This is a genomic window from Salsipaludibacter albus, assembly GCF_019798055.1.
Classification (GTDB): Bacteria; Actinomycetota; Nitriliruptoria; order Nitriliruptorales; family Nitriliruptoraceae; genus Salsipaludibacter; species Salsipaludibacter albus.
Map to the genome: position 1 here is coordinate 1 of NZ_JAHOPH010000034.1, position 41220 is coordinate 41220.

The 41220-nt window shown below is 72.5% G+C and carries 37 protein-coding genes and 1 tRNA gene; 7 read left to right on the forward strand and 31 right to left on the reverse strand.

The window, feature by feature from the left end; genetic code table 11:
- From KR546_RS15885 to KR546_RS15980, 20 genes are all read right to left on the reverse strand, one after another.
- Positions 1–1393 (reverse strand): replication-associated recombination protein A (locus KR546_RS15885; RefSeq protein WP_238445703.1); only part of this gene is annotated, 1393 nt, incomplete at its 3' end.
- Positions 1394–1448: 55 nt separating this feature from the next.
- Complete coding sequence (aspS, locus tag KR546_RS15890) at positions 1449–3239, reverse strand: aspartate--tRNA ligase (RefSeq protein WP_420804260.1); 1791 nt, start codon at positions 3237–3239, stop codon at positions 1449–1451.
- Between the two features lie 173 nt (positions 3240–3412).
- Positions 3413–4729, reverse strand: coding sequence for a histidine--tRNA ligase (gene hisS / locus KR546_RS15895; RefSeq protein WP_238445705.1), 1317 nt, complete (start codon positions 4727–4729; stop codon positions 3413–3415).
- Positions 4726–5475, reverse strand: a complete 750-nt coding sequence (locus KR546_RS15900; protein ID WP_238445706.1) for an MBL fold metallo-hydrolase — start codon at positions 5473–5475, stop codon at positions 4726–4728. The genes hisS and KR546_RS15900 overlap by 4 nt, the downstream gene beginning before the upstream one ends.
- Positions 5476–5524: 49 nt before the next feature.
- Complete coding sequence (locus KR546_RS15905) at positions 5525–6700, reverse strand: universal stress protein (RefSeq protein WP_238445707.1); 1176 nt, start codon at positions 6698–6700, stop codon at positions 5525–5527.
- A 20-nt stretch (positions 6701–6720) separates the two neighbouring features.
- Complete coding sequence (locus tag KR546_RS15910; RefSeq protein ID WP_238445708.1) at positions 6721–8937, reverse strand: RelA/SpoT family protein; 2217 nt, start codon at positions 8935–8937, stop codon at positions 6721–6723.
- Positions 8938–9082: 145 nt separating this feature from the next.
- Positions 9083–10120, reverse strand: a complete 1038-nt coding sequence (gene secF / locus KR546_RS15915) for a protein translocase subunit SecF (RefSeq protein ID WP_238445709.1) — start codon at positions 10118–10120, stop codon at positions 9083–9085.
- A complete protein-coding gene (gene secD, locus KR546_RS15920) occupies positions 10117–12000 on the reverse strand; it encodes a protein translocase subunit SecD (RefSeq protein WP_238445710.1) in 1884 nt (627 codons plus the stop codon). The genes secF and secD overlap by 4 nt, the downstream gene beginning before the upstream one ends.
- A 75-nt stretch (positions 12001–12075) precedes the next feature.
- Entirely contained in the window at positions 12076–12510 is a 435-nt protein-coding gene (yajC, locus tag KR546_RS15925; protein ID WP_238445711.1) for a preprotein translocase subunit YajC, read from the reverse strand.
- 217 nt (positions 12511–12727) lie between these two features.
- Positions 12728–13798 carry a Holliday junction branch migration DNA helicase RuvB gene (gene ruvB, locus KR546_RS15930; RefSeq protein ID WP_338019173.1) on the reverse strand — a complete coding sequence of 357 codons (1071 nt, stop codon included), beginning with the start codon at positions 13796–13798 and terminating at the stop codon, positions 12728–12730.
- Positions 13795–14388 carry a Holliday junction branch migration protein RuvA gene (gene ruvA, locus KR546_RS15935; RefSeq protein ID WP_238445712.1) on the reverse strand — a complete coding sequence of 198 codons (594 nt, stop codon included), beginning with the start codon at positions 14386–14388 and terminating at the stop codon, positions 13795–13797. Before ruvA ends, ruvB begins: the two co-directional genes overlap by 4 nt.
- Complete coding sequence (gene ruvC, locus KR546_RS15940) at positions 14385–15029, reverse strand: crossover junction endodeoxyribonuclease RuvC (RefSeq protein ID WP_238445713.1); 645 nt, start codon at positions 15027–15029, stop codon at positions 14385–14387. The genes ruvA and ruvC overlap by 4 nt, the downstream gene beginning before the upstream one ends.
- A 148-nt stretch (positions 15030–15177) precedes the next feature.
- The gene (locus tag KR546_RS15945; RefSeq protein ID WP_238445714.1) at positions 15178–15939 is read right to left on the reverse strand and encodes a YebC/PmpR family DNA-binding transcriptional regulator; all 762 of its coding nucleotides are present in this window, start codon (positions 15937–15939) and stop codon (positions 15178–15180) included.
- A 146-nt stretch (positions 15940–16085) separates the two neighbouring features.
- Positions 16086–16682: a pyridoxal 5'-phosphate synthase glutaminase subunit PdxT gene (pdxT, locus tag KR546_RS15950; protein WP_238445738.1), complete on the reverse strand. Its 597-nt coding sequence runs from the start codon at positions 16680–16682 to the stop codon at positions 16086–16088.
- A gap of 86 nt (positions 16683–16768) precedes the next feature.
- A complete protein-coding gene (gene pdxS, locus KR546_RS15955; RefSeq protein WP_238445715.1) occupies positions 16769–17686 on the reverse strand; it encodes a pyridoxal 5'-phosphate synthase lyase subunit PdxS in 918 nt (305 codons plus the stop codon).
- A gap of 64 nt (positions 17687–17750) precedes the next feature.
- Positions 17751–18815, reverse strand: coding sequence for a DUF3048 domain-containing protein (locus tag KR546_RS15960; protein WP_238445716.1), 1065 nt, complete (start codon positions 18813–18815; stop codon positions 17751–17753).
- Entirely contained in the window at positions 18815–19369 is a 555-nt protein-coding gene (locus KR546_RS15965; protein ID WP_238445717.1) for a LemA family protein, read from the reverse strand. The genes KR546_RS15960 and KR546_RS15965 overlap by 1 nt, the downstream gene beginning before the upstream one ends.
- A gap of 138 nt (positions 19370–19507) precedes the next feature.
- The gene (locus KR546_RS15970) at positions 19508–20620 is read right to left on the reverse strand and encodes a glycosyltransferase family 4 protein (protein ID WP_238445718.1); all 1113 of its coding nucleotides are present in this window, start codon (positions 20618–20620) and stop codon (positions 19508–19510) included.
- Positions 20617–21645 (reverse strand): phosphatidylinositol mannoside acyltransferase, encoded by a 1029-nt coding sequence (locus tag KR546_RS15975; RefSeq protein WP_238445719.1) that lies wholly within the window; start codon positions 21643–21645, stop codon positions 20617–20619. The genes KR546_RS15970 and KR546_RS15975 overlap by 4 nt, the downstream gene beginning before the upstream one ends.
- Before the next feature lie 17 nt (positions 21646–21662).
- Positions 21663–22400 carry a CDP-alcohol phosphatidyltransferase family protein gene (locus tag KR546_RS15980; protein WP_238445720.1) on the reverse strand — a complete coding sequence of 246 codons (738 nt, stop codon included), beginning with the start codon at positions 22398–22400 and terminating at the stop codon, positions 21663–21665.
- A gap of 197 nt (positions 22401–22597) precedes the next feature.
- Between KR546_RS15980 and KR546_RS15985 the strand changes: the two genes are divergently transcribed.
- Positions 22598–23932 carry a hypothetical protein gene (locus KR546_RS15985; RefSeq protein WP_238445721.1) on the forward strand — a complete coding sequence of 445 codons (1335 nt, stop codon included), beginning with the start codon at positions 22598–22600 and terminating at the stop codon, positions 23930–23932.
- Between the two features lie 7 nt (positions 23933–23939).
- On the opposite strand, the gene KR546_RS15990 is transcribed toward KR546_RS15985, so the two are convergent.
- Together KR546_RS15990 and thrS are read right to left on the reverse strand one after the other, a co-directional pair.
- Positions 23940–24506 carry an HIT family protein gene (locus tag KR546_RS15990; protein ID WP_238445722.1) on the reverse strand — a complete coding sequence of 189 codons (567 nt, stop codon included), beginning with the start codon at positions 24504–24506 and terminating at the stop codon, positions 23940–23942.
- Positions 24507–24516: 10 nt separating this feature from the next.
- Positions 24517–26568, reverse strand: coding sequence for a threonine--tRNA ligase (gene thrS / locus KR546_RS15995; RefSeq protein WP_238445723.1), 2052 nt, complete (start codon positions 26566–26568; stop codon positions 24517–24519).
- A gap of 377 nt (positions 26569–26945) precedes the next feature.
- Here thrS and KR546_RS16000 point away from each other — a divergent pair, with 377 nt between their 5' ends.
- Positions 26946–27410 (forward strand): hypothetical protein, encoded by a 465-nt coding sequence (locus KR546_RS16000; protein ID WP_238445724.1) that lies wholly within the window; start codon positions 26946–26948, stop codon positions 27408–27410.
- Positions 27411–27422: 12 nt separating this feature from the next.
- On the opposite strand, the gene KR546_RS16005 is transcribed toward KR546_RS16000, so the two are convergent.
- The 7 genes from KR546_RS16005 to moeB all read right to left on the reverse strand — a co-directional run bounded on the left by KR546_RS16005 (position 27423) and on the right by moeB (position 33711).
- Positions 27423–27494 (reverse strand) — tRNA-Val (locus KR546_RS16005).
- Positions 27495–27585: 91 nt separating this feature from the next.
- Positions 27586–28368: an anti-sigma factor gene (locus tag KR546_RS16010; protein WP_238445725.1), complete on the reverse strand. Its 783-nt coding sequence runs from the start codon at positions 28366–28368 to the stop codon at positions 27586–27588.
- A 135-nt stretch (positions 28369–28503) separates the two neighbouring features.
- A complete protein-coding gene (locus tag KR546_RS19805) occupies positions 28504–29808 on the reverse strand; it encodes a murein hydrolase activator EnvC family protein (protein WP_338019175.1) in 1305 nt (434 codons plus the stop codon).
- Between the two features lie 156 nt (positions 29809–29964).
- Complete coding sequence (locus KR546_RS16020; protein WP_238445726.1) at positions 29965–30936, reverse strand: PD-(D/E)XK nuclease family protein; 972 nt, start codon at positions 30934–30936, stop codon at positions 29965–29967.
- A complete protein-coding gene (locus tag KR546_RS16025; protein WP_238445727.1) occupies positions 30933–31487 on the reverse strand; it encodes a DsbA family oxidoreductase in 555 nt (184 codons plus the stop codon). The genes KR546_RS16020 and KR546_RS16025 overlap by 4 nt, the downstream gene beginning before the upstream one ends.
- Before the next feature lie 63 nt (positions 31488–31550).
- The gene (locus tag KR546_RS16030; protein WP_238445728.1) at positions 31551–32408 is read right to left on the reverse strand and encodes a sulfurtransferase; all 858 of its coding nucleotides are present in this window, start codon (positions 32406–32408) and stop codon (positions 31551–31553) included.
- A 130-nt stretch (positions 32409–32538) separates the two neighbouring features.
- Positions 32539–33711 carry a molybdopterin-synthase adenylyltransferase MoeB gene (moeB, locus tag KR546_RS16035; protein ID WP_238445729.1) on the reverse strand — a complete coding sequence of 391 codons (1173 nt, stop codon included), beginning with the start codon at positions 33709–33711 and terminating at the stop codon, positions 32539–32541.
- A 197-nt stretch (positions 33712–33908) separates the two neighbouring features.
- Here moeB and KR546_RS16040 point away from each other — a divergent pair, with 197 nt between their 5' ends.
- The 4 genes from KR546_RS16040 (at position 33909) to KR546_RS16055 (ending at position 38229) form a co-directional block, all read left to right on the forward strand.
- A complete protein-coding gene (locus KR546_RS16040; RefSeq protein ID WP_238445730.1) occupies positions 33909–34670 on the forward strand; it encodes an enoyl-CoA hydratase/isomerase family protein in 762 nt (253 codons plus the stop codon).
- Positions 34667–36247: an AMP-binding protein gene (locus tag KR546_RS16045; protein ID WP_238445731.1), complete on the forward strand. Its 1581-nt coding sequence runs from the start codon at positions 34667–34669 to the stop codon at positions 36245–36247. Before KR546_RS16040 ends, KR546_RS16045 begins: the two co-directional genes overlap by 4 nt.
- Before the next feature lie 63 nt (positions 36248–36310).
- Positions 36311–37003 (forward strand): response regulator transcription factor, encoded by a 693-nt coding sequence (locus tag KR546_RS16050; RefSeq protein WP_238445732.1) that lies wholly within the window; start codon positions 36311–36313, stop codon positions 37001–37003.
- Positions 37000–38229: a sensor histidine kinase gene (locus tag KR546_RS16055; protein WP_238445733.1), complete on the forward strand. Its 1230-nt coding sequence runs from the start codon at positions 37000–37002 to the stop codon at positions 38227–38229. Before KR546_RS16050 ends, KR546_RS16055 begins: the two co-directional genes overlap by 4 nt.
- A gap of 33 nt (positions 38230–38262) precedes the next feature.
- Here KR546_RS16055 and KR546_RS19810 read toward each other — a convergent pair whose 3' ends face one another.
- Positions 38263–39186 carry a 2OG-Fe(II) oxygenase gene (locus tag KR546_RS19810; protein WP_238445734.1) on the reverse strand — a complete coding sequence of 308 codons (924 nt, stop codon included), beginning with the start codon at positions 39184–39186 and terminating at the stop codon, positions 38263–38265.
- A 207-nt stretch (positions 39187–39393) separates the two neighbouring features.
- Between KR546_RS19810 and KR546_RS16065 the strand changes: the two genes are divergently transcribed.
- Positions 39394–40536 carry a M14 family zinc carboxypeptidase gene (locus KR546_RS16065; RefSeq protein ID WP_238445735.1) on the forward strand — a complete coding sequence of 381 codons (1143 nt, stop codon included), beginning with the start codon at positions 39394–39396 and terminating at the stop codon, positions 40534–40536.
- A gap of 69 nt (positions 40537–40605) precedes the next feature.
- Here KR546_RS16065 and KR546_RS16070 read toward each other — a convergent pair.
- The coding region (locus KR546_RS16070) for an SDR family oxidoreductase (RefSeq protein ID WP_238445736.1) at positions 40606–41220 on the reverse strand (615 nt) is incomplete at its 5' end.

Below are 41220 nucleotides of genomic sequence, written 5' to 3' on the forward strand. Positions count from 1 at the left end.
CGTCGGGGACCACACCGACTACAACGACGGCCTGGCGCTGCCCATGGCGATCGGGGGTCTGGCGGTCGGGGGGCATGCGGACGTTGACGTGCGACTCCGGCTCGTACAGCCGGGCCTGGACGCCGTCGGGCAGGTACTGCTGCTCCACGAAGTTGCCCGGTCGGTCGTGGGGATAGACGTACGGCTCCGCGCCGCCGTCCATCAGTTCGACCAGGGCGCGCCCGGCCGCCGAGTGGCTGTCGCGCAGCGGGGGCGGCACCGGCGCGTTGGGGTGGTCCCGCACCAGCGCCCGGGCGGCGCCCATGGCACGGGTGACGGCGTTGGACTTCGGCGCCGTGGCCAGGGCGATCGTGGCATGGCTGAGCGCGAACTCGCCCTCGGGCAGGCCGACCCGCTCGACGGCCTGGTAGGCGGCCACGGCGACGGGCAGCAGCCGGGAGTCCGCCACGCCCACGTCCTCGGAGGCCAGGATCACCAGGCGGCGGGCCAGGAACAACGGGTCCTCGCCCGCCACCAGCATCCGCATCAGCCAGTACATCGCCGCGTCGGGGTCCGAGCCACGGACCGACTTGATGAAGGCCGAGATCTGGTCGTAGTGGTCGTCACCCCGCGAGTACCGCAGGTGCGCGGCCGCGTCGAGCACCCGGTCGGCGTCGAGCACGTCGCCGTCGAGCGCCCCGATCGCGAGCTCGAGGAGGTTGAGGGCCGAGCGGGCATCGCCACTGCCACCACGCACCAGCAGTTCGCGGGCGTCCTCGGTCACCTCGACCCGTCCCCCGAGGCCGTGCGGGTCGGCGATCGCGCGGTCGAGGATCGCCCGGATCGCCTGGTCGTCGACCGCCGACAGGTGGACCAGGCGACAGCGGGACAGCAGCGGCGCGTTCAGCTCGAAGTAGGGGTTCTCGGTGGTCGCGCCGATCAGCGTGACCCAGCCGGCCTCGACACCGGGGAGCAGTGCGTCCTGCTGGGCCTTGTTGAAGCGGTGGATCTCGTCGACGAACAGGATCGTGCGTCGCCCCACGGCGGACTGGCGGGCACGACCCTCCTCGATCACGCCCCGGACGTCCTTGACGCCCGAGCTGACCGCGGACAGCTCGCTCCAGGCAGCATCGACGTGCGATGCGATCACCCGGGCCAGCGAGGTCTTGCCCACGCCGGGAGGACCGTGCAGCACGAGCGACGTCAGGTGACCGGAGTCGATCATGCGCCGCAGCGGCGCCCCCTCCCCCACGACCGCCTCGTGACCGTGGAAGTCGGCGAAGTCGCGTGGCCGCAACCGGTCGGCCAGCGGCCGCCCGCGCAGCGTGGTCGTCCGTTCCTCCGTGCCCGTCGGGTCGGTGCCTCCGGTGGCGGCCTCGCCACCCCGGTCGGCCGGGTCGAACAGCTGCGACACGATCGCCTCCTCACCTCACCGACACGCCGTCCCACCCCCCGAGTGTCCCTCGGGGTCAGTCCTTGGCGGGCTTGGGCAGGGACTTCAGTCGCAGCTCGGCGAGCGTGGCGTCGTCGAAGGGCGCCGGGGCGTCGGTCAGCAGGCACGCGCCCGACTGGGTCTTGGGGAACGGGATGACCTCGCGGATGTTGGGCTCGCCGGTCATCAGCATGACGATCCGGTCCAGCCCCGGGGCGATGCCACAGTGGGGCGGCACCCCGTACTGGAACCCCCGCAGGAGGAAGCCGAACTTGTCCTCGGCCTCCTCGTCGGAGATGCCCAGGAAGCGGAACACCCGGCGCTGCAGCTCCGCGTCGTGGATACGCACCGACCCCGAGGCCAGCTCGACGCCGTTGAGCACGATGTCGTAGGCACGGGTCATGGCCTCGCCGGGCCGGTCCTCGAAGTCGTCGAGGAACTCGGGGGCGGGCGACGTGAACGGATGGTGGTTGGGGACCCAGCCGTCCGCGACGGCGGCCATGGGGTCGTCGGAGTCCTCCGCCGCGTCGAACATCGGCATGTCGGTGACCCAGAGGAACTCCCAGCGCCCGTCCGGCACGAGCCCGCGGTCCTTCGCCACGGCCACGCGCAGGGCGCCCATCAGCTCGCGGGTGAAGCGCTCGCGGCCGGCGCCGAAGAAGATGCAGTCCCCCGGGCCGGCTCCGGTCGTGGCCAGGATCCCGGCGATCTCCTCGTCGGACATGAACTTGGCCAGTGGCGACCGCAGCGACGAGTCCTCCTCCACGACCGCCCACGCCAGGCCCTTGGCACCCCGGGCGCGGGCCCAGTCGGTCCAGGCGTCGAACTCGCGACGGGTCAGCTCGCCGCCGTCGGGCACGGCCAGGGCGACGACCACGCCGTCGTCGGCGAGCACGCCCTTGAAGACCCCAACCTCGGTCGTGGCGAAGACCTCGTCGAGGTCGGCCAGCTCCATCGCGAAGCGCAGGTCGGGCTTGTCGGTCCCGAACCGGCGCATGGCCTCGTGGAAGGTCATCCGCGGGAAGGGCGTCACCAGCTCCTCGCCGAGCACCTCCTGCCACAGCTCGGCGAACATCTCCTCCATCAGGGCGAAGACGTCTTCTTCGTCCCCGAAGGACAGCTCGAGGTCCAGCTGGGTGAACTGGGGCTGGCGGTCGGCCCGCAGGTCCTCGTCGCGCCAGCACTGGGCGATCTGGTAGTAGCGCTCCACGCCCGCGACCATCAGCAGCTGCTTGAACAGCTGGGGTGACTGCGGCAACGCATAGGTGTGGCCGGGCATGAGCCGTGAGGGCACGAGGAAGTCCCGCGCGCCCTCGGGCGTCGGGCGGGTCAGCGTCGGGGTCTCGACGTCCAGGAACCCGTGCCGGTGCATGACGTCGCGGATCACCCGGATCACCTGGGAGCGCACCGCCAGGTTGCGGGCCATGCGGGGACGTCGCAGGTCGACGTAGCGATGGCGCAGGCGCAGGTCCTCGGACACCTCGACGTCGTCGGCGATCGGGAAGGGCAGCGTGTCGGCGGCCGACAGGACCTCGATCCCGGTGGCCTTCACCTCGACCGTCCCCGTGTCGAGGTCGTCGTTGACCATTCCCTCCGGACGCTCGACCACGGTCCCGGTGATGCGCACCACCCACTCGGGACGCAGCCGGTGGGCCTCGGCGGTGGCCTCGACCGACGGGTCGGCCACGACCTGGACGATGCCGGAGCGGTCCCGCAGGTCCAGGAACACCACGCCGCCGTGGTCCCGTCGCGTGTCGATCCAACCGGCCAGCGACACCTCGTCGCCGGCGTGTGCGGAGCGCAGGGTGCCGGCGCCGTGGCTGCGCATGGCACCGAAGGGGGTGATCGTCGTGGTCATGGTGGCGGTCCGTGGTGGTGTGGAGGTGGGGTGCAGGCTCGCCGGTCGAGGCCGCACGGCCGGGCACGCGGCGGTCCCGACGGGACCGGGGGCGTGGGAGGGCGACGACGTCGAGCCCGGGATCCGGGCGACGGGGTGCCCCGTCAGGCCAGGGTCGACCGGACGTGGTCGACCAGGGCCGAACGCTCGATCGTGACCTGGTCGCCCGAGGCGAGCTGCTTGACCGCGACGGTACCGGCTTCACGCTCGCGGGCCCCGGCGATGACGGCCAGCCGGGCGTCGCGTCGGTCGGCGTACTTCAACTGCTTGCCGAACTTGCCGGTGCCGACCCAGAGGTCGGCGCTGAACCCCGCGGCGCGCAGCTCGGCGGCGGTGGCCATCGCATCGGCGGCGCCGTCGTCGTCCATGACGGTCACGACCACGTCGGGGCCGACCGGGGCCTGCTCCTGCTCGGCCAGCAGCAGCAGGATCCGCTCGATGCCGAGCGACGACCCGGTGGCCGGCAGGTCGTTGCCACTGAACATGCCGACCAGGCCGTCGTAACGTCCGCCGGACGCGATCGTGGTGTCCAGGCCGTCGTGCACGAACTCCCACACCGGGCCGGTGTAGTAGGACAGCCCACGGGCCAGCACCGGGGACCAGCCGATCGTGCCACCGGGGACCAGGTCGTCCAGCAGGGACGCGACCGTGTCGACCTCGGCCAGTCCGGCGCGACCGTCCGCCGACGACTCCAGCCGTTCCCGCACGGCCTCGGCCGGGTCGCTGGCGGCCAAGTTGGACCCCAGGGTGTCGATGGCAGCCCCGGGGATGCCACGCTGGTCCAGCTCGGCCAGGACCCCGTCCAGCCCGATCTTGTCGAGCTTGTCCAGGGCGACCAGCGTGTCGGTCTCGAGCGCCGGGTCGATGCCGTGGGCGGCGACCAGCCCACGCAGGGCCTTGCGGGAGTTGAGCTGGACGTGGAAGCCCTCGAGGCCGAGCGCGGCCAGGGCGTCCGAGGCGGCGGCGATCGTGGAGGCGTCCGCCACCAACGAGTCCGACCCGACCACGTCCACGTCGCACTGGAAGAACTCGCGGTAGCGACCGTGGCCGGGCCGGTCGGCGCGCCACACGGGCGCGACGTGGTAGCGCTTGAAGGGCGTGACCAGCTGGGAGCCGTAGCGGGCGACGACCCGGGCCAGCGGCACGGTCAGGTCGTAGCGCAGGGCCAGGTCGGCCTCACCGGTGTCCTCGTGCTCACCGCGACGCAGGATCTTGAACATCAGCTGGTCGCCCTCCTCGCCGTACTTGCCGGTGAGGACGTCGAGCCGTTCGAACGACGGGGTGTCCAGCGGAGCGAAGCCGTGCGCGTCGAACACGGCGCGGATGGTGTCGAACGCACGGTGGCGCACGGCCATGGCGGCAGGCAGGAAGTCCCGGGTCCCGGAGGCGGGATCGGTGGACAAGTCGGCGGGGGAACTCATGGGTGGTCCTTGGCGAGGGCACGGCGGACGAACGGATTGGTGGACCGCTCGTGGCCGATCGTGGTGTCGGGCCCGTGACCGGACACCACCAGGGTGTCGTCGGCCAGGGCCGGCAGATGTCGCCGCAGCGAGTCGGTCATCTGGTCCATGTCGCCGCCGGGCAGGTCGACCCGCCCGATCGAGCCGGCGAAGAGCAGGTCACCGGACAGGAGCACCTCCGCCGGCGCGGACTGGTCCCGGCCCACGGCCAGGGCGACGTCGGCGCCGGCGACGTCGTGGAGGAGGAAGGTCACCGAGCCCGGCGTGTGGCCGGGGGTGTGCGCGACGCTGATGCCGACACCGGCCAGGTCGAGGCGCTGGCCCTCGGCCAGGTCGCGCAGGCGTTCGTCGGCCGGGTCCCAGCGCAGCCCGAGCTGGTCCGCCAGCACGCGAGGTGACGGGCCACCGGGCAGCCCCAGGCCCGCGCCCGGGTCGTCCCACAGCCAGCGGTCGGCCGGGTGCAGGTGGACGGGCACGTCGAGGTGCTCGGCCAGGGCCGGCGCCGACCAGAGGTGGTCCAGGTGCCCGTGGGTCAGCAGGATCGCCTCGGCCTCGACGTCGAGACGTGCCAGGACCGGCGGGAGCTGCTCGGCGCCACCCTCCCCGGGGTCCACCACCACCGCGCGCCGCGTCGCGTGGTCACTGATGACGACGCAGTTGGTCTGCCAGCGCCCCAGCACCACGGCAGTGACGGAGTGGTCGGACACGACGGATCCACGACTCGACGGCAAGGACAGGGCCGAGGCTATCCGCGTGCTATTCCCAGTCGAGCTCGCCCAGTGGGCCCATCGGGCGGAGCTCGCGCACGCGCAGGGGTGAGGGTGCGTCGACCAGGTCGTAGCGGACCCGGGCCCCCACCAGCTCCGGCAGGCTGTCGGTGACGGCCATCACCGAGGCGACCGCGTCGGACTCGGTGCAGTCGGTGACCGTCACCATGACCGACAGGTGCGGTCGGTCGTCACGCCCCGACCACCAGGTCCGGACCGAGCCGACCTCGCCCGCCACGGCCAGCGCGTCGACCACCCGTCGCCGTGGCAGTGGCTCGTCGCTGACGATGGTCAGCCCCACGCCGTGGCGCCCGGGGGGCTCGGTGGTCGGGACGGGTGCCGGCAGGTCGAGGGTCAGGCGCGACAGGGGCTCGCGGGGGCCGATCGGTCCGACGTCGATGGCGACCAGCAGCGACGCATCGCCGGTGGCCCAGTTCAGCCGGGTCGTGGCGGCACGCAGCCCCGCCACGGTGGGTGCGACGGGCGCGACCACCATCGTGGACGGGTCCACGACCGCCTCGACGGCGTCGTGGCGCCGGCGCGGGTCGTGGTGGATCCGGTCGGTGAGGGTGGCGATCTCGACGGGGAGGTCGGGCAGGTCGTCGGCGCCGGTCTGCAGCAGGGTCACCGGCCACCCGTTGGCCTCGCGCAGGGCCGCCGCGGCACCCCCGGCCAGCACGAGCCCACGCCTGCCCGCCGGATGGAGCTGGTCGGTGTCGAAGGCCACGACCAGCGACGTCGGAGGTCGGGTGCCGGCGCGCAGCATCAGGAGCGGCACCCGCGAGCGCCCGACCACCTCGTCGATGATCGCGCCGAACGAGCTGGTCGCCGAGCCACTGCCGCGCCAACCCATGACCACGACGTCGACGTCGTGGCGCGAGGTCGCGTCGTGGATGGCCAGGGCCGGGTGGTCGGCCTCGAGCACCTCGGTGTCGAGCTCGATCCCGGACCGGTCCCCGACACGTTCCGCCACGGCCTGCTCGACCCGACGCAGGGTGGCCCGCGCCTCGCGACGACGGTCACGACCGGCCTGCTCCGGCACGGCCGTCAGCGCCCGCACGGTGCCGTCGGGTCCGGCGACGTCCAGGGCCAGCGCGACCAGGCCGTCGACCGATCCGGGCGCCACGATCGGGAGCAGGACGCAGGTCCGGGCCCCAACCACCATCGATGCCTCCGGGTCGTGGGTCAGCCCCGGCTGGGGACGACCCGGTGCGCATCGTAGACCCCGTCGACGTCCCGAACGGAGTCGATGGCATAGCCCAGATGGGCCGGATCCGCGAGCTCGAAGGTGAACCGGAGCACGGCGACGTGGTCGGTGCGGGTCGTGACCTGGGCTCCCGTGATGCTGATGTGGAGGTCGCCGAGGGTGGCCGTGATGTCACGCAGGAGGTGCTTGCGGTCGAAGGCCTCGATCTCGATGACGGCGGTGAAGACGGAGGTCGCACGGTCCGTCGCCGTCCAGTCGACGTCCAGGAGCTTCTCGGGATCCCGCTGGAGTTCGGCGGCGTTGGTGCAGTCCACGCGGTGGACCGACACGCCGCGGTTCTTGGTGATGTAGCCCAGGATGGCGTCACCCGGGGCCGGGTTGCAGCAGTTGGCCAGGTGGACCAGCATGCCGCGGTCACCGTCGACGACCACGTCGTCGGTGGTCGTCGAGCGCAGTCGCAGGGGCGGCGGCTGGGGCGGAGGCGCGGGGGCCTCGTCGGGCTCGGGGTCGTAGACCCGCTGGACCTGCGTGGCGACCGCGCCGGGGGGGACGTGGCGTTCGCCCACCGCCCGCATGAGGGCGTCGAGGTCCTTGTAGGACAGGGCCTCCGCGGCCTCGGCCAGGGTGCCGTCGCCCAGCGCCCGTGCCCAGCCGATCCCCTTGCGTCTCAGGGCACGCGTGACCTGGTCGCGGCCCCGCTCCTCGGCGTCCTCGCGACGCTCGCGATTGAAGAAGTTGCGGATCTTGGACTCGGCCCGGGGCGAGGCCACCATCTCCAGCCAGTCACGCGACGGTCCGGCGTCCTCGGCCTTGGAGGTCAGGATCTCGACCACGTCGCCGTTGTTGAGCACGTGGTCCAGCGCCACCAGCCGGTCGTTGACCCGGGCGCCCACGCACCGGTGGCCGACCTCGGTGTGGATGGCGTAGGCGAAGTCGATGGGCGTGGCCCGCGCCGGGAGCTGCTTGACGTCGCCGGCCGGGGTGAAGACGAACACCTCGTCGTCGTAGAGGTCGTGCTTGAGCGAGGCCACGAAGTCGCCGGGGTCGTCGACGTCCTCCTGCCAGTCCAGCAACGCGTCGAGCCAGGGGAACTCAGCCTCGCCCTCGCCGCGTGCGGACTCCTTGTACTGCCAGTGCGCCGCGACGCCGTACTCGGCGGTCTCGTGCATGGCCCGGGTCCGGATCTGGATCTCGAGCTGGCGTCCCTGGGGCCCCAGCACCGAGGTGTGCAGCGACTGGTACAGGTTGAGCTTCGGGCTGGCGATGTAGTCCTTGAACCGTCCCTCGAGCGGACGCCAGGCAGCGTGGATCTGGCCGAGCAGGGCGTAGCACTCCCCCACCGAGTCGACGATCACCCGCATGCCCACCAGGTCGTGGATCTCGTCGAACTCGCGACCACGGACAGTCATCTTCTCGTAGATCGAGTAGTAGTGCTTGGGTCGACCGGTGATCTCGCCCCGGATCCGCAGCGATCTCAGCATGTCCTCGAGGCGCCGCGTGACCTCCTCGATGTAGGCCTCGCGCTCGGGGTTGCGCTCGCCGACCATCGCCACGATCTCGTCGTAGCGCTTGGGGTGCAGCGTGCGGAACCCGAGGTCCTCGAGCTCCAGCTTGAAGGCCTGCATGCCCAGGCGGTGCGCCAGCGGCGCGTAGATGTCCAACGTCTCCTGGGCGATCCGCTTCTGCTTGTCGCGTGGCATGTGCTCCAGCGTGGACATGTTGTGCAGGCGGTCGGCCAGCTTGATGACCAGCACGCGGATGTCCTTGGACATCGCCAGGATCATCTTGCGGTAGGTGCCGGCCTGCTGGTGCTGCTTGGAGTCGACGTGGACCCGGTCGAGCTTGGTCACGCCGTCCACGAGCAGGGCGACGTCGCTGCCGAAGTGACGCTCGATCTCGTCCCGGGTCGCCGGCGTGTCCTCCACGACGTCGTGCAGGATCGCCGCGACGAGCGTGTCGGTGTCGAAGCCCAACGTGGCCAGCTCGGTCGCGACCGACACCGGGTGGGTGATGTAGGGCTCGCCGGACTTGCGCAGCTGGCCCTCGTGCGCGTCACGGGCGTAGTGGTAGGCCCGCACGACCTCGCGCAGGTCGACCCGTGGTGCGTGTTCGCGCACGGCCTTGGCCAGCGCGGTCAGCTCGGGGGGGATGTCGGGTCGCTGGACCAGCGGCAGGCGCGCGAACGCCGCCCGCACTCCCGACAACCGCGGCGGCGGGCTCAGCGCCCCCGGTTGCGACGCCTCGGAGGCCGATTCCGATGCTGCGCTCGTGACTCACACCTTTCGGACCCATTGGTCCGAAGGAGCGTAACGACTGTCACGCCGGTGGTCGTCGCAGGTCCTACTTGCGGCGACGGCGGTCACCACGCACGTACTTGCTGGTGACCGGACGTCGGGAGGCCTCGACAGCCGCCACGTCGGGGGCCACGAGCTCGTCCTCGTCGACGTCGTCGTACTGGGCCGCCTGGCGCACCATGTCCGGGTCGCGACCGCGCCACCAGGCCAGCAACGGCCCGGCGACGAACAGCGACGAGTAGACCCCCAGCCCCATGCCGATGAACAGCGCCAGCGCGAGGTCGCGCAGGGTGGTCGCACCCAGCAGCTGCGAGCCGAACACCAGCAGGGAGAACACCGGGAGCAGGGACGTGATCGAGGTGTTGAGCGAGCGCCACAGCACCTCGTTGAGCGAGGTGTTGACCAGCTGGTGGTAGGTCCGTCGACCCGGTGATCCCAGGTGCGGCTCGTTCTCCTGGATCCGGTCGAACACCACCACCGTGTCGTACAGCGAGTACCCGAGGATCGTCAGCAGGGCGATGACGGTGTTGGGGCTGACCGGGAACCCGAACAGGGCATAGATCCCCACGGTCACGATCAGGTCGTGGGCCAGCGTCACGACGGCCACCACGGCCATCTTGAACTGCAGGCGGATCGAGATGTAGATCAGGATCGCGATCAGGAAGACGACCAGGGCCTGCAGGGCCTTGACGGAGATCCGCCGACCCCAGGACGGTCCGACGAAGGACTCGTCCACGGTGGTCGGGTTGGCGACCTCGCGCAGGGCCGCCTCGACGTTGGTGTCGACGTCGGAGCCCGGGGGCAGCTGTTCGGTGCGCACGAGCGCACCCGCGGAGCCGTCCTCGCCCGTGACCAGCTGCACCTGGACGTCGGTGGCACCGGCACCGGTGGCGGCGTTCTCGAGCTCGTCGGCGGTGACGTCGGAGTCGATCTCCTCGAGGACGAACGACGAGCCACCGGTGAAGTCGATCGACAGGTCGAGACCGAAGATCCCGACGGCCAGGACGGACACGACGACCAGGGTCGTGGACACGATCGCCCACCGCCGCATGTTGCCGATGATGTTGATGCTCAAGCGCCTCATGCCGCACCTCCGGCGTCCGTGCTCGGTCGGGCGGACGGCTGGGGAGCCCCCGCGGCCTGCCGTTGTCGGATCGACTTCCCGAGCTTGCCGCGGAAGGCGGACAGCCCCACGACGGAGCGGGTGAACGCCCACATGATGACCAGGTCCAGGAGGGTCGCCAGGCCGAGCGTGAACGCGAAGCCACGCACCGGTCCGACCGCGAGGAAGTACAGGATCACGGCAGCGACCATGGTCACGGTGTTGCCCGCGAGGTTGGTGCTGAAGGCCGCCGTGAACCCGCGGCTGACGGCCAGCCGGATGGTCTTGCCGACCGCGACTTCGTCACGGATGCGTTCGAAGTAGATGATCGACGAGTCGGCCGTGATGCCCACGGACACGATGATGCCGGCCACCCCGGCGAGCGTCAGCGCGAAGCCGAACCTGCCCATCAGGGTGATCGTGCCCATCACCAGGAGGCCGAACACGACCAGGGCGCCGATCGCGATGGCCCCCAGGGCACGGTAGAAGTACAGCAGGTACAGGCCGACCAGCAGCAGGCCCACGAGTCCCGCGATCAACCCGTTGCGCAGCGAGGACGCACCCAGGGTCGGCGAGACGGTCTCGAAGGTGGCCGGCTCGAGCGTGACCGGCAGGGCGCCGGCACGCAGGACCAGCGCGAGGTCCTCGGCACCCTCCTGGTCCCCGGTGGTGATCGAGGCATTGTCGGCGATGCCCTGGCCGCACAGCACGCCGGTCTGCATGGTGGGGGCAGACTCCACGACGTCGTCGAGCACGATCGCGAGCTGGCCCGGGCCGCCCTGGTCACGGTCACAGGCCGCGTCGGAGGTCGCCGCCTGGAACGCCTCGGAGCCGTCGTCGTCGAACGACAGGCTGACCCCGAACTCCTGGCCGAGCAGCGCCGCCGTGGCGTCCTCGATGTCGTCGCCGGTCAGCGGGTCGCCGTCGGCGTCGTCGGGCGGGCTGGTGGGCGCGGGTCCGACCCGGTACTTGACGGGTCGGGGCGCGTCGATCGGGAGGCCGTCGTCGATGTCCTCCGGGTCGATGGTCTGGACCTCGGTGGGCAGTTCGGACGGCTGCGCGGAGGCGCCGTCGGTCGCCTCGCCGGAGGGCGCCGGGGTCGGCGTGGCGGCCGGTGCCGGAGCCTCCGACACGGTCTCCTGCGCCGCGCTCACCGCCACCGGGCTCCCGGTCGCGCCTGCGGAAGCGGACTCGGTGGTCGTCTCGGTCGCGGCGGGTGTGGCGGTCTCGCCGGGAGTCGCGCTCTCGGCCGGCGTGGCGGGGTCGGCGGGGCCGATCGACTCGCTGGGCGCAGGCGTCGCGCCGTCCTCGGTCGGCTGCTCCGAGGCGTCACCGGCGGTGTCGGCGACCTGCAGGGGACCGCACACCACGCCGCCCTCACGGAGGTCGGGCTGGGGGCGGTCGGGGTTGAGGACCCAGCGGGTGGTCCCGTCGCCCGCGGTCTCCTCGGTGATGCACGGCTCGGTCTCGGTGTAGCCGGGCAGACCCGGCACCAGCAGTTCCTCGACCGGGTAGAACGCCAGCTGCGCAGTACGACCGATGATCTCGTTCGCGCGGTCGGCGTCAGCCACGCCGGGGAGCTGGACGTTGATGTCGGTGCCCAGCCGGGAGATCTCGGGCTCGGCGACGCCCAGCGAGTCGATCCGGGTGCGGATCACCTCGATCGTCTGGTCGAGCGTCTCCTCCACCTCGACGTCGTCGAGATCTGCGTCGGTGTCGAAGACAGGCGTGTAGACGGCCGAGATGCCGCCCTGCAGGTCGAGACCGAGGCGCGGCCGCGCCCCCAGCGCCAGGGCGGCACCGGAGATGGCGGTGACGACCAGGATGGCGACCAGGGAGGTCCACATGGAGTTGCGTGTCACGTTCGGGTCCTTGTCAGCACCCGGGCATGCCCGCGACGGTCGTGCCGCGCGCGCCCGCTCGGGCCGGGGGGTCGGTCAGCGCTCGGAGGTCTCGTCTGCCTCGAGGTCGCCGGCGGGCTGGTCGTCGGTGGGCCAGGCGTCCTCGACGTCGTCGTCCCGGTCGTCGGGAGCGTCGAGTTCGTCGGGGTCCTCGCCCGTCGCGAAGGTCTCCAGCGTCCGCTCGTCCTCCGGCGTGACGATCCGACCGATGGCCTGGCGGGTGAAGCGCAGGACCACGTCCTCGCTGACGAGCAGGTCGACCCAGTTGTCGTCGAGTGCCTCGACCTCGCCGAACAGCCCCCCGATGGTGACGACCTCGCTGCCGACCGCGAGGTCCGACAGCATGTCGGTGCGCTCCTTCTGGCGCTTCCGCTGTGGCCGGATGACCAGGAAGTAGAAGACGGCGCCGATCAGCAGGATCGGCAGGAATCCGGTCAGCGACGAACCGGCGTCCTGGGCGAGGACGAACATGGCGGACTCGTGGATCGGGAGTGGATGTCAGCGGGCCCGGGACGGGCCGGCGGTCGGCGGCGGGCCGATGCACGGCCCCCGACGCGACACGCGCGCGGCCCGGCTCCGACCCGGTCGAGATGGTCCCCGCGTGGGCAGGGACGACCGTGGTCGACGGGCACGACCGCCGTCAGGCTACCCGACCTTCCAGTCCGGTCCCACACGGTCGCGCACGAGCTCAGGCAGTCGGGTCGAACAGGGTGGACGGGCGCTGGTCGATGTCGACGTGCGCGCGTCCCGCGGCGGTGGCGACCCGGCCGCGTGGCGTGCGCTGGATGAAGCCGAGCTGGAGCAGGAAGGGTTCGACGGTGTCCTCGACGGTGTCGTTCTCCTCCCCGACGGAGGTGGCCAGGGTCGCGAGCCCCACCGGACCGGACTCGAACCGCACCACGATGGCCTCCAGCACCCGGCGATCCAGTCGGTCCAGCCCCACCTCGTCGACGTCGAACACCGCCAGGGCGGCCCGGGCGACCGCGGCGTCGACGTGGCCGGACGCCTCGACCTCGGCGTAGTCACGCACCCGTCGCAGGAGCCGGTTGGCGATCCGGGGCGTGCCGCGGGACCGCCGGGCGATCTCGTGGGCACCGTCGGGGGTCACCGGGATGTCGAGCAGGTCGGCCGACCGGGTGACGATGGACTGCAGGTCGTCGGTGTCGTAGTAGTCGAGGTGGGCGGAAAAGCCGAAGCGATCCCGCAGCGGGGTCGCGATCAGGCCCGTGCGCGTCGTCGCCCCGATCAGGGTGAACCGTGGCAGCTCGAGGCGGATCGACCGTGCTGCCGGGCCCTTGCCGACCACGATGTCGAGCTGGAAGTCCTCCATCGCCGGGTACAGGACCTCCTCCACGGTCCGGGGCAGGCGGTGGATCTCGTCGACGAACAGCACGTCGCCGGGCTCGAGGTTGGTCAGGATGGCGGCGAGGTCCCCGGGGCGCTCCAGCGCCGGCCCGGACGTGTGGCGCAGCAGGGCGCCCACCTCGGTGGCCACGATCGCGGCCAACGAGGTCTTGCCCAGGCCGGGTGGTCCCGAGAACAGCACGTGGTCGACCGGGAGGTCGCGCATCGAGGCACCACGGATCACCACGTCGAGCTGGCGGCGGACCCGTGGCTGGCCCACGAAGTGGTCGAGTCGACGTGGTCGCAGGGAGGCGTCGAGGCGATCCTCGCCCGGCAGCGGCGTCGAGTCCAGCACGCCGTCGTCGGGACCCGGCCCGTCCGGACCGGTGTCGTGCGCCGGGGGCGGGCCGGTCACGCCCGTGCCCCGGCCGAGCGCAGCGCGTGGCGCACCAGGTCCTCGACCCCCGCGTCGGCGGGTGCATCCGCCAGGGCGTGGGTGATCTCGCCCTCCCGGTAGCCCAGCTGGCGAAGGGCCTCGCGGGCCTGCTGCTCGGTGGTGGCGTCGCGCGCGGCCCGCGGGGACTCACCGGCACCCGACAGGTCCGCGACCGACCCGACCTTGTCCCGCAGTTCCAGCACGAGTCGCTCGGCGACCTTCTTGCCGATCCCCGGGACGCTGGTCAGGGTCGCGACGTCCCCGGTGGCCAGGGCGGTCCGGACCGCATCCGGTGAGAGCGTGCGCAGGGTCGCCAGGCCGAGCCTGGGGCCGACGCCGGTGGCCCGCATCACCAGTTCGAAGGTGGCCAGCCCCGCCCGGCTGGTGAAGCCGTAGAGGTCGAGGGCGTCCTCGCGGACCTGCTGGGAGGTGTGCAGCTCGACGGACTGGCCGACCGGCGGGACCCCGGACGGATCCGCCACGTGCACCAGGTACCCGACCCCGTGGACGTCGACGACCACGGTCTCGGCGTCGCGATGGGCGACGGTGCCACGCAGGTGGGCGATCATCGCCGACCCCCGGCCGTCGGTCCCCGGCCGTTCCCGCTGGGGGTGCCGCCCACCACCCGCAGGCCACGGGCCGCGAGGTGTCCCTCCCAGTCAGTGGCCGCCTCCGCGACGCCACCGTCGGTCGCGCGGTCGACGCCACCGGGGGCCGAGGCCGCGACCAGGCCACTGATGGCGACGGCCAGCGCGTCGGCGGCGTCGGCCGGTCGCGGCTGGGTGGCGAGCCGGAGCTGCGCCGTCACCATGCGTGCGACCGCGTCCTTGTCGGCACCGCCGTGCCCCGCCACGATCGCCTTGACGCGGGTCGGGGTGATCTCGCGGACGGCCACGTCGGCCCGCGCGGCTGCCAGCAGGACGACGCCGGCGGCCTGGCCCGTCGCCATCGCCGTGCGGACGTTGCTCGAGAACAGGACGCGCTCGACCGCGACGACGTCCGGGTGCCAGCGGTCGATGGCCGCCGTGACCGCGTCGAAGACCGTGGCGAGGCGCTCGGGCAGCGGGGCGGACGCCGGGGTGCGGACGGTCTCGTGGTGTCGGTGGACCGGGCGACCGGTCGGGCCATCCACGACCCCGATCCCACAGCGGGTCAGGCCCGGGTCGATCCCCAGCACCCGAGGATGGCGGTCGGCGGGGGCGTCACCCATGGCTGCTCGACACCTTCGCGGTCGGGGGCGTGCGGACGGCTGGTACGTCGACGTCGCGGCCAACGACGCACCGCGCTCGAACAGGTGTTCACCCTACCTGTGTGTGCCCGGCGTGTCCGTGATCCTCCGCGGGCGACGAGCCGGGGGATCAGTCGAGCTCGACCTGGGCCATGACGTCGTCGTCGATGTCGTAGTTCGCGTAGACCTCCTGGACGTCGTCGTTGTCCTCGAGGCGGTCGACCAGCCGCATCACCCGCTGGGCGTCGGACACCTCGCCGAGGGGCACGGTCGACGACGGCACCATCACCGAACCCGAGGACACGATCGCCATCCCCGCCTCCTCCAGGACCTTGCGCAGGCCCTGGGCGTCGGTCGGGGCGCACCAGGCCACCAGCGTGTCGTCGCCGGCCTCGATGTCCTCCAGGCCGGCGTCCAGGCCGGCCAGCATCACGTCGTCCTCGTCGACGCCCTCGGCCTCGACCACCACCTGGCCACGCCGGGTGAACAGGAAGGACACGGCACCGGGCTCGGCCAGCGAGCCGCCGGCCTGGGTGAAGATCGACCGGACGTCGGACGCGGTCCGGTTGCGGTTGTCGGTCAGGATGTCGACCAGCACCGCGACCCCGCCCGGTGCATAGCCCTCGTAGGTCGCACTGTCGTAGGCGACGCCCTCGTCGAGCTCGCCGGCGCCACGCTTGCAGGCCCGCTCGATGGTGTCCTTGGGGACGTCGGCGTCCTTGGCCTTCTGCACGACCATGTCCAGCGACGGGCTCAGCTCCGGGTCGGAGGTGTCGGCCTCGCGTGCGGCCGCCTCGATCAGGCGGATCAGCTTGCCGAACTCCTTGCCGCGCGCCTTGTCCTGGCGCTGCTTGCGGTGCTTGATGTTCGCCCACTTGCTGTGGCCTGCCACGTGCCGTCCTGACTGCCTCGACGTGGTCCTGGAACGGACCGGATGACCGACGTCGAGGGTAACAACGCCCCCTGCGGTCCTGCCCGGTCCCGTCCGCCTCCCAGCGGGTGCACGACCGAGCACGAATCGCACCGGACGGCACCCGGTCAGGAGCCCAGGGTCGCCACCCAGCCGGCGTGGAGGCGGTCGTCACCGGTGACCTCGGGGTGGAAGGAGGTCGCGAGGAGGTTGCGTTGGCGCACCACGACCGGACCCAGGTCGACCGCCGCGAGCACCTCGACGTCGTCGTCGAGCACCTCCACCACGACCGGTGCCCGGATGAACGACACGTCGACGGGACCACCGTCGATCCCTGCCACGTCCAAGCTGGTGTCGAACGAGTCGACCTGGCGCCCGAAGGCGTTGCGACGTGTGCGCACGCCCAGCACGCCCAGCAGGGGCTGGTCGAAGTCCTGGTCGAGCTCGCGCGACAGCAGGATCATGCCGGCACACGTGCCCAGGGCGGGCAGCCCGCCGGCCAGTCGTGCAGCGAGGTCGTCGAGCAGGTCGAAGCGACGCAGCATCTTGCCGATGGTGGTCGACTCCCCACCCGGGACCACGATCCCGTCCAGGCCATCGAGGTGCTCGGCCCGGCGGACACGACGCACCCGTGCGCCGACCCGGTTGAGCACGACCTCGTGCTCGTGGACGTCGCCCTGCAGCGCGAGCACCCCGACCAGCGGGGCGTCGTCGGGGAGGTTCACCGGGGTGGCGACGCCGTCGAGGCGGCCACCCGGGACCCAGGCGGCGTGGCGCGGGCGGGTTGCCGGCAGCGACGTCGCGGGGTCGCTCACCAACCGCGGCTGGCGTATCGCTCGCTGGCGTCGAGGTCGTCGAGGTTGATGCCGACCATCGCCTCGCCCAGGCCACGCGACACCTTGGCGATCACCGACGGGTCGTCGTAGTTCGTCGTCGCCTCGACGATCGCCCGGGCCCGTTCCTCCGGGTTGCCGGACTTGAAGATCCCCGACCCGACGAACACGCCGTCGGCACCGAGCTGCATCATCATCGCGGCGTCGGCGGGCGTCGCGATGCCGCCGGCCGTGAACAGCACGACCGGCAGGCGACCGGTCTCGGCGACCTCGCGGACCAGGTCGACCGGGGCACGGAACTCCTTGGCGGCGGCGTACAGCTCGGCGGTGTCCATGGTGGACAGGCGCCGGATCGAGCCCGCGATCGAGCGCATGTGCCGGGTCGCCTCGACCACGTTGCCGGTGCCGGCCTCGCCCTTGGAGCGGATCATCGCCGCACCCTCGCCGAGCCGCCGCAGCGCCTCGCCGATCCCGGTCGCGCCACACACGAACGGCACGTCGAACTGCCACTTGTCGATGTGGTGGGCCTCGTCGGCCGGGGTCAGCACCTCGGACTCGTCCACGTAGTCCACGCCGAGGCTCTGGATCACCTGGGCCTCGACGAAGTGGCCGATGCGCACCTTGGCCATCACCGGGATCGACACGGCGTCGATGATGCCGTCGACCATGTCGGGGTCCGACATGCGGGCGACCCCACCGTCCCGGCGGATGTCGGCAGGCACGCGCTCCAGCGCCATGACGGCCACGGCGCCGGCCTCCTCGGCGATGACTGCCTGCTCGGGCGTGACGACGTCCATGATGACGCCGCCCTTGAGCATGTCGGCCATGCCCCGCTTCACGCGGGTGGTGCCGGTGGCAGGAGCGGTGGCGGCAGGGTCTCCTGCAGGGGTGTTCATGACGACCTCGGGATGCGGCTGTCGGGTTCGGACGGTCCCACGATCGTACTGGTGGACGCGAGTGTCAGTTCCGCTCGACGGCGCCGGTCGGTGCGAGGTGGATCCAGGTCGGACCGGGGGCCAGCGGCAGTGGCGTCCCGTCGGCGGACTGCAGCACGAGGTGGTCGTCGGCGGAGGGCTTGGACCAGCGCACGTCGAAGCGCCGCCCGTTCCGCAGGACCACGGCCTGGCCCTCGCCGGTGACCCGGGTCTCGACGTAGGACTGTCCGGCGGTGTCGCAGCAGCCCCCGATCCCGAGGTCGGTCAACACGACCACCACGTTGGCCGCGCCCACGCGGCCGGAGCCGGTGACCTCGAAGGGCGCGCCCCGCGAGGAACGACGGTAGACCTCGGCGTCCACGTCGTACTCCCAGCCGGTCTCCTGGAAGCTCGACATCCGGATGTCCAGCGCCGTTCCCCCCGTCCCGCCGTCGGGTGCCGGTCCGTACACCAGTCCACTGCTGGCCTTGGCGACCTCGGAGTCGCCGGCGCCCCGTTCGAGCGCGCCGACGGTCGAGACGTAGAGGTTGTGGGGTGACGGGCGACCGTCCTCACGGAAGAACGGGTCGCCTCCCGGGTCGGCCACGAGCCCGATGGCATCGGTGTCCGCCAGCGCACCCGTGACCTCGCCCCGGGCCCCGGAGTAGGCCAGCACGGGCCGGTAGGCGGGCAACACCTCGGCGTCCACCAGTCGGGCCGAGCGGACCGGGCCGACCACCTCGGGCACCTCGGAGTGGAACAGCGCCAGGAAACGGGTCACCCCGCCCTCGATGACCTCTTCGTAGACGATGTCGGCCGCGTCCAGTCCCGATTGCGGGAAGGCCCGGGGGGCGTTGTCGATCTTGACCGCCAGGACCGGCTCCGCGGCGCGGGGGTCGTCGGTGGGCTCCCCGGTCAGCACGAAACGTCCGGACGGGGTGGGCGAGGTCGACGGGGACGGGCTCGGCGTCGGACTGGGGCTGGGGCTGGGCGTCGGGGACGGCACCACGGACTCCACCGGCAGGGGTGACGCCGTGACCTGCACCGTCGGCGTGGCGCAGGCCGAGGCCATGACCGCCGCCAGGACGGCCGTCGCGAGCAGCCGACGCATCAGAACTGGACCTCGACGGGGCCGCGCGCCTCGGGGTCGTCGACCTCGAAGTACTCGCGCTCGGTGAAGCCGAACAGGTTGACCACCAGGTTCGCCGGGAACACCTCACGCGCGGTGTCGTAGGCCTGCACGGTCGCGTTGTAGCGATTGCGGGACGACGCGATCCGGTCCTCCGTCGCGGTCAGCTCCTGCTGCAGCTCGCGGAAGTTCTGGTCGGCCTTGAGGTCGGGGTAGGCCTCGGCGACGGCGAACAGCTGGCGCAGGGCCCCGGTGAGTGCGCCCTCGGCCCGGGCCTGCTCGCCGGGCGACGATGCGGCCACCGCACCGTTGCGTGCGGCGATGACCGCCTCGAGGGTCTCGCGCTCGTGCGCCGCGTAGCCCTTGACCGTCTCGACCAGGTTCGGGATCAGGTCGTGGCGCCGGGTCAGCTGCACGTCGATGTCGGCCCAGGCGGACTCGGCCTGGTTGCGCAGGCCGACCAGGCGGTTGTAGGTGACGACGAGCCACCCGCCGAGGACGACGACGACCCCCAGTACGACCAGTCCCCACACCATCCGTGCACCCTCCCGCGACCACCGGCGCGAGGTCTGCGTGCCGGGTGGGTCCCGGAGCATGCATGCGACGGACCGCGCCCGGCGCGCGGCCAGCCTACCGATCGACCGGGTCCGGGAAGCGCAGGCGCGCTCGAGTGCTCAGGGCCTCAGCACGTCACGGTGGACGGCTCGCACGTCGGCCGCGACGCGACCCCAGTCGAAGCGCTCGACGTCCCGGGACGCCTGCTCGGCCAGCGCGGCGGCGGTCGCGGGTGCGTCCAGCAGTCCGGCGACGGCCGTCGCCAGGGCCCGATGGTCGCCGGGAGGCACCAGCCGTGCGTTGACCCCGTCGCTGGCCACCGAGCGGTAGCCGGGCAGCGAGGTCGCCACGACCGGCGCGCCCGCCGCCATCGCCTCGGCCAGGACGATGCCGAAGGACTCACCACCACGGGCCGGGGACACGTAGACGGTCGCCGAGGCGTACACGCGGGGAAGCTCGTCGTTGTCGACGCGTCCGAGGAAGACCACGTCCGAGCGCAGCCGCGTGGGCAACATCGCCTGGCAGCGATCGCGCTCGGCCCCGTCACCGACCACGTACAGACGCAGGTCCGGATGGTCGGTCTTGCACAGGACGAAGGCACGGACCAGGTCGGCGAGGCCCTTGCGGGGCTCGAGCCGGCCCACGAACAACAGGTTGGGCGTCGTCATGGAGGGGAAGGGGGCGGCGCCGCGGAACCGGCCGACCTCCACGCCGTTGGGGATGATCCGGAACGAGCCCTCCGGGATGCCGAGGGCCCCCGCGTGGAACCCGGCGGCAGCACTGGACACCGCGATCCGGGCGGACAGGCGGCGCAGCGCCCGTCGCGCCACCGGGCCGACCAGCCCGTACAGGCGCGCCTGGTCGGACCAGGCGTGGAAGGTCGCGACAGTGGGCGCGACCGGCGCGACCGCCGCCGCGAGCGACACCAGTGGCACGACCGGCTCGTGGACGTGCACGACGTCGGGCTGCAGCTCGTGGAGGGTCCGGCGCACCCGCCGGACCACGCGGGGATCCAGCGCAACGGGCGCGACCGACGCGTTGAACGGGATCGCGATCGAACCTCCCACGGCCTTCAGCCGGCCGCGTGAGCGATCGGCCGGGCCGATCACGGTCACGTCGTCGCCCTCCGCACGCAGGTGACGGGCCAGCTGGAGCACGTGGCTCTGGACCCCGCCCGGGACGTCGAGGTCGTAGGGGCTCACCATGGCGATCCGCAGCCCCGGGCCGGTCACGACCGCCGCCTGCGACGCCGGGTCACCGCGGGGGGTCCGCCCGGATGGGCCTCGCGCCACGCGACGGCCTCGGGATGGTCCGGCTCACGCTCGACCAGCCAGTTGCGGACGAAGACGTGCCACTGCTCCGGCGCACGACGGATCAGGCCCTCGAGCTCGTGGGCCAGGGCCTGGGTGCCCTCCTCGACACTGAGGTCGGCGATGTCGATGCGCGAGTGGATCAGGCCCCGGAAGCCGTCGTCACCCTCGGTCACGAAGGCGCCGACGGCGACGGGACGACCGGTGCGACGGGCGAGCACGGCACACCCCGGTGGGAGCCGGCACGGCTCGCCGAAGAACTCGACGACCGGTCCGCGCCGTCCCAGGTCCCGGTCGGCCAACAGCGTCGCCAGTCCCCCGCGTTCGACCACGTCGACCATCCGGTCGACCATGTCGCCACCCCGGACCAGCGGCACGACCTCGATCCCGGCGTCGCGTCGGAGCTGGACGAACCGCTCGAACAGCCGGCGCGGCTCGACCACCTCGGCCACCACGGCCATCCCCCAGTCACGCTGGGTCGTGAAGTACGCGCCGATGTCCCACGAGCCGAGGTGGGCGGTGGCCAGGATGCCCCCCTCGCCGTCGGCCAGCATGTCGTCGACCAGGTGGAGGTTCGTGCCCGACGAGCGGGACATGACTCCTTCGGGGGTGAACGTGTGCAGCCGGAAGGCGTCCAGCCAGTACCGCGCGTAGGACACGTAGGCGGCCCGCACGACCTCCTCGAGCTCGTCCCGCGGCGGGTGGTCCAGCACCCGGGCGAGGTTGGCCCGGACCTGGTCACGCTGGGCCGCGCTGCCGGTGAAGTACCACAGGGACCCGAGCGACTCCGGGGTGGCGTCGGCGAGGCGCCGAGGCAGGACCGCGGCGGTGTCCCAGACGGCGCGGTAGCCCCAGTAGGACAGCTTCTGGCGCAGGGTCTCGGGGGGCGCCGGCGGAAGGTCCTCGATGGCCGCCGCCGAGCGCGCCCGGTCCGTGCCGGGCGGCACCGGTTCCCCCGGCCCGCTCACGGGGTGCCCGACACGCGCCTGTCGGCGTCGGTCACGACGTCGTCGTAGGCGGCGTCGAAGTTCTTGCTCCCGTAGAAGCGGCGGGCCGCCACCAGGAAGGCCCGGTTCCAGGCACGGTCCCCGGCCGCCAGCGCGACCAGCTCCTCGGGCAGGTCACGCGCCACCTGGCACCACACGTGGTGGACCCGCTGGACGATCGTCACCACGCCGCCGACCGCGAGCACCCACAACACGGGTTCGAGCAGCCACCGGTTGAAGATCAGGGCGACCATCACCAGGATCGCGCGCTCGGCACGCTCCATGATCCCGATGGAGCACTCGAGGTCGATGGACTCGGCCCGCGCCCGGACGTAGGAGATCACCTGTGCCGCGACCAGGGCGGTGACCGTCAGGGCGAACAGCCGTGGCATGTCGCGCAGCCACCAGGCAATGGCGGCGAGGATGATGCCGTCGGACAGCCGGTCCACGACCGAGTCGTAGAACCCGCCGAAGGGCGTCGAGCGACCGGTCGCCCGGGCAACCGCGCCGTCGAAGGTGTCCATCAGCCCGCCGGCCACCAGGATCCAGCCACCGGCCACCGGGGAGCCCGCCACGACGAACCCGGCCCCGACCGCCGTCAGGATCAACCCCATCGTGGTCAGCACGTTGGGGGTCAGGCCGAGCCGGGCCAACCCGTGGCCGATGGGAGTGGTCACCCGGGTGATGCCGGTGCCGAACGTCGCGCGCAGCGCCACTGCCGCCCTCTGGAAGTCGTGACCGGGGGTTTCCGCGCACGTTACCCGAACCTCCCCATGGCCCCGTGGACGTCGCCACACCCGCGTCCGACCTGCTCCGGGGCCGGATCCGACCCCCAAAGGACCGGATTCGGGCACTTTCGCCCACTACCGTCCTGCGCGCCGACCCCGCGCTGCCACCCGACCGGAGCCGCTCCATGTCCCGCGTGTCCATCGCCCTGCTCGCACTGCTCGCCCTGCTGGTGCCCACGGTGGCCACGGCCGCCCCGCCGGACGAGCCGGCGTGGTTCGTCGACGCGTCGAAGCTGCCCTTCGACGGGATCCCGGGACTGGAGGCCGAGCAGTACTGGGGCATCGAGCAGGGGGCCGGCTACCGCATGGAGGTCCCGACGGACTGGAACGGCTCGCTGGTGATGTGGGCGCACGGCTTCCGCGGCGACGGGCTCGAGCTCACGGTCGACAACCACCCGCTGCGGCCGTACCTGCTGGCCAACGGCTTCGCCTGGGCGGCGTCCAGCTTCAGCGCCAACGGCTACGCGGTGGGCGCCGGGGTGCGTGACACCGAGCGGCTGACCCGGGTCTTCCGCCACGAGGTCGGCCGGCCGGACACGACCTACGTCACCGGCGCGTCCATGGGTGGCCACGTCACCGCCCGCTCGATCGAGCAGTACCCGTCCCGCTACGACGGCGCGATGCCGATCTGCGGTGTGCTGGCCGACAACGCACTGTTCGACTACTTCCTCGACTACAACGTCCTCGCCCAGCAGCTCGCCCTGGGGACGTCGACGTACCCGCCGGGCCCGGACTACCTCACCACCACCGTGCCCGAGATCCAGGCCGAGCTCGAAGCCGTGCCCGGCGGCTGGCCGGTCGCGCTGGACGCCGACGGCGAGGCCTTCAAGCAGGCCGTCGAACTGCGCTCCGGCGGGGACCGTCCCAACTTCGACCAGGCGTGGTCCTTCTGGAACAGTTTCCCGTCCTTCGGCGGGTCCGCCCCGGGCGACTTCCTGTTCGGCGTCGGCGCCAGCCCCCAGGACGGCATCGCGGTGGACAACACCGACGTCGCCTACCAGCTGGACCTGGACCCGGCGATCAGCGACGCCGAGGCGACCCTCGACGACGCGATCGTCCGCGTCTCGGGCGACCCCGACCTGCGCAACGCGATGTCGCCCAACCTCGCCTCCCCGCTGGTCACGGGCGACATCGACGTCCCCGTGCTGTCGCTGCACAACCTGGGCGACCTGTTCGTGCCGTTCCACAACGAGGTGGTCTACGCGCACGAGGTCGCCGACGCGGGCAAGTCCGAACTGCTGGTCCAGCGGGCCATCCGGGGCGTCAACCACTGCGGGTTCACCGCGACCGAGCTGACCACCGCCTTCGACGACCTGGTCACCTGGGTGGAGGACGGGGTGCGACCGGAGGGTGACGACGTGCGCGACCCGGCCGCGGTCGCCGCGCCCGACTACGGCTGCCGGTTCACCGACTTCGCCACGCCCGGGGGGCACCTCCTGGCCGCACCCTGTCCCGGGTGAGCCGCGGTCAGACCCAGGCGACGTCGGCCAGCTCGTCGTAGACCTCCGACAACGCCCGCGGCAGGACCCGTGCGGCGCCGACCGTGGAGATGAAGTTCGTGTCGCCACCCCACCGCGGGACGGCGTGGAGGTGGACGTGCTCGGCGATCCCCGCACCCCCCGCCGCACCCAGGTTCATGCCGAGGTTGACGCCCTCGGCCCCCAGCCGGTCGTGCAGGACCCGGGCACACCGGCGTGCCAGCGCCCACATCTCGACCGCCGCGTCCTCGTCCACCGACGACAGGAACGACTCGTGGGCGTAGGGCACGACCATGAGGTGGCCCGGGTTGTAGGGGTAGGCATTGCAGATCACGTAGGCCCCGCTCCCCCGGTGCAGGATCAGCGTGTCGCGGTCGTCGGCCGGGTCACGCGCGGGCAGGACACAGAACGGGCACCCGTCCACGGCCGGCTCGACCGCACCGACGTAGCCGAACCGCCACGGCGCCCACAGCCGCTGCAGGTCGTCGACCCCGACGCCGGGCTGGTCGGCGGCGCTGTCCGGTTCGCGCGCGCGGCCGGCGGGATCGCTGCTCACGCCGGCCTCCTCATGAGGCATCGAGGTCGGGCACGACCTTGTCGTCGATCTCGCGTACCAGGTCGGCCACGAACTCGTCGAGCGGGACGTCCTTGCGCTGGGACCCGTGGTAGGGGCGGTCCGACACGGTCCGGGCGTCGCGCTCGTTGCCACCGACCACCAGGACGTGGGGCACCTTCGCGGTGACCGCCTTGCGGACCTTGTTGCCCAGGGTGTCGTCGGACGCGTCGACCTCGACCCGGGCGCCCTCGGCGCGCAACGCGTCGGCGACCTCGCCGGCGTAGTCGTCGAAGTCGGCGGCGACCGGGACCACGGTGGCCTGGACCGGCGCCAGCCAGGTCGGGAAGGCACCGTTGAACGACTCGACCATCACGGCGAAGAACCGCTCGATCGAGCCGAACAGGGCACGGTGGACCATGTAGGGCCGGTGGTCCTCCCCGTCCTCGCCGACGTAGGTGACGTCGAAGCGCTCGGGGAGGTTGAAGTCGACCTGCACGGTGGTGGTCTGCCACTCCCGGCCGATCGCGTCACGCAGGTGGATGTCGATCTTGGGGCCGTAGAACGCTCCCTCGCCCTCGTCCAGCTCGTAGTCCAGCCCGAGTCGCTCGACCGCGTCGATCAGGGCCTGCTGGGCCGCGTCCCAGTCCTGTGCCTCGCCGAAGGACTTCTCGGGACGGGTCGAGATCGCGATCCGGCTGGGCGCGCCGAACCCGAACACCCGGTACAGGTCGAGCGCGAACTGGGTGCACCCGGTGACCTCGTCGACCAGCTGGTCGTCGGTGCAGAAGATGTGGCTGTCGTCCTGGGTGAACCCGCGGGCGCGCAGCTGCCCGTTGACCACCCCGGACTTCTCGTAGCGGTAGACGGTGCCGAGCTCGGACAGCCGGACCGGCAGCTCGCGGTAGGACCGGATGCGCGACTGGTAGGCAAGGATGTGGAACGGGCAGTTCATGGGCTTGAGGCGATAGCGAGCGGCCTCGTCGATCTCCATCGCCGGGTACATCAGCTCGGCGTAGTTCTGCAGGTGTCCCGAGATCCGCCAGAGGTCCTCCTTGGCGATGTGGGGGCTGTAGACCGGCTGGTAGCCCCTGGCGAGCACCTCCGCGCGGATCCAGTCCTCCATCTGCTGGCGCACGATCGCGCCGCGTGGCAGGAACAGGGACAGGCCGGGGCCGAGCTCGTCGGGGAAGTGGGTCAGCTCCAGCTCGCGACCGAGCTTGCGGTGGTCGCGCTTGGCGGCCTCCTCGAGCTGTTCGAGGTGGGCCTGCATGGCCTTGTTGGACTCCCACGCGGTGCCGTAGATGCGCTGGAGCATCGGACGGTCCTCGCGGCCACGCCAGTAGGCGCCGGCGGACCGCAGCAGCCGGAAGGCCGGGATGCGCTCGGTCGACGGCACGTGTGGACCACGGCACAGGTCCGACCACGCCACGTCGCCGTCCTGGCGGACGTTGCGGTAGACGGTGAAGGTGGGATCGGCGACGGCGTCGTCACCCTCGAGATCGCCCACGTCGGTGGGGCTGACGATCTCGCCGGCGGCGACGGCGTCGATGATCTCGAGCTTGTAGGGCTGGTCGGCGAACTCGGTGCGGGCGTCGTCGCGCGCGACCTCCTCGCGGACGTAGGCCTGACGCTCCTTCGCGAGCTCGCGCATGCGGTCCTCGATGCGCTCGAGGTCGGTGGCGGTGAACGGCTCGGCGACGTCGAAGTCGTAGTAGAAGCCGTTCTCGATCGGCGGCCCGATCGCCCACTTCACGTCGTCGAACAGGTCGGTCACGGCCTGGGCCATCAGGTGGGCGGTCGAGTGCCGCAGGATCGCGCGGCCCTCGTCGGTGTCGCCGTAGATCGCCACGACCTCGACGGCGTCGTCACCGTCGGGATGGTCGGGTGCGTCGTCCAGGGACCGGTCGAGGTCCCACTGGGCGCCGTTGACACGCGCAGCGACGACCTGGCCACGGATGGCCTCGAGTGCCTTGAGCGCCTGCAGCGCGGTGGTGTCGGGGGCCAGCTCGGTCGCGGCGTCGCCGGACCGCACCAGCAGCGGGGATGCGGAGGTGGTGGACATGACTGCTCCTGTCAGGTGGTGATCCTATGGCCCGGCCGGGCGAGGCTCGACCGCACGGGTGCGGGCACGAGCGGTCCGGGGCGGTGCCGGGGGTCGGCCGCGACCGCGGCCGGGAGGTGCCTCGTCGAACGGCGAGAGGGGTTACGAAGGCCGTCCGACGCGAGGCGTTCGCGTGGACGTGCTCGGGACGAGGCGGTGGACCGCCGACAGGATGTCCATGCCACCAGCATGCCAAAGGGCTCGCCCGGTCTGCAACCCCGGATCCCGGCCCCGGGTCCACGACCACTCGGGCCGCCAGTGACGTGGGCCCCGCGCGGCGGACGTGGTGGCCGACGGGGGTGGCGGGTCGACGGGGGGGCGCACGTACCATCTGGGCCATGACCCTGGACCGCCGCCCCGACGGGCTCGACGACGACACCGTGACCGCCCTCGGTCGCCTGTCCGAGGCGCTCGAGTGGGTCGAGCGTGCGCGTGGTCGGCTCTACGACTTCCACCAGATGAGCGGCCACGCCGACCTCCTCGTGGGCGAGGCCGTCGACGCCCTGCGCGAGGCGGGCCACGACGCCCAGGCGGATCGTCTCGAACGCGAGCTCGTCGGCCGCAACGTGGTCGAGGGCCGGTGGACCTTCCAGCTGGTCGAGGAGTACGACGACACCTACTGGTCGGTCGCCCGCGACCTCGAGGCCGCCGTGCGCGACGAGCTGGCCGACGGGGTGCGCCACGTCCACGAGGCCGAGATGAAGGCCGACCGCATCACGCCGGGCCATCCCCGCCACCGCCCCACACCCGCCGACGTGGGCGACGACGGGAACGCGAACGGCCGGTCACCCCTCGAGGAGTGACCGGCCGGTCGGTGGGCGCGGCAGGTTTCGAACCTGCGGCCTCTGCCGTGTGAAGGCAGCGCTCTCCCACTGAGCTACGCGCCCGGAGCGGGGGTCGACGATACCGGTGCCCCGGCACGGCCGCCAACCACGGGTCACCACCCGGCAGGGCCGTCGGTCCGGCTCGGCGCGAGCCTCAGGACGGGTCGGACGCACCGACCTCGTCGTCGCGCTCGTCGAGCCGGCGCACCAGGCCCAGGTCGGCCTCGGCCAGCACGTCGTCGGACGGCTGGTTGGCCAGTCGGGAGCCGTCGATGGTCTCCCGGGTCACCAGCAGCGTCTCGGCGCCACGCTCGGTCTCGACCCCGTTGATCGCGCCGTCGGGCATCGAACCGGCGGTGTGGACCGCGACCCGCCGGGTCGTCTCGGGCTCGGCGAGCCACACGACGACCCGTTGGTCGGTGGCCGGCACCGGCAGGTCGGTGATCGACCACGCCACCCGATCGCCATCGGCGACGACGACGCCCGATGCGCCCTCGGGAAAAACCGTGTCCATCACCAGGCCGGACCCGAGGCCCTGGAGCACTGCCTGCTGGCGGTCGGCGACGTCCTCCAGGGAGGTCTGCTGGACCCGAAGGTGGACGTTGTGGGCGGCCAGTCCCAGGACGGCCACACCGATCACCAGCAGCGCGATCACGATCCTGCGTGGCGTGGATCGTGGGGGCGGCTCGGGGCCCTCGTCGTCCTCGTCGACCTCGCGCCGGGCCCTTGTCCGCAGCGCCAGCACGGCCCGCTCGTCCCGGGCGGCGTCCTCGAGGCTCCCGGCGAGGTCACGCAACTCGGCGACCTGGGCCTTGCACTGGGGGCAGCCCACGAGGTGGCGGCGGAAGGCCGAGGCACTGGCCTGGTCGAGGCCGCCCAGCACGTGGTCGACCGCCAGCGATTCCCAGCGGTCGTGCTCGGTGTCTCGAGGATCCACGACAGGCAACCCATCGACGTGCGGCCGGGCCTGCCTCCACCCCCACGCACAGGCCCGTGGCGATCCTACGTCGTGGATGGCCCCGCGAACAGCCCCGATCGATCACCGATGGTGGTGGCCAGGGACGCGACGACCTCAGCAGCCGCCACCGGAGAGGAACTGCCGGGGGTTCACGGCCTCGCTGCCACCCACCCGGGTCTCGAAGTGCAGGTGCGGCCCGGTCGAGCGACCGGTGCTCCCCACGTAGCCGATGTGCTGTCCGCGGCTGACGGACTGGCCCGTGGAGACGACGATGGATCGCTGGTGTGCGTAGGCGGTCACGACCCCGTCGCCGTGCTGGATGAGCACGAGGTTGCCGTAGCCCCCCGAGTTCCAGCCAGCGGAGATCACGGTGCCGGACTGGGCCGCCGTGATGCGGTCGGTCCGGTCGTCGTCGATGTCGATCCCCTCGTGCTGGCGGCCCCAGCGCCACTTGTACTCCGACGTCACCGTGCCGCACAGCGGCCACGCGTACCCGCCCCCCGACGTGGGCGGCGGGGGGTCGTCGGCGGAGTCGTCGGTGACGCCCGCGTCACCGGTGTCGTCCGACGCGTCGTCGTCCGTGTCGTCGTCGGACGACGTCGTGGAGGCGGAGGACGTGGACGATGCCGCGGCGGCCTCCTCCGCAGCTGCCCGCTCCGCGGCAGCCCGCTCGGCCGCGGCGCGCTCGGCCGCCGCCCGCTCCGCGGCTTCTCGCTCGGCGATGGCCCGCTCGATCTCGTCGGCGAGATCGGTGAGGTCGTCGTGCTCGTGCTCCAGCTCGGACACCTCGTCCCGGGCGGCTGCGGCGGCCAGGGCACGTGACTCGCGGGCCTCGCGGGCGTCCCGCATGACCGCCTCCTGCTCGGCCAACAGGTCGTCCAGTGACACCTGTTCGGCGGCGAGGACCTCCGCGGCGGCAGCACGGCGTCCGATGGCCGCGTCGAGGTCCTCCAGGTGCGCCCGATCATGTCGGTCGACCAGTCGCAGGAACGCGGAGCGGTCCATGGCCGACTGGATGTCGCGGGCGTCGACCAGGGTGGTGAACTCGCCACCGCCGGCGCGCTTGTAGAGCCCGACCGCCTTGAGCCGGATCGCGCGACGGGTCGCCTCCTCCTCGTCGGCGAGCCGGTCGAGGTCGTCGCGTGCCGCCGCGACCTCGTCGTGCTGGTCGGCGACCCGCTGGGCGACGGCGTTGACGATCTCCTCGATGCGCGCGAGGGCGGTGCGAGCGCGCTCCAGGTCCGCGCTCGCGTCATCGGACGCCGCGTTGGCCGTGGCCAGGTCCGCCTGGATCCGGTCGATCCTGGCGCGGGCCTGCTGCAGGTCGTCGGCGTCCTGGGCCAGCGACGTGGTGGTGACCGCGCCCGCCAGCAGGATCGCGAGCAGCCCGGCGACCACGGGGCGCACGACAGTGGACACGACGAACTCCGGAGGACGGGAGGGGCGGATCATCCACGTCGCGGACCCGACGGCGACGATCCGGTGCGGAACCGTACCGGCGGCGACGCCCACCTCCGGGCTCCCGGCCGGCGCCGGCCCCGTCCGATCGGACGGGGACCAGGTCCTTGCCCTCGCTCACCAGGTGGCTGGACCGACCGGACAGGTCTCACGCCTGCCACAGAAGCGACAGTGGGCCCCGGGAACGAGCTGGAGTTCGTCCTCGGGCACCGGGCTGGTGAGTCGGGCGGCCCGACGGGCCGCGTCCACCACCCGGTCGGCGGCACCGAGCAGCAGGGGCTCGCTGAAGTCCTCGGCGTCCCAGCGACCCTCGGCGAGGTAGAACGACGCCCACCGGAACGGTGGCCGGCGGTACTTGAGGGTCCACAGCACCCCGTACAGCCGCAGGTCCGCCCGGTCCCGGACCTCGTTGCGCTGGCCGCTCTTCAGGTCGACGACCAGGTCGGTGGCCCGGCCGGGTCGTGGCCGCGGCGACCGCACCACCAGGTCCGGTCGTCCGGACAGGACCACGCGCCCGTCGGCGAACTGGGCACGCAGCCCGTGTTCGAAGCTGACCTCCACCCGGTCGAGGTCGGGCCACAGCAGCCGCCACTCGACCAGCCGGTCGCGACAGGTCGCCCGCAGGTCCGCCGCCTCGAGCGCGTCGAGCCCGTTGAGCAGGTCCGCCTCGGACGAGGTCGGGTCCGACGCGATCTCGCGGACGGCCCGGTCGAGCAGCTCGTCGACGTCGCGGGACCGACCCGTCGCGGCGTCGAGCTCGGCGGCGCGGTGGGTGATCCGTCCGGCCACCAGCGCCACCGACGGCGTGAACGTGCCGTCACGACGGTCCAGCCAGCGCCCGTCACAGGCCAGTGCCTGCAGGGCGGACTTCGACAGCCAGAGCCGGTCGTCCAGTCCACCGGCGACAGTCGCGAGACCCTCCTCCAGCCGGGCCCGGAGCCGGTCCGCGAAGTCGTCGGCGACCCGGGGACGGGGCGCACCCCAGCCCAGCAGGTCGTCGACCACGGCCCGGTGGGCCGCGGTGGTCGCCGGTTCGGATCGGGGGGCATCGCCACCCGCGGGCGCGACACCGGCGACGGGCTCGGTCACAGGGTCGCCAGCCGACGCAGGTCGTCGGGATCCATGAACGGCGAGACCAGCGTGCCGTCGAGCTCGAGGACGGGCACGCCACCCACCCCCTCGCCCCGACGCGCCACCATCTCCCGACGCGCAGTACGGGTGGCGCGACCGTCCGCGACCAGCCCGGCCACGTCCCCGGGATCCAGGCCGATCGAGGTCCCGAGGTCGCCCAGCACGACCGGGTCCGACAGGTCGCGGTCGTCCAGCCACAGGGCTCGATGGCAGGCCAGTCTCCAGGCGGCCCCCAGGTCCTGCTGGGTGGCCAGGGCCTCGACGAGGTGGGCGGCGACCGTCGGCGGATGGCGCCGGGGCCGCGGCACCTCCCAGCCCAGCGCCGCCAGTGGCTCGTGGTGCTGCTGCCAGTCGGCGAGATCGTCGAGCGTGGCCGGGACGGTCGCCCCCAGCCCGAGGACGTCGACCCCGTGGAACGCCACGGGCAGCCCCTCGTCGGCCAGGGCCTGGAGCAGCAGGACGGCCCGCAACGAGGCGGCGGACGGGTAGTCGTGGTGGAGGATGAGCATGGCTGCAGGCTACAAGCGACCCGCGACCCCACCGGGTCCCGACTCGCCTGCTGGGGACGGTGGTCAGCCCCGCTCGACCGGGCGGGCGGGATCCGACGACCACGCCGAGTACGAGCCCACGAACACGCGTGGGCGGGGCAGGCCGGCCTGTTCCATGGCGAGGGCCCCGTGGCAGGCCGTCACGCCCGAGCCGCAGGACCACACGACGTCCCGGCCGGGTCCGGCCAGGCCGACCGCGTCGAAGCGGGCCCGCAAGTCGTCCGGTGGCGGCAGGCGGCCGTCGTCGCCCAGGCTCGACACCGGGACGTTGCGGCTCCCGGGGATCCGCCCGGCACGGGGGTCCACCGGCTCGAACTCCCCCCGGTGGCGACGGGGGTCACGTGCGTCGACGACGACGCGGTCCGGTGCCAGTCCGTCGGCGGCGGCAGCGACCTCGTCGATGTCCGCCAGGTCCTCCAGCGGCCACGGCGTCGTCGTGAAGGTCCCGGGCGCGACGTCCTCGGGCCCGCTGGTCGTGCCCCACCCGAGCTGGTCGGCGGGTCCGTCGAGCACCGCCGCCGGATGGCCGAGGATGCGCAGCATCCACACCAGTCGGGCGGCCACCACTCCCCCGGCCGTGTCGTGGGCGACCACGACCGTGTCGTCGTCGATCCCGAGCCGGCGCATGGCCGCGGCGAAGTGCGCCGGTGTCGGCAGGGGGTGTCGTCCGCCCTGGGCGGACGGCGTGCTGGCGAGGTCCCGGTCCAGGTCGGCGTGGACCGCGCCGGTCACGTGGGCGTCGAGGTACTGCTCGCGGCCCTGGCTGCCGTCCAGCGACCACCGGCAGTCCACCAGCCGCACCCGGTCCCGCCGGCTCGCGACCCACGCGGGCGCCACGAACGGCGGGACGTCCTGGTCACTGGAGGCTGTCGGTTCCGACATCGTCGGTCTCCCACGCGGTGGCATCACCCGCGCCGGTCGCACGAGCTCGTCCGTCCACGCTAGGACGACCACCCCCGCCCGACCCCGGCCACTCGTCTGGTCGGACCGGCGCAGTCCGCCACCCGACCCCTCAGTAGGTGGGGATGGAGTCGTCGACCTGGCGGGCGTAGGCGTTGATGCCGCCGTGGAGGTTGCGGGCCTTGAAGCCGGCACCACGCATCAGCTGGGTGACCTCCATGGAGCGCGCACCCGACTTGCACTGCACCACGTAGTCCTTGGTCGGGTCCAGGGCGTCGAGCTTGCCCGGGACGGTGTCCTTGGGGATCAGCACCGAGCCCGGGATCCGGTTGATCTCGTACTCGTGGGGTTCGCGCACGTCCAGCAGCACGACGTCGGGCTTGCTGGCGATCTCGGCGTACTCGCGGGGCAGGATCTCCAGTTCCTCCGGTGCCGCGACCTCGTCGCGGTCGTGGGCCGGCATGCCGCAGAACTCCTCGTAGTCGATCAGCTCGGTGACGGTCGGCTCGTCGCCGCACACCGGGCAGTTCGGGTCCTTGTTGACCTTGACGTAGGTCCAGCGCTGGTCGAGCGCGTCGTACAGCCCCAGGCGTCCGATCATCGGGTCGCCGATGCCCACCATCAACTTGATGCCCTCGATGCCCTGCGCGGTGCCGATGTGGCCGGCCATGATGCCCAGCACACCGCCCTCGGCGCAGTTGGGGACCATGCCGGGGGGCGGCGGCTCGGGGAACATGCAGCGGTAGCAGGGGCCTTCCTGGGCGTAGAACACGCTGAGCTGGCCCTCGAACCGGAAGATCGACCCGTACACGTTCGGCTTGCCGAGCAGGACGCAGGCGTCGTTGACCAGGTAGCGGGTCGGGAAGTTGTCGGTCCCGTCGATGACGAGGTCGTAGGGCTCGATGATCTCCATGGCGTTGGACGAGTCGAGGAAGGTCGGGTGCTTGACGACCGTGACGTGCGGGTTGACGTCGTTGATCGACTCCTCGGCCGAGTCCAGCTTGTCCTTGCCGATGTCGGACGTGCCGTGGATGACCTGGCGCTGCAGGTTGGAGGCGTCGACGACGTCGTTGTCCACCAGCCCGATCGTGCCGACGCCGGCGGCGGCGAGGTACAGCGCCAGCGGCGATCCCAGGCCACCCGTCCCGACCAACAGGACCTTGGCGGCCTTGAGACGCTCCTGGCCCTCGATCGCGACGTCGGGGATGATCAGGTGACGCGAGTAGCGCGCGATCTCGTCGTTGGTGAGGGGTTCGCGGCGATCGACCACGGGGGCGATGGACATGGTGGACTCGTCAGGGTCGGCGATGGACGTCACTGGTGCGGGGGTGTCGTGCGGCAGTGTCAACGGCCCACCCATGCGCGATCTTCCCCACCAGTGTCAACCGTGCGAACCGCCGCGGCGGCCCGCTGCCACGACGCGGCGACGGGGACGCGCCCCGGGCGTTGACGACGTCGGACCGCCTCCGTAGCGTCGCCCCCATGGACGACCTGCAGTGGACACCGGCCGGCGAGCACGTGGTGTCGGCGTTGCACGACGACGTCGCGGTGGTCAGGATCGACCGTCCCGAGGCCCTCAACGCCCTCGCCCCGGCGATGCTGGGCGACCTCGCCGAGGCGCTGCGGGCCGCCGGTCGCGCCGCATCGGGCGTGGTCCTGACCGGGACGGGCCGGGCGTTCTCGGCCGGCGACGACCTGGTCGCCACCGCCGACCTCGACCGGGCCGGGTTCCTGGCGCTCATCGAGGGCTTCCAGGACCTGACCCGAGCGGTCCTCGACATCGAGGGGCCGGTCGTCGCCGCGGTCAACGGCCTGGCGGTCGGGGGCGCCGCGGAGCTGACCCTGGCCTGTGACCTGCGCATCGGGCACCCGGACGCGTTCTGGCTGTTCCCCGAGAACGGTCTCGGGCTCACCGTGTCGAACGCCTCGACGCTGCTGCTGCCACGCGCCGTCGGCGGACGGGCACTCGGACTGCTGCTGGACGGGGCACGGATCCCCGCCGACGAGGCCCTGCGCATCGGGCTGGTCGACCAACTGGTGGACGACCCGCTCGCGACGGCCCTGGACCGCGTGGCCTCGTGGGTGGGACCCGGACGGGCCACCCGGTGGCACGTCGACCTGCTGCGACCGGACCGTGATGCGGTGGAGGCGGCGATGGCCCGCGAGGTGGCCGCCGCGGCCGCGGTCCACGACGCGGGCATCGCGACCACCGGGGCCGAGCGGTTCCGGCGCGACCACGCGTGACGTCCGTGGCCGACCGCCGTCGCGACCCGTACGACCCCGGCGAGACGCTCGGCGACACGCTGGACCGCCGGGCGGCGCACGACGGCGACGCCGTGGCGCTGCGTGACGGCGACGGGACCACCCTGACGTTCGCGCTGCTGGCGGACCGGGTCGCACGGGCGCGAGGTCGGCTGGCCGCGTGCGGGCTCGGGCCCGGTGACCGGGTCGCGATCGCCCTGGGCAACGGCCTGGCGTGGCCGGTGGCATGGCTGGGCGTGGTGACCGGTGGCATGACCGCGATCCCCGTCAACGCCCGCTCCGGCCCCGACGACGCCCGCCACCTGCTGGTCCACGGTGGGGCCCGGCTGGCGCTGGTCGACGACGACACGGCCCCGGTCCTGGCGGCGGCGACCGATGGCGCGATCGATGCCGAACTGGTCACCGACGACTGGCCCGGCGCGGCACCCCCGGTCCCGGCCGTGTCCGGCCCGGTCGACCGGCCGGCGAACGTCCAGTACACGTCCGGCACGACGGGCCTGCCCAAGGGATGCGTGCTGTCGCACCGGTTCTGGCAGCGCATGGGGCACGGCATGGCCGAGCGGATGGCGCTGGCTCCCGACAGCGTCGTGCTGACGGCCCAACCCTTCTCCTACATCGACCCGCAGTGGAACCTGGTGGCCACCCTGCGGTCGGGCGCGGAGCTGGTGGTCCTGGACGGCTTCCACCCGTCGACGTTCATGGCCGACGTGGCCCGCTTCGACGTCACGACCTTCTACTGCCTGGCCGCGATGCCGGTCCTGCTGCTCAAGCAGCCACCCGCGGACCACGACCACGCGCACCGGCTGGAGGCGGTCCACTGCTCGGCCATCCCGGCGGCCCAGCACGCCGCGCTGGAGGACCGCTGGGGCGTGCCGTGGTTCGAGCTCTACGGGATGACCGAGACCGGGCTGAACATCGCCGTGGAGCGCGCCGACCACGACGAGCTGGTCGGCAGCGGGAGCCTGGGAACCCCCGTGGACCACTGCGACGCCATGGTCGTCGACGATGCCGGCCGCCCGGTGGCCGACGGCACGGAGGGCGAGCTGGTCCTGCGGGGTCCCGGGTTCATGGACGGCTACCTGGACGACCCGGACGCCACCGCGGCCTTCTTCGCCGGTGGGTGGGCACACACGGGCGACCTCGCCGTGCGTGACCAGCGCGGGCGGTTCCGACTCTCGGGGCGACGCAAGGACATGGTGCGTCGTGGCGGGGAGAACGTCGCCGCGGCGGAGGTCGAGGCGGCCCTGGTCACCCACCCGGAGGTGCTGGAGTGCGCCGTCGTCGCGCAACCGGACCCGGACCTGGGCGAGGAGCTGCGCGTGGTGGTCGTGCCCGTGCCCGGCAGCGACCCCGATCCCACGGTGCTGCACGCCCACCTGCGGGCCCGGTTGGCCCCCTTCAAGGTCCCGCGCTGGTGGGAGCTGCGCGACGAGCTCCCGCACACGCCCTCGCAACGGGTCGCCAAGCACCGGCTGGGTCCCCCCGTCCACCCGCTGCGGGACCTGGCGGCGCCACGTCCGGACGGCCCACCCGGCGGGGCCGCGTCCGGACAGGCATGACCATTCCGTGACAGCACGGTCGTGGGCTTCGGGCCGCGACCGGGGCGGCCGTAGGCTGACGCCATGGACGCCACTCCGCCCCGCACCGCGACCGTCGCCGTCGTCGACGACGAGGCGATGGTGCGTGACGTCACGGGCCGCTACCTCCGCGATGCCGGGTTCACCGTGGTCGAGTACGACGACGGTGACACGGCGCTGCGGGGCCTGCGGGCCGAACCGGTCGACCTGGTCGTGCTGGACGTGATGCTGCCGGGGCGCAACGGCTGGGAGGTCCTCAAGGAACTCCGGGTCGGGTCCTCGGTCCCGGTGATCATGCTGACCGCCAGGGGTGGCGAGGCCGAGCGCGTCGGGGGCCTCGAGCTGGGGGCCGACGACTACGTGACCAAGCCGTTCTCGCCCCGCGAGCTGGTCGCGCGGGTCCGAACGGTGCTGCGCCGCACGCCCATCACCAGCGAGACGGTCGAGGTCGCCGGCCTGGTGATCGACCCGACCGCGCGAACCGTCCACCGCGACGGCACCCCGATCGACCTGACGCGACGCGAGTTCGACCTCCTCCACCACTTCGCCACCCACCCCGGCGAGGTCTTCTCGCGCACCGACCTGCTGCGCGCCGTGTGGGAGTCCTCGCCGGACTGGCAGGACCCGTCCACGGTCACGGTCCACATCCGACGTCTGCGCGCGAAGGTGGAGGACGAACCCTCCTCGCCGGTGCACCTGGTCACGCAGTGGGGTGTCGGCTACCGGTTCGACCCGTGACCACGACCCCGACCGATCGCGGGCGACGCCACCACCCGACGCTGGCGATCGGGCTGGGCCTGGCGGTGGCCGTGGTGTTGGCGCTCGTGGCCGCCGAGTCCCTGATGGAACCCACCCGGCGTGATCGGATCACGCTGGCGGTGGTGTTCGTGGGGTTGGCCGTGGTGGTCGCGATCGTCGCCGTGGCGCTGCGCCGGTGGACGACCCGGCTGCGCTCGTTGCAGGCCGGGGTCGTCCTGACCGCCGTGGGGGCCGTGGCCGTCGCGGCGGTCGCCATCTGGGCGTCGGCCGCCTCGATGCTGATCCCGCAGAAGGCCCTGGAACTGGTCCTGGTCGCCCTGGGGCTGGGCGTCGTGCTGGGCACGGTGCTGGCGGTCGCGGTCGCCCAGCCACTCGAGCGCGACCTGCAGGCGGTGCGCACCACCGCCGAGCAGGTCGCGACCGGCCGTCGCGACGTCCGCACCGGGGTGGCCCGGTCCGACGAGGTCGGGATGCTGGCACGGACCCTGGACGACATGGTCGTGCAGCTCGACGAGGCCGAACGTCGTCGCGATGCCATGGAGGCGGCCCGGCGTGAGTTCCTGGCCAGCGTGGGACACGACCTGCGCACCCCGCTGACGTCCCTGCGCGCGGCGATCGAGGCGTTGCAGGACGGCCTGGTGGACGAGCCGACCCGCTACCTCGCGGCGATGGAGCACGACGTCGCCACGCTGACCTGGATGGTCGACGACCTGTTCCTGCTGGCCGTCATCGAGTCGGGCGGGCTGTCCATCGACGCGGAGGACGTGGACGTCGCCGAGTCGTGCGACGAGGCGGTCGAGGTCGTCCGCCCGGTCGCCGATCGGCGCGACGTCACGGTGGGCTTCGCGGCCGGGGGACCCGTCATCGCCCGGGTCGGGGTGCGCGAGTTCGGACGCGTGCTGCGCAACCTGCTCGACAACGCGGTCCGCCATGCCGAGTCACGGGTGGACGTGGCGGCCGGTCCGGTGGGCGACGAGGTGGTGGTGACCGTGACCGACGACGGTCCGGGGTTTCCACCGGACCTGGTCGACCGGGTCTTCGACTCGTTCGTCCGCGCCGACGAGGCCCGGCGCCGCGACGGCTCGGGTGCCGGGCTGGGCCTGGCGATCGCACGCGGCCTGGTCGAGGCGATGGGTGGCACGATCACGGCGCGTCCGGGCCCGGGCGGGCACGTCGAGGTGCGCCTGCCGGACCACCGCGCCTAGGAGCGCGAGGCGATCGCCGGCACCGGTGGTCGATCAGCCACGGCTGCCGGCGTCGAACAGGAACGACAGCAGCACGAGTCGGCGTCCGCGGGTCACCGGGCGCACGGCGTGCAGCAGCGACCCGGAGAACACCAGGGCCTCGCGGGCGGCCGGGCGCAGCGGACGGTCGGCGTACTCGGGAAAGACCAGCTCACCGCCGTCGTAGTCGTCGTCGAGGTTGAGGCTCAGCGCGAAGCGACGGTGGGCCGTGGCCGGGCTGAGGTTGTCGCGGTGGGCGTCGAAGAAGCCCTCGTCGTCGGCGTCGTAGGCCCCCACCTTGAAGCCCTCGAAAGCCGTGGTCGAGAAGCCGAACGCCTTGCGCACCTCGGGCACCACGCGCCGTCCGACGTCCCGCGTCAGGGCCCGCAGCAGCTCGGGTTCCTCCACGACGTGGTCACGGCGTCGCTTGCGGAGGTGGTCGAGCGCCTCGACCCGTCGGCCGTCGGCGGTCGTCTCGACCCCGGTGGGCCGCGGGTCGGCATCGGCCCAGGCCCGGCGGACCCGGTCGGCCATGCCGGCACTGATGGCCGCCGGGACGAACAGCACCGGGGGCGGGACGTCGCGATGGCGGTCCTGCAGGTCGGCAAGGTCGTCGGAGACGGTCGCGGCCACCTCGTCGACGTCGTCGATCGCGTGGACGGAGGCCACCCGCACGGCCCGGTCCACGACGGCCACGGTGGGCCCGGTCGCGGTCGTCACCCCCCAGGCCTGCTGGACCTGGCGGGACTGGTCGAGGAACGCCTCGTCCGGGAGGTCGAGGTGGTCCGCGGCGTCCGGGGCGTCGGCGGGGGCGTCGACGACGAGGTGGCGGTCGACGCCCGGGCCGAGCCGGTCGTGCACGGCGACGGCCTTCGCGGGGTCGCCCCCCGCGAGCACGACCACGCAGGGGCGACCGCCGACCTGGCCGGTCCAGCGCACGATGGTGCCGTCACCGTGGCGCGGCAGGGCGAAGTCGGGGGCCTGCTCACCCGGTTCGACGAGGTGTGTCCGGCTGACGGGTGCTCCGTGTTCGTCGGGATCCGTGGTTGTCGGCGTCGACTCTACGGGGTCTGGATGCCCCGAGCCCCCGTCCCGTGCGGGTCACGGCGACTAGGCTCGATGACTCCCCCCGACAACTGGAGAACCATGCGATCCCCCCGCGCATTCCTCGCGGCGGCAGCCCTCGTGGCCGTCGCCGCCGTGCCGGCCGTGGCCGACCCGTCGACCACGCCCAACGGACCGTGGCCCGGCGAGAACGACCCGAACCTGGCCGCCCTCCGCAGCTACGAACAGCTGTGGGACACCCTCGAACGGATCGAGCAGCGCGCCAGCGGCGCGTTCACCCTGGAGCCGGCGCCACTGCAGTCCAACCTCGGACGCGACATCCCGGTGGTGACCATCGGCGACGGCCCGACCGGGGTCACCTACATCGCCCAGCAGCACGGCAACGAGTACGTGGTCAGCGAGGGCATCGTCGAGCTCGCCCGCGACATCAGCGGGAACTCGGCCGAGGCCCGCATGATCCGTGACGCACTGACCGTCACCCTGGTGCCGCGGGTCAACGTCGACGGCTTCGACGGTGACGTGACCACGCGGATCGGCTCGCCGCCGTGGCGCCAGAACTACGACCCGACCTACTGCACGGTCAGCCCGTGCGACCCGTTCTACCTCCGTGCGGTCGGGTTCGACATCAACCGCTACCACTCGTCGACGGCGAACCCCTACGACCACCCCTACCTCGCCGGTGACGACGACCTCAACCCGGTGCCGGAGTCGATCGCGATGCGGCTGCTGTACGACCAGACCCAGCCGGACGTCGTGGTCGACTGGCACCACCAGGGCACCTACGTCGACGACGACGGCAGGATGATCACCGGGTCGACCATGTGGCCCAACGCCACCGGCGAGGCCGACGCCCGGGGCATCCGGCCGGAGTTCGACGACGCGATCGACCGCTCGAAGCAGGCCGTCTCGGTCCTGGTCGACGCGGTCCAGGACAAGGGCTACGCCAACATCACCCGCTACCCGGGCACGACCACGCCGGGCATCGCCCGCAACGCCTACGGGCTGCTGGGCGCCGCATCGGTCCTGTGGGAGATGCGGGGCGGCATCGGCACCCAGTCCAACGGCAACATCACCAAGACCGTGACCGTGGCAGGAAAGGCCCTGCTCGTGGCCGCCGCCGACGGGTCGCTCGAGGACTACTCGACCGACACCGCCGAGGCGCTGCCCGAGCGTGGCCCGGGCGTGTCGGACCCCCACGACGAGGGCCCTCCGAACGACGAGTGACCACGTCGTGAGCACATGCGAGGGCCCCGCCGAACCGGCGGGGCCCTCGTCACGTCTGCGTCGTCGCGATCAGGTGTCCTGCTCGTCGGTCGGCAACAGCGCGACCTCGACCAGCTCGACCTCGCGGGGCAGGCCCAGGGCGTGGACGACCAGGTCGGCCACGACGGTGGGTGACATGCCGTGGGTCGCGATCGACGCACGGAAGTCGTCGCCGTGCGGTCCCTCGATGTCGTCGCCGAGGGCGGTGTCCACCCACCCCGGCGACACGACGGTGACTCGCACGGGCTGGTCGGCGAGCTCCAGTCGCAGGCCCTCCGAGATCGCGTGCACCGCGTACTTCGTCCCGCAGTAGAGCCCGTGTCGCGCCGACGGCACCCGGCGCCCCGACATCGACGAGATGTTCACGACGTCACCGGCCCCGGACGCCCGCAGGTGCGGCAGCGCGAGGTGCGTGGCATCGACCAGCCCCAGCACGTTCACCTCGAACATCAGCCGCGCGTCGTCCGGATCGGTCTCCTCAATCCCCCCGGGCCGGATCAACCCCGCCGCGTTCACCAACGCATCCAGCCCCCCGAGCTCCTCGACCGCACGCTCCACCGCCGCCGCCAACGCCTCGTGGTCCGTCACGTCCGCCACCACGGCGACCCCCCCGATCTCGTCGGCCACCTCCCCCAGCACCTCACC

Coding starts and splice junctions, on each gene's coding strand:
- KR546_RS16025 (WP_238445727.1), bottom strand. CDS start 31,487: ATGCTCATCCTCCACCACGACTACCCGTCCGCCGCCTCGTTGCGGGCC.
- KR546_RS16030 (WP_238445728.1), bottom strand. CDS start 32,408: ATGTCGGAACCGACAGCCTCCAGTGACCAGGACGTCCCGCCGTTCGTG.
- hisS (WP_238445705.1), bottom strand. CDS start 4,729: ATGAGTTCCCCCGCCGACTTGTCCACCGATCCCGCCTCCGGGACCCGG.
- KR546_RS16065 (WP_238445735.1), top strand. CDS start 39,394: ATGCGATCCCCCCGCGCATTCCTCGCGGCGGCAGCCCTCGTGGCCGTC.
- KR546_RS15965 (WP_238445717.1), bottom strand. CDS start 19,369: ATGGTGTGGGGACTGGTCGTACTGGGGGTCGTCGTCGTCCTCGGCGGG.
- pdxS (WP_238445715.1), bottom strand. CDS start 17,686: ATGAACACCCCTGCAGGAGACCCTGCCGCCACCGCTCCTGCCACCGGC.
- yajC (WP_238445711.1), bottom strand. CDS start 12,510: ATGTTCGTCCTCGCCCAGGACGCCGGTTCGTCGCTGACCGGATTCCTG.
- ruvC (WP_238445713.1), bottom strand. CDS start 15,029: ATGGGTGACGCCCCCGCCGACCGCCATCCTCGGGTGCTGGGGATCGAC.
- KR546_RS16000 (WP_238445724.1), top strand. CDS start 26,946: ATGACCCTGGACCGCCGCCCCGACGGGCTCGACGACGACACCGTGACC.
- KR546_RS16050 (WP_238445732.1), top strand. CDS start 36,311: ATGGACGCCACTCCGCCCCGCACCGCGACCGTCGCCGTCGTCGACGAC.
- aspS (WP_420804260.1), bottom strand. CDS start 3,239: ATGCGCAGCCACGGCGCCGGCACCCTGCGCTCCGCACACGCCGGCGAC.
- KR546_RS15960 (WP_238445716.1), bottom strand. CDS start 18,815: ATGCGTCGGCTGCTCGCGACGGCCGTCCTGGCGGCGGTCATGGCCTCG.
- KR546_RS15905 (WP_238445707.1), bottom strand. CDS start 6,700: ATGGTGGTTGGGGCCCGGACCTGCGTCCTGCTCCCGATCGTGGCGCCC.
- KR546_RS15985 (WP_238445721.1), top strand. CDS start 22,598: ATGTCCCGCGTGTCCATCGCCCTGCTCGCACTGCTCGCCCTGCTGGTG.
- moeB (WP_238445729.1), bottom strand. CDS start 33,711: ATGTCCATCGCCCCCGTGGTCGATCGCCGCGAACCCCTCACCAACGAC.
- secF (WP_238445709.1), bottom strand. CDS start 10,120: ATGAGGCGCTTGAGCATCAACATCATCGGCAACATGCGGCGGTGGGCG.
- thrS (WP_238445723.1), bottom strand. CDS start 26,568: ATGTCCACCACCTCCGCATCCCCGCTGCTGGTGCGGTCCGGCGACGCC.
- ruvA (WP_238445712.1), bottom strand. CDS start 14,388: ATGATCGCCCACCTGCGTGGCACCGTCGCCCATCGCGACGCCGAGACC.
- KR546_RS16040 (WP_238445730.1), top strand. CDS start 33,909: ATGGACGACCTGCAGTGGACACCGGCCGGCGAGCACGTGGTGTCGGCG.